Origin of the sequence: Paenibacillus vulneris (assembly GCF_039543185.1) — a bacterium.
In the GTDB taxonomy this organism is placed as follows: Bacteria; Bacillota; Bacilli; order Paenibacillales; family NBRC-103111; genus Paenibacillus_S; species Paenibacillus_S vulneris.
Genome location: NZ_BAABJG010000029.1, coordinates 288,358 through 346,028 on the forward strand (window position 1 = coordinate 288,358; position 57,671 = coordinate 346,028).

At 50.6% G+C, this 57,671-nt stretch carries 51 protein-coding genes (2 of these 51 only partly in view); 39 read left to right on the forward strand and 12 right to left on the reverse strand.

Features of this window, described 5'->3' with window-relative positions; translation table 11 throughout:
- From corA to ABEA66_RS26160, 3 genes are all read left to right on the forward strand, one after another.
- A protein-coding gene (gene corA / locus ABEA66_RS26150; RefSeq protein ID WP_377739611.1) for a magnesium/cobalt transporter CorA crosses the window boundary here: on the forward strand, nt 1-233 show its end. It extends 718 nt beyond the left edge of the window; the window shows 233 of its 951 coding nt (coding positions 719-951); its start codon lies beyond the left edge, outside the window; it ends in the stop codon at nt 231-233.
- Nucleotides 234-431: 198 nt separating this feature from the next.
- On the forward strand, nt 432-1,886 hold the full coding sequence (locus tag ABEA66_RS26155) for a SulP family inorganic anion transporter (protein ID WP_345592182.1): 1,455 nt from the start codon (nt 432-434) through the stop codon (nt 1,884-1,886).
- Nucleotides 1,887-1,965: 79 nt separating this feature from the next.
- Nucleotides 1,966-2,742 (forward strand): DUF554 domain-containing protein, encoded by a 777-nt coding sequence (locus tag ABEA66_RS26160; protein WP_345592184.1) that lies wholly within the window; start codon nt 1,966-1,968, stop codon nt 2,740-2,742.
- A gap of 262 nt (nt 2,743-3,004) precedes the next feature.
- Here ABEA66_RS26160 and ABEA66_RS26165 read toward each other — a convergent pair whose 3' ends face one another.
- A complete protein-coding gene (locus ABEA66_RS26165) occupies nt 3,005-3,664 on the reverse strand; it encodes a thiamine diphosphokinase (RefSeq protein ID WP_345592185.1) in 660 nt (219 codons plus the stop codon).
- A gap of 326 nt (nt 3,665-3,990) precedes the next feature.
- Here ABEA66_RS26165 and ABEA66_RS26170 point away from each other — a divergent pair, with 326 nt between their 5' ends.
- Both ABEA66_RS26170 and ABEA66_RS26175 read left to right on the forward strand, forming a co-directional pair.
- Nucleotides 3,991-4,989, forward strand: coding sequence for an SGNH/GDSL hydrolase family protein (locus tag ABEA66_RS26170; protein WP_345592186.1), 999 nt, complete (start codon nt 3,991-3,993; stop codon nt 4,987-4,989).
- A gap of 176 nt (nt 4,990-5,165) precedes the next feature.
- The gene (locus ABEA66_RS26175; protein ID WP_345592187.1) at nt 5,166-6,104 is read left to right on the forward strand and encodes an MBL fold metallo-hydrolase; all 939 of its coding nucleotides are present in this window, start codon (nt 5,166-5,168) and stop codon (nt 6,102-6,104) included.
- A 120-nt stretch (nt 6,105-6,224) separates the two neighbouring features.
- Here the strand turns inward: ABEA66_RS26175 and ABEA66_RS26180 are convergent, their stop codons facing one another.
- Nucleotides 6,225-7,379 (reverse strand): virulence factor, encoded by a 1,155-nt coding sequence (locus tag ABEA66_RS26180; protein WP_345592188.1) that lies wholly within the window; start codon nt 7,377-7,379, stop codon nt 6,225-6,227.
- A 439-nt stretch (nt 7,380-7,818) separates the two neighbouring features.
- On the opposite strand from ABEA66_RS26180, the gene ABEA66_RS26185 reads away from it, so the two are divergent.
- The 3 genes from ABEA66_RS26185 (at nt 7,819) to ABEA66_RS26195 (ending at nt 13,072) form a co-directional block, all read left to right on the forward strand.
- A complete protein-coding gene (locus ABEA66_RS26185) occupies nt 7,819-9,009 on the forward strand; it encodes a hypothetical protein (RefSeq protein ID WP_345592324.1) in 1,191 nt (396 codons plus the stop codon).
- A gap of 16 nt (nt 9,010-9,025) precedes the next feature.
- The gene (locus ABEA66_RS26190) at nt 9,026-11,203 is read left to right on the forward strand and encodes a glycoside hydrolase family 88/105 protein (RefSeq protein WP_345592190.1); all 2,178 of its coding nucleotides are present in this window, start codon (nt 9,026-9,028) and stop codon (nt 11,201-11,203) included.
- A 531-nt stretch (nt 11,204-11,734) separates the two neighbouring features.
- Nucleotides 11,735-13,072, forward strand: a complete 1,338-nt coding sequence (locus ABEA66_RS26195) for an ABC transporter substrate-binding protein (RefSeq protein WP_345592192.1) — start codon at nt 11,735-11,737, stop codon at nt 13,070-13,072.
- 112 nt (nt 13,073-13,184) lie between these two features.
- Here ABEA66_RS26195 and ABEA66_RS26200 read toward each other — a convergent pair whose 3' ends face one another.
- The 3 genes from ABEA66_RS26200 to ABEA66_RS26210 form a co-directional block, all read right to left on the reverse strand.
- Complete coding sequence (locus ABEA66_RS26200) at nt 13,185-13,775, reverse strand: guanylate kinase (protein ID WP_079913652.1); 591 nt, start codon at nt 13,773-13,775, stop codon at nt 13,185-13,187.
- Nucleotides 13,776-13,895: 120 nt separating this feature from the next.
- Entirely contained in the window at nt 13,896-15,698 is a 1,803-nt protein-coding gene (locus ABEA66_RS26205) for a DEAD/DEAH box helicase (RefSeq protein ID WP_345592195.1), read from the reverse strand.
- 427 nt (nt 15,699-16,125) lie between these two features.
- On the reverse strand, nt 16,126-16,824 hold the full coding sequence (locus ABEA66_RS26210) for a YhcN/YlaJ family sporulation lipoprotein (protein ID WP_144028030.1): 699 nt from the start codon (nt 16,822-16,824) through the stop codon (nt 16,126-16,128).
- A gap of 382 nt (nt 16,825-17,206) precedes the next feature.
- Here ABEA66_RS26210 and coxB point away from each other — a divergent pair, with 382 nt between their 5' ends.
- The 9 genes from coxB to ABEA66_RS26255 all read left to right on the forward strand — a co-directional run bounded on the left by coxB (nt 17,207) and on the right by ABEA66_RS26255 (nt 25,306).
- The gene (coxB, locus tag ABEA66_RS26215; protein ID WP_079913649.1) at nt 17,207-18,208 is read left to right on the forward strand and encodes a cytochrome c oxidase subunit II; all 1,002 of its coding nucleotides are present in this window, start codon (nt 17,207-17,209) and stop codon (nt 18,206-18,208) included.
- A 70-nt stretch (nt 18,209-18,278) separates the two neighbouring features.
- Nucleotides 18,279-20,090, forward strand: coding sequence for a cytochrome c oxidase subunit I (gene ctaD, locus ABEA66_RS26220; protein WP_179136243.1), 1,812 nt, complete (start codon nt 18,279-18,281; stop codon nt 20,088-20,090).
- Nucleotides 20,087-20,707, forward strand: coding sequence for a cytochrome (ubi)quinol oxidase subunit III (locus tag ABEA66_RS26225; protein ID WP_079913647.1), 621 nt, complete (start codon nt 20,087-20,089; stop codon nt 20,705-20,707). Before ctaD ends, ABEA66_RS26225 begins: the two co-directional genes overlap by 4 nt.
- On the forward strand, nt 20,708-21,019 hold the full coding sequence (locus ABEA66_RS26230; RefSeq protein ID WP_079913646.1) for a cytochrome C oxidase subunit IV family protein: 312 nt from the start codon (nt 20,708-20,710) through the stop codon (nt 21,017-21,019).
- 118 nt (nt 21,020-21,137) lie between these two features.
- The gene (locus tag ABEA66_RS26235) at nt 21,138-22,028 is read left to right on the forward strand and encodes a cytochrome c oxidase assembly protein (protein WP_345592201.1); all 891 of its coding nucleotides are present in this window, start codon (nt 21,138-21,140) and stop codon (nt 22,026-22,028) included.
- 25 nt (nt 22,029-22,053) lie between these two features.
- Nucleotides 22,054-22,509 carry a DUF420 domain-containing protein gene (locus ABEA66_RS26240; protein WP_079913645.1) on the forward strand — a complete coding sequence of 152 codons (456 nt, stop codon included), beginning with the start codon at nt 22,054-22,056 and terminating at the stop codon, nt 22,507-22,509.
- Between the two features lie 340 nt (nt 22,510-22,849).
- Nucleotides 22,850-23,524: a response regulator transcription factor gene (locus ABEA66_RS26245; RefSeq protein WP_345592203.1), complete on the forward strand. Its 675-nt coding sequence runs from the start codon at nt 22,850-22,852 to the stop codon at nt 23,522-23,524.
- Nucleotides 23,521-24,879 (forward strand): sensor histidine kinase, encoded by a 1,359-nt coding sequence (locus ABEA66_RS26250; RefSeq protein WP_345592205.1) that lies wholly within the window; start codon nt 23,521-23,523, stop codon nt 24,877-24,879. Before ABEA66_RS26245 ends, ABEA66_RS26250 begins: the two co-directional genes overlap by 4 nt.
- Before the next feature lie 217 nt (nt 24,880-25,096).
- Nucleotides 25,097-25,306 (forward strand): hypothetical protein, encoded by a 210-nt coding sequence (locus ABEA66_RS26255; protein ID WP_192703267.1) that lies wholly within the window; start codon nt 25,097-25,099, stop codon nt 25,304-25,306.
- Between the two features lie 53 nt (nt 25,307-25,359).
- Here ABEA66_RS26255 and ABEA66_RS26260 read toward each other — a convergent pair whose 3' ends face one another.
- Entirely contained in the window at nt 25,360-25,869 is a 510-nt protein-coding gene (locus ABEA66_RS26260) for a PCYCGC motif-containing (lipo)protein (RefSeq protein WP_345592208.1), read from the reverse strand.
- 419 nt (nt 25,870-26,288) lie between these two features.
- Between ABEA66_RS26260 and ABEA66_RS26265 the strand changes: the two genes are divergently transcribed.
- The 3 genes from ABEA66_RS26265 to ABEA66_RS26275 all read left to right on the forward strand — a co-directional run bounded on the left by ABEA66_RS26265 (nt 26,289) and on the right by ABEA66_RS26275 (nt 29,800).
- Nucleotides 26,289-27,311 carry a redoxin domain-containing protein gene (locus ABEA66_RS26265; protein ID WP_345592210.1) on the forward strand — a complete coding sequence of 341 codons (1,023 nt, stop codon included), beginning with the start codon at nt 26,289-26,291 and terminating at the stop codon, nt 27,309-27,311.
- Between the two features lie 148 nt (nt 27,312-27,459).
- On the forward strand, nt 27,460-28,863 hold the full coding sequence (locus ABEA66_RS26270) for an NAD-dependent malic enzyme (RefSeq protein ID WP_192703265.1): 1,404 nt from the start codon (nt 27,460-27,462) through the stop codon (nt 28,861-28,863).
- Between the two features lie 205 nt (nt 28,864-29,068).
- Nucleotides 29,069-29,800, forward strand: coding sequence for a ZIP family metal transporter (locus ABEA66_RS26275; RefSeq protein WP_192703264.1), 732 nt, complete (start codon nt 29,069-29,071; stop codon nt 29,798-29,800).
- An 86-nt stretch (nt 29,801-29,886) separates the two neighbouring features.
- Here ABEA66_RS26275 and ABEA66_RS26280 read toward each other — a convergent pair whose 3' ends face one another.
- Complete coding sequence (locus tag ABEA66_RS26280; protein ID WP_345592214.1) at nt 29,887-32,199, reverse strand: helix-turn-helix domain-containing protein; 2,313 nt, start codon at nt 32,197-32,199, stop codon at nt 29,887-29,889.
- Between the two features lie 264 nt (nt 32,200-32,463).
- Here ABEA66_RS26280 and ABEA66_RS26285 point away from each other — a divergent pair, with 264 nt between their 5' ends.
- The 4 genes from ABEA66_RS26285 to ABEA66_RS26300 all read left to right on the forward strand — a co-directional run bounded on the left by ABEA66_RS26285 (nt 32,464) and on the right by ABEA66_RS26300 (nt 38,006).
- Nucleotides 32,464-33,996: an extracellular solute-binding protein gene (locus tag ABEA66_RS26285; RefSeq protein ID WP_345592216.1), complete on the forward strand. Its 1,533-nt coding sequence runs from the start codon at nt 32,464-32,466 to the stop codon at nt 33,994-33,996.
- Nucleotides 33,997-34,509: 513 nt separating this feature from the next.
- Nucleotides 34,510-36,042, forward strand: coding sequence for an extracellular solute-binding protein (locus tag ABEA66_RS26290; protein ID WP_079913635.1), 1,533 nt, complete (start codon nt 34,510-34,512; stop codon nt 36,040-36,042).
- Between the two features lie 111 nt (nt 36,043-36,153).
- Entirely contained in the window at nt 36,154-37,107 is a 954-nt protein-coding gene (locus ABEA66_RS26295) for an ABC transporter permease (RefSeq protein ID WP_079913634.1), read from the forward strand.
- Nucleotides 37,108-37,133: 26 nt separating this feature from the next.
- Nucleotides 37,134-38,006 (forward strand): carbohydrate ABC transporter permease, encoded by an 873-nt coding sequence (locus tag ABEA66_RS26300; RefSeq protein ID WP_079913633.1) that lies wholly within the window; start codon nt 37,134-37,136, stop codon nt 38,004-38,006.
- Between the two features lie 132 nt (nt 38,007-38,138).
- Here ABEA66_RS26300 and ABEA66_RS26305 read toward each other — a convergent pair whose 3' ends face one another.
- The 3 genes from ABEA66_RS26305 to ABEA66_RS26315 form a co-directional block, all read right to left on the reverse strand.
- Nucleotides 38,139-38,957 (reverse strand): SPL family radical SAM protein, encoded by an 819-nt coding sequence (locus ABEA66_RS26305; RefSeq protein WP_345592221.1) that lies wholly within the window; start codon nt 38,955-38,957, stop codon nt 38,139-38,141.
- A 193-nt stretch (nt 38,958-39,150) separates the two neighbouring features.
- Entirely contained in the window at nt 39,151-39,552 is a 402-nt protein-coding gene (locus tag ABEA66_RS26310; protein ID WP_345592223.1) for a PepSY domain-containing protein, read from the reverse strand.
- 161 nt (nt 39,553-39,713) lie between these two features.
- Nucleotides 39,714-40,682 carry an aldolase catalytic domain-containing protein gene (locus ABEA66_RS26315; protein ID WP_079913630.1) on the reverse strand — a complete coding sequence of 323 codons (969 nt, stop codon included), beginning with the start codon at nt 40,680-40,682 and terminating at the stop codon, nt 39,714-39,716.
- Nucleotides 40,683-41,135: 453 nt separating this feature from the next.
- Between ABEA66_RS26315 and ABEA66_RS26320 the strand changes: the two genes are divergently transcribed.
- Together ABEA66_RS26320 and ABEA66_RS26325 are read left to right on the forward strand one after the other, a co-directional pair.
- A complete protein-coding gene (locus ABEA66_RS26320) occupies nt 41,136-41,894 on the forward strand; it encodes an IclR family transcriptional regulator (RefSeq protein ID WP_345592225.1) in 759 nt (252 codons plus the stop codon).
- A gap of 64 nt (nt 41,895-41,958) precedes the next feature.
- Nucleotides 41,959-42,462 carry an NUDIX hydrolase gene (locus ABEA66_RS26325; RefSeq protein ID WP_345592227.1) on the forward strand — a complete coding sequence of 168 codons (504 nt, stop codon included), beginning with the start codon at nt 41,959-41,961 and terminating at the stop codon, nt 42,460-42,462.
- 73 nt (nt 42,463-42,535) lie between these two features.
- On the opposite strand, the gene ABEA66_RS26330 is transcribed toward ABEA66_RS26325, so the two are convergent.
- Nucleotides 42,536-42,895, reverse strand: coding sequence for a DUF4870 domain-containing protein (locus ABEA66_RS26330; protein ID WP_079913775.1), 360 nt, complete (start codon nt 42,893-42,895; stop codon nt 42,536-42,538).
- A gap of 175 nt (nt 42,896-43,070) precedes the next feature.
- Here ABEA66_RS26330 and ABEA66_RS26335 point away from each other — a divergent pair, with 175 nt between their 5' ends.
- From ABEA66_RS26335 to ABEA66_RS26370, 8 genes are all read left to right on the forward strand, one after another.
- Nucleotides 43,071-43,499, forward strand: a complete 429-nt coding sequence (locus ABEA66_RS26335) for a hypothetical protein (protein WP_079913627.1) — start codon at nt 43,071-43,073, stop codon at nt 43,497-43,499.
- 306 nt (nt 43,500-43,805) lie between these two features.
- Nucleotides 43,806-44,681 carry a cation diffusion facilitator family transporter gene (locus ABEA66_RS26340; RefSeq protein ID WP_079913626.1) on the forward strand — a complete coding sequence of 292 codons (876 nt, stop codon included), beginning with the start codon at nt 43,806-43,808 and terminating at the stop codon, nt 44,679-44,681.
- Between the two features lie 488 nt (nt 44,682-45,169).
- Nucleotides 45,170-46,696 (forward strand): AbgT family transporter, encoded by a 1,527-nt coding sequence (locus ABEA66_RS26345; RefSeq protein WP_079913625.1) that lies wholly within the window; start codon nt 45,170-45,172, stop codon nt 46,694-46,696.
- A 45-nt stretch (nt 46,697-46,741) separates the two neighbouring features.
- Nucleotides 46,742-47,998 (forward strand): amidohydrolase, encoded by a 1,257-nt coding sequence (locus ABEA66_RS26350; RefSeq protein ID WP_345592232.1) that lies wholly within the window; start codon nt 46,742-46,744, stop codon nt 47,996-47,998.
- Between the two features lie 219 nt (nt 47,999-48,217).
- Entirely contained in the window at nt 48,218-49,531 is a 1,314-nt protein-coding gene (locus tag ABEA66_RS26355; protein ID WP_345592329.1) for a hypothetical protein, read from the forward strand.
- Between the two features lie 78 nt (nt 49,532-49,609).
- On the forward strand, nt 49,610-51,013 hold the full coding sequence (locus ABEA66_RS26360) for a M20 family metallopeptidase (protein ID WP_345592234.1): 1,404 nt from the start codon (nt 49,610-49,612) through the stop codon (nt 51,011-51,013).
- 221 nt (nt 51,014-51,234) lie between these two features.
- A complete protein-coding gene (locus ABEA66_RS26365) occupies nt 51,235-51,906 on the forward strand; it encodes a hypothetical protein (protein WP_345592236.1) in 672 nt (223 codons plus the stop codon).
- A 15-nt stretch (nt 51,907-51,921) separates the two neighbouring features.
- Nucleotides 51,922-53,487, forward strand: coding sequence for a glycoside hydrolase family 28 protein (locus ABEA66_RS26370; protein ID WP_345592238.1), 1,566 nt, complete (start codon nt 51,922-51,924; stop codon nt 53,485-53,487).
- Between the two features lie 48 nt (nt 53,488-53,535).
- Here the strand turns inward: ABEA66_RS26370 and ABEA66_RS26375 are convergent, their stop codons facing one another.
- The gene (locus ABEA66_RS26375; protein ID WP_345592240.1) at nt 53,536-54,807 is read right to left on the reverse strand and encodes a BaiN/RdsA family NAD(P)/FAD-dependent oxidoreductase; all 1,272 of its coding nucleotides are present in this window, start codon (nt 54,805-54,807) and stop codon (nt 53,536-53,538) included.
- Nucleotides 54,808-55,118: 311 nt separating this feature from the next.
- Here ABEA66_RS26375 and ABEA66_RS26380 point away from each other — a divergent pair, with 311 nt between their 5' ends.
- The 5 genes from ABEA66_RS26380 to nadE form a co-directional block, all read left to right on the forward strand.
- Nucleotides 55,119-56,075 (forward strand): polysaccharide deacetylase family protein, encoded by a 957-nt coding sequence (locus tag ABEA66_RS26380; protein WP_345592242.1) that lies wholly within the window; start codon nt 55,119-55,121, stop codon nt 56,073-56,075.
- 49 nt (nt 56,076-56,124) lie between these two features.
- Entirely contained in the window at nt 56,125-56,253 is a 129-nt protein-coding gene (locus ABEA66_RS26385) for a hypothetical protein (protein WP_256865532.1), read from the forward strand.
- 41 nt (nt 56,254-56,294) lie between these two features.
- A complete protein-coding gene (locus tag ABEA66_RS26390; RefSeq protein ID WP_079913617.1) occupies nt 56,295-56,720 on the forward strand; it encodes a DUF3905 domain-containing protein in 426 nt (141 codons plus the stop codon).
- 114 nt (nt 56,721-56,834) lie between these two features.
- The gene (locus ABEA66_RS26395; protein WP_079913616.1) at nt 56,835-57,269 is read left to right on the forward strand and encodes a BrxA/BrxB family bacilliredoxin; all 435 of its coding nucleotides are present in this window, start codon (nt 56,835-56,837) and stop codon (nt 57,267-57,269) included.
- A 198-nt stretch (nt 57,270-57,467) separates the two neighbouring features.
- Nucleotides 57,468-57,671: the start of an ammonia-dependent NAD(+) synthetase gene (nadE, locus tag ABEA66_RS26400; protein WP_345592245.1), read on the forward strand. It continues 606 nt past the right edge of the window; the window shows 204 of its 810 coding nt (coding positions 1-204); it begins with the start codon at nt 57,468-57,470; its stop codon lies off the right edge, out of view.

A 57,671-nucleotide genomic window follows, 5' to 3' on the forward strand; every position in this document is an offset into this window, starting at 1 on the left:
GGGACAGCTACATTTCGCTGAATTCCAACCGGATGAACAATATTATGAAAACCCTCACGGTCATTACCACGATCTTTATGCCGTTAACCTTTATTGCGGGCATCTACGGAATGAATTTTCACAATATGCCGGAGCTGGGATGGTCTTGGGGTTATTATGCCGTGCTGGCCTTGATGTTCGGAATCGGAATCGGCATGTTCTTATGGTTCCGCCATAAGGGCTGGTTCAAATGATAGCTGCGTAATATCGAGAAAAATGGAGGGAATCCGGCTTTAAATGCAGCTAATGGCGGTATACCGTCTCTTATGCTTGATCAAGCAGGTGAAAGATTCCTCGCAACCGTTTATAATCTAGGGCAGTGACTATCGGCCCCGGCAATCCTGAGAGTGGAGCGCCAACAAGAGAAGAAACGGAATAGGAGAGGATTTTTCTTGTTTTTTGAACGGGTAAAACAAGGCTTTTTTAGTAATGTCCGAAACGATATTTTGTCCGGACTAACGGTTGCTTTTGCCTTAATTCCGGAAGCGATTGCGTTTTCCATTATGGCGGGCGTGGACCCTATGGTCGGCTTGTACGCCTCCTTCACCATTGCCGTGACTATATCGATTGTAGGCGGCCGTCCAGGGATGATCTCTGCGGCAACCGGAGCAATGGCCTCCTTGATGGGGCCGATTATAGCCAAGTACGGGCTGGATTATTTGTTTGCAGCGACCCTGTTAACCGGGGTTCTGCAATGGATACTGGGTGCATGTAAGGTGGGGCGGTTTATCACCTTCGTTCCTCAATCGGTTATTGTAGGATTTGTTAATGCGCTGGCTATCATTATCTTCATGGCACAGCTTCCTAACTTTGTCGGAGCGACGTGGATCATGTATTTGATGGTTGCGGGAACGCTAGCCATTATTTATTTGCTGCCTCGTATCACGAAAGCCGTCCCTTCCGCGCTGGTTGCCATCATTGTCATGACGATCATTACGATCGCTACGGGAGCCGATCTGCGCACGGTCGGAGATATGGGAGAGATCCGTCAGGCGCTGCCTCTGTTCCACATCCCGCAGGTGCCGTTGACGCTGGGAACTCTGCTGACTCTGCTGCCTTATTCGCTGGCGCTGGCTGTTGTAGGAATGACCGAAACACTGTTAACAGCGACAATTGTGGATGAGATGACGGAAACGAAGAGCAACAAAAACCGCGAAATCCGCGGGCAAGGAATCGCCAACATTGTAACGGGCTTTTTTGGAGGCATGGCAGGCTGTGCAATGATCGGACAAACCGTCATTAATGTCAGATCGGGAGGAAGGACGAGGCTGTCCACTTTCGTGGCAGGGATGTTCTTGCTGTTCCTGATCATGGTGCTGGGAGACGTCGTGAAGCAGATTCCGATGGCAGCCCTTGTTGGAGTTATGTTTATGGTGTCCATCGGAACGTTCGATTGGAATTCGATTCGAACCATCGGGAAAATTCCTCGCGGTGACGCCATTGTCATGGTATTGACGGTTGCGATTGTCGTGACGACCTCCGATTTGGCGATCGGGGTGGTTGCGGGTGTCATTCTGAGTGCCGTCCATTTCGGCTGGAAAATGGCCCGCCTGCGCTGCAGCACCACTACGAATGAGAACGGTCATAAGGTGTATGCCATTTCCGGGCAGCTGTTCTTCGGAACGATGATGCATTTTGTTGATCTATTCGACTATTCGGCAGATCCCGAGCACATTGTGGTGGACTTGAGCGCATCTCATGTGTGGGATCATTCGGCGGTAACCGCCTTATCCAAGGTCACGCACAAATACGCTGCGATAGGCAAGAAGGTCACCCTTGTAGGACTAAACTCCGAGAGCCGCAAAATCATTGATCGGGTCGGGCTTTCCGGCGGCTCCATTCATTAATGCCATCAAATATTCATGCATATAGAATTTGCATTATGACATCTAAGAGAAAACACAGAATGAGAGGTTCGGATCAGGCATGGCCTTATGGGGGACGATAGTCAACGCGGCGGCAATATTGATCGGCGGTATGCTCGGTCTTGTGCTGAACCGGATGAGTCAGGGAATTCGCAGCACCGTGATGCAGGGGATCGGCATGGCCTTGATAGCCCTTGGCTTGTCCATGACACTGAAATCCAGCAATTTTTTGCTGATTGCTGTAAGTCTTGTTTTGGGCGGAATTATCGGCGAATTGCTGCAGCTGGAAAAAGGCTTGGAGAAGCTTGGGCATCAGCTTGAAAAGGGAGTCCATGCTTTATCGCGTATCGGTAGAAGCGTTCAAGGACGGTTGGGCGGCAGGAACAGCCTGGAGGATAAGGGCGGGGAAGTGAAGCAGGGGCGGATTGCGACCGGCTTCGTCAACACGACGCTGATCTACTGCGTTGGAGCGATGGCGATCCTGGGGGCGCTGGAAAGCGGCCTGCGCGGTGAGCATGATATTTTGTTCACGAAGGCTATGCTGGATGGATTTATGGCAATTATATTTGCCTCCACCATGGGGGTTGGCGTCTTGTTCTCGGCGATTCCCGTGTTTGTCTACCAGGGGGCCATAGCGCTGGCGGCGGCCGGGATCGCTTCTATGCTTCAACAGGACATGCTGAATGAGATCATCGCCCAAATAACGGCGGTCGGAGGCATCCTCATCATGGGGATCGGGGTGAATTTGCTGGAGCTTCGCAAAATCAATGTGGCGAATCTGCTTCCTTCCCTGGTGGTGGCTGCTTTGGCGGTGCCGTTTATGGATTGGATCGGGTGACAAGAGCCCTTTATGAAGGGTAGGGTTGTTGAGAAACCTGAAAATCTGGAAAATTTGCTGCGGTACACCGGTGGGATATCTCCCTCCGGTCGCTGTTGTTCTCGGGAAACTTTGATTATATTCGCATTATTTAGCGGGAATTTCCCGAGAACAAAGGCGAACGCTAACGCTCCTACAGGAGATACACCACCTATCACCTTTCGCATTTTCCGTATGACAACAACCCGGAGCCCCTCAAAAAGGGGCTCTTTTGTATAGGTAGTTATTCAGGGACATCGCTGCTTTCGATGACCAGGAGAAGTCCGGAGGTGATAGTAATCACGCCGACGGGCTCGATCAGCACATTGCTGATACCGAGCGATTGTCCTATCGTCAAGGTCGCATTGTGAAGAGGATATTGGAAGCCTTCCAAGGTTATGCCGGCAACCTCCATGCTGAGGGGGAGCAAAGAGACGTTGCTGTGCCGTCCCTTGTGAAGCTTCAAGGGCTCACGGCTGTCCATCAGCCGGATCCGGTTATGGGCGTCGGCAATATAACAGGAGACGCCGGCCAACAATGCTTTGCGAAGCAAATGGAGATTCGCCAGCGAATGATCCCAGCGCGTACCGAGTACGCCGCACAGAACGACTTCTTGCGGATGCTGCTCCAGCGCCCAGTTCAGGGCCATCTCGGTATCGGTCAAATCCTTCATCACCGGATCACAGCTGATGAACTGCTTGCTTTCCCGTTGGATCCGCAAAAGGTCCTCCGGAGTGACCGAATCAAAATCACCCAGAGCCAGATCGGGGATGATATCATGCTGCAGCAGGAAGAGGGCTCCTTTATCGGCTCCGATTATGAGGTCTCCCGCTTGGATGAGCCGCAGCGCCCATGGGCCGAGATGTCCACCGGAATATATAAGAATGCGGGAAGGGTTCGTCATCTTTCGTTTGTTCCTTTCTGTATAGAACAGCTTATCGTTCTATCCATTTTAACATATACGATCTTGGCGATATAGAAATGAGGATTCAAAACGCACATATCCTTTTCTAATGAAGGTGTACAGCTTTCATCGTTCTATGATAATGTTAACGTGTGCAGCTAATGATGCTGCAATGAGAATGTATGCTTTTTCTCAACAGGATGCCATTTATCGATTTCAGGGCTCACCGCACAGTACGAGTAAGCATCAGGCCAAGACACCGCTTTGCGGGCCAGTCAGCAGCCCGACCTTTCAGTCAGCCATTTCAAGTACAGGAGGAAGCACGGATGAGAATTGAAGAGATAGCCGCTAAAGGGCTTTTCGCCAATGCGATTCGTTGGATACATACGGAGGAAGGCTTGATGCCGGTCCGATTTACGGAGCGACAGATGGAGCTGTACAGCAAGGAGGAAAGATTCCGTATCCGCAGTCATTGTCCGGCGGGCATTTGCCTGGATTTTGTATCGGATACGACCTCCATCGAATTCAAGTATTCACTTGGCAGCGCGGTTCGCAAATGGGCTAATTTTGATATTTATATAGATGGAGTGATGGCAGCGAGCTTGGGTGCCGATACGCTGGAGCAGGATCCAGGCAGGATTGCCTATGAGCTGCATGCTGGAATGCAGAACGGACAGCCGAGAAGATGGACAATCTATTTGCCGCAAAATACGATGGTGGCAATTCAGTCGCTGAAGCTCTCAGAAGGGGCAGCCGTTGAAGCCGTTGAGCCCTATAAGCGCAATCTGCTGTGCCTGGGAGATTCGATCACTCAGGGGATGGATGCAAGGAAGCCGTCCTCCACCTATGCCGTGCTGCTGTCCCGGGCACTTGAAATGAACCTATTGAATCATGGGGTGGGCGGATATGTATTCGATGCGGATAGCCTGGATGAGAGCTTGCCATACAAGCCGGATCTTGTGACAGTCGCTTATGGAACGAATGACTGGGGCCGATTCGAGACATTGGACGTATTCCGGCGGCAATGCTTCGGATTTATAGATAAGGCCGCCAAGCTCTATGCCGGGGTTCCGATCTATGTGCTGACTCCGTATTGGAGAGCCGATCAGGACAAGGAGGTTCCGATGGGGACGATGCAAGAGCTGAGCGACACGATACGTGAGGTTTGTCGGCCTTATTCGAACATAACGGTAGTGGATGGACAGAAGCTGATCCCGCATTTGCCGACCTTGTTCGGGGATGCATATTTGCATCCGAATGATGAAGGGTTTTTGCACATAGCCATGAACCTGTTCAAGCAAATAGCGGCGAACGGACATTGCTGATTCACCCGATGCTTCACCTTGGCAGGACCCTCCTTAACTTGCCCGCAGAGCTGCGACTCTGTGGTTTTGCACGGAGCCGGCGTAAGCGGTATAGTAGAATGAGAATGGTTTTTTCATGCTATCTAGTCAGCTCGTGAAGATTCGGCGAAAAGATAAAGGGCAGGGCGGAGGAGTCTATGGCGGGAAAACGATACGAGAATATGAATGGGGTCAAAAACCTGAAGGGCTTCAAAGAGATTCGGCAGTGGCAAAGGGAGCGGAAGGCAAAGGTGAAGGATTTGTCTTACACGGTCCCGGCCGCAGAGCATAAACAAATCGAATATTTGCGCAGCAACCGGCAGGATACGACGATTACTTGGATCGGGCATTCCTCTTTTCTTATTCAGCTTGGGGGGATGAATCTTCTGACGGATCCGGTATGGGCCGAACGGATGGGCTTTGCCAAAAGGCTGGCTCCCCCAGGCTTGCGTATGGAGGAGCTGCCTCCGATCGATGCGGTGCTGCTCTCGCACAGCCATTACGATCATATGGATATGCGTTCGCTGCGTTCTTTTAAAACCGCCCAGCTGTTCGTGCCGGAGGGACTCGGCAGCAAGCTGCGGGCCCGAGGCTTTGCTCGTGTCACGGAGCTCAGCTGGTGGGGGCATGTGCAGCTCGGGAGCCTCGAGCTGCATTTTGTTCCGGCGCAGCATTGGACGCGCCGTACGCTGTGGGACACCAACCGCTCCCATTGGGGCGGCTGGGTCCTTCAGCCCGCGCAGCGAAGCGGAGAGCGCGAGGCGATTTATTTTGCCGGGGACAGCGGCTACTTCCCCGGCTTTCGGCAGATCGGCGAGCGCTTCGCGATCCGCTATGCTTTGATGCCCATCGGCGCCTATGAGCCCGAGTGGTTTATGTCTATGCAGCACGTCACGCCGGAGGAGGCCGTGCAAGCCTTCCTCGACGTGCAGGGGGAGATATTCATCCCGATGCACTACGGTGCCTTCCGGCTGGCGGACGATACCCCGCGCGAGGCGCTGGACCGGCTTACAGCGGAATGGCAGCGGCGGGAGCTTCCTGAGCAGGCGCTGCGCATTCTCCTGCATGGCGAGACGCTAAAGCAAGAAACCCCCTAGGATGCCTAGGGGGCTTCTTGCTTTTAACCACATACAATATTAATGCATTGAACCGTTACGCGGTTCATGCCATCTAGCCAATGCTGTGGCTCGAGCATCCGGGTTTCTCCTGCTGCAAGCCTACTCTTTGCCTTCCTTGCGGCTTTCCGTCATTTGCTGCCATACCGAGCCCGCCGCTTCCTCGCCGCGCTCGATTCTTTCCAAGGCGATCTTGGCTTGAAGCTGCACTTCAAACTCGGGATCGTTGGAAGCCTTGCGCAGCGCCTCTATGGCGGATTCGTCCCCAACCTCGTAGAGGAAGCGGGCCGCGCGCCAGCGAACGAGCTTGTTTTTGTCGCTCAAGGCTTCCATCATGGGACCGATAGCCGCCGGATCGCCCAGATCGGATAAGGTATCGCCGGCTGTACGGCGAACCGCTGCGGTAGAATCCTTGAGTGCCTGGAACAAATAAGGCAGCGCCTCCGATTGGCGCAGGTCGCCCAGATAGACGACGGCCAGACGCCGGATCGACGCGTTAACGTCGGACAGGGCCTTGGCCAGCAGCGGCAGAGCTTCCATAGTCGGCTCGAAGCGCTCTAATGCGGCATAACGCTGCTTCCAATCCACGGACTGGAATTGCTCTTCCAACTCGGACAAGGATAAGGGAGCAGGCCGTGCGGGCGGCGCGGGAGCATCCTGAGCGCTGCTGCCCTGCTCTATTGCCTGCTTCACCAGCTCATCGAGCCGTTCCTCAGTGTAGGAGGCTTCCAATTCGCTGACGATTTCCGCCGCAATCTCCTCCAGCTCGCCGTAACGAACCCCGAATTCCTCCAGCTTCCGTTCTCTGATCATCGATGAGCCTGCAGCCCGCTGGACCGCATCGCTGAAGATGGCGGGGAGAGCGGACCGCACCTCTCTATCCCCGGATTTGACACGTACCTGAATCGGAATACCCCGATACATTTGGACCAGCACTTGGGCTTCTCCGAAGCTTGTCGAAGGGCCTGCAGCTTGTTCGGCCGCCGGACCTTCGCCGCTGTCCGTTTGCAGCAGCTGTCTCGCCGAAGCAAGAATAGCGGCCCAATCGGCGCTCGGCTTGCGATCAAGTGCGATGAAATCCGCGGTCCGGAACAGGCTGCGCACTCCTTCGATAGCCAATAAGCTTTTGAGCGGCTCGGGCGCTTCCCCGGCCTGGCTGGATGTATAGGTCAGCCGCACGCCCCGCGGCAGCACCTCATCCACATTAAGCTTCATGGAATTGGGACTTGGCGTCGGTTCTATAGAAATAAGCTTCATAAGGAAACCTCCGAAGATGATAGTTAGGTTCTTCCCTTTCAGTTTAACTTATTTTGGGCTTCGATGCGAACGGAGGAGGGCGGAACCTTCTCTAATTTTTACATCATTTTTGAAAACCCCTAATGAAACAAAAAAGTCCAAGCATCCTGCGGCAGAATACGGCAGGAGAAGGACGGATCAGCAAAAATTTATGGTTGTAGATAAATGCTTGTTCTGGATATGATTAGGAAGAATGCAAATCCTGCGGGAACCGGCAGGTATCTGTGCAGGACTCATCGCAAGGAAGTTGGCTAATGAACTTGGAAAACTATGAAGGCATACGTGGCTTTTTGGTCCATGGAACGAAAAATGAAAGGCGGGGGAACGATTGAGAGCGGTTGAGAATGAAGTCCGCAGTTTGGGAGAGCTGGATATCAGCGCAGCAGGACCTCGCTGCAAAATGCTGCTAGGCGATATTGACGGAGACGGCCGTATGGAGATAGTCATGGTACAGCCTGATAACCGGCAGGATGTGCGGTACATTCCCCATCAGGTGCAGTGCGTAACTGCATTCGATCTTCAAGGCAGGCTGCTGTGGCAGACAGGCACTCCCGATCCGGAAGCGGGAGGCCCGGGTTCGGATTATCCGGCGCAAATTTATGATTGGGATGGCGACGGTTGTCTTGAGGTGCTTTGCGTCATGGACGATCGGTTTCATATCCTCGACGGCAGGACAGGCCAGTCGAAGCGAAGCTTTGAGCTCCCCGGCCCGGAAGCTCATGACTGCATTATTATTGCTAACCTGACAGGCGGAGACCACGCTAGGGATGTGATCTTGAAGGACCGGTATCACCGCATGTGGGCGTTGAACTCGGAATTCGAGCTGCTGTGGACCCATGAAGGCAATCCGGGACATTTTCCGTGGCCCTTCGACCTGAACGGCGACGGACGTGACGAAGTGATGGCAGGCTATGATCTGCTTGATCCCGCCGGCAAGCTCCTATGGAGCTGTCGCGATCTGGAGGATCATGCCGACTGCATCTGGATCGGGGACGTCAATGGAGACGGACAGCCGGAGCTCGTCATCGGCGGAAGCGTGACGGTCATGTACGATGCGTCCGGACAGGAGCTGTGGCGCTATGATGGATCGGTGGAATCCCAGCATGTGGCTTTGGGCAAATTTCGCAGTGATCTTCCCGGCTTGCAGGTTGCTGGTCTTGACCGCATCATTAGAGGAGACGGCCGGGGATCGCGCAAAGGCAAGGATGCCATCTTTTTGCTGGATGCCAAGGGCCAAGAGGTTTGGAAGGAGGACCGGAAGACGGACGGCTGGCTGACCATCATTGAGACCGTAAGCGGCTGGGACGACAGCTCGCTGGATTACATATTGGCTTACCGGAGAGGCGGCGGTGTTCTTCCAGCCCTGTATGACGGTTATATGAATAGAGTCGTCGAGTTTCCGATGGAAGGCTACGTAACCCACGCCGACTTGCTTGGCTCCGGCAAGGAGCAAATCGTTATTTACGATAATCAGAAGGCGGAGATTTTTTCCCATAGCTATTACGATGTGGCAGCTTCTATCTCTGGACAAGCTTTGCCGCAGAGCAAGCGGTTGTATCTCTCAACACTTTATCCCGGCGGGGAAATCTGATGGAGGCTATGAAATCATGAACTATTTCCATGAACGCGATTCGATAATGAAAGGCTCCGATGCATCTATTGAAGAGGTGCTGGCGACAGTAAGCAACCGGTTCATCGGGTCCCATCCGAAGAAAGGACCGGTCTTCCGCACGTTTCATAAGGGAGGCTTTCTCAGAAACAAGGATTTCCGTTATGAGATGAAGCTTCATGAGGCATTTCCGGATATGCCGGATGGAAGCTTCGTTTATGTATGGGGCAAGCTGTGGATGGATCAGGAGAATGATCTTCCTTTTCGGGTAAGCTGCTACGGACCTGTACGAGTATATATTAATGGAGAGAAAAAATTTCAGTCCAACATTAATCAGGACGTGTTTCCGGAGCTTAAAACGGATTTTCGGGCCCGGTTGTCTCAGGGCTGGAACCATTTTGTGCTGGAATTTGTGAAAACGGGCACGGGCTGCGGAGGCAGATTCGGTACCGGTTCGGCCAAAGGCTTCCCGCTGCACTTTTTGGCTCCGTCCGCCGAGAGGGAAGGGCAGGAGGGCTGGATCTATACCGAGCCGCAAATCGAGAGATGGCCGGCATCGAGTCTGTCGGGAGCCGGTACGGCGGAAGCGGATACCGGATTGCAATGGCTTCCCCGCGACCAGTGGTCCGAGGAAAGCAGCAGCCAGGGGCGCTTAGCCCGCATGTTCGGGAATGAAAGCGGAACACAGGCTTTTGCATGGTCCAGGTTCCATAATCAGGCTTACAGACCTCAGCGGGTCACGTTAAAAGGGACGTTTAAGGGTCCATGGGCCATCTACATGAATGGCGGGCTCCTGGAGCGAAGAGACGAGAACAGCGGCGACTTCGAGGTTTCCTTATCCGTACCTCCCGGTTCTCATGACGTTGTGGTACAGTCGACTTGCCAGTCCGGCGGTTGGGACATCCAATTTGATGCGTTAACCGGGAATGACGTTCAATGGGTTCCTCCTCATCCTATTGAGGGCTTGAACGATACCTGGCTTTATCTTGGGCCGTTTTCCTCGGCATCAGCTCCCTCAGCCAACGAAATTACCCGTCTGGATAAAGTATTCGGGCCGCTTGGACAAGAAACCTACTGGCGCGTGGACAGACCCGATACCTGGGTGAGGCCTTATCTGGAGAACGCTATGTTCGGCAAGTGGAACTATCCGCTCGGCGTAACACTGTACGGCATCCTTCAAACGGGCAAGGAGCTGGGGAGAACCACCTACATCGATTATGTGGCCGATCATATTGAGCAGTGTACTTCGTTCAATGAGTATGCCTATTGGGATAGCACGCAGTATGGCGCTCCGGGCTTGAACAGCCAATTGACTCTAATCGACAGTCTGGATGACTGCGGCTCTTTCGGCGCCACTATGCTTCAGACGAATAAGGAGCGGGAGCTTCAAGGGGCGCGGGGGGCTGCCGATATCATTGCCCGCTATATTTCAAGCGTTCAGGACAGGTTAGAGGACGGCTGCTTGTACCGTGTACATGGAACCGTCGACTTTATGAAGGATACGATCTGGTGCGACGATTTATATATGAGCACGCCGTTCCTTTGCAGGTATTACGAGCTGACGGGTGACATCGCTTATTTGAACGATGCGGCCAAACAGTTCTTACTATATAAAAGCAGACTCTTCATGCCGGACAAGCAAATTATGCATCATGTCTACGATTTGAAGTTCAATAAACCGAACGGCGTGCCTTGGGGAAGAGGGAACGGATGGGTGCTGTTCTCACTGACAGAGCTGCTGTCGGTCATGCCAGAAGATCATGAGCTTCGCGAGGAGCTGATCGGCTTTTTGCGGGAATTGTGCGAAGGCTATTTGCGTCTGCAGGGCGTCCGGGGGCTGTGGCATCAGGTGCTGACCGATCCGGAATCCTATGATGAAGCTTCCTGCACCTCCATGTTCATGTACGCATTTGCCCGCGCGGTACGCTTTGGCTGGCTTCCAAATCCGGAGCCTTACATTCAAGCCGTATTCAAGGGATGGGACGGTTTGGCCGCCCACTGCATCGATAAGAACGGCAACATTTACGGCGTATGCCGGGGATCCGGCTATTCTTTTTCTTCATTATATTATAAGGATCAATTGTCCTGGCTGCTGAATGATACGCATGGTATAGGGATCGTGCTGCTCGCAGGGATCGAAACGATCCGGCTGCGCAAATTTCTTGCGGAGCAGTAAATGATATATCGTTAATTATTAAGAGAGTTGAGCGTATTCGCTCAGCTCTTTTTTTATCATAATTTATAAGACTCCGAGGTCATTGGATGTGAACAATCCATTTGGCGAAATAATCTACCTCTAAACGCGGTCGCACGTCTTTGAAAGGCCCAATAGAGGTTTTCTCATAGGAGTTTCCCCAAAAATCCTCCGAGACATAGTCCGCCTCCAGATGCAGCATAGTTCACGCGTACAGGTTTTTTCAACAGTGTGGCCCCCATTGAGGGGTTATTTTTTTAGCAGGGCGAAGCACTCGAGCCAGAATCATTCCTTCTGAAGTATGACAACCAATCCTATGAAAAGTTATCAACATATGGTTCATGAGGTTTAGAATATCCTAACGACATTTCACACTAACGCAGCAACACAATTTTAAAAAACGGGCTGATATAATAGTTTGCAAGCGATTACAAAATGTCGCTGTACTCCGGTGTGAAAGCATCGCTGGTTGGAAATTGAAAATATCACATATCTTCAGGAGGGGTTACAGGAATGAAAATGAGCAAGGTAGTGCCTTTTTTAGCTTTAAGTATGCTGCTATCGGCATGCTCTTCCGGCCAAGGGGGCAATGACGGCAAGACTGCCGACTCGGGCAAAGCAAAAGAACCGCAGAATAGAGAACCGGTTGAGCTTGTTTTTTCTTCGGAACTGGGTAAAACGCCGGAAGATTTTGAGAAAGAGATTGGAGATCCGATCCGAAAAAAATTCCCATGGATTACAGTGAAATATATTGAACGCGGAAAAGGCAGCAACCTGGAGGATCTCGTCACGGCCGGGACAACGCCGGATATATTCTGGTATGTCTATAACCGGTTTCCCAACCTGATTCAGGGCTTGGGTCTAGAATACGATATGTCCGATTTAATCAAGAAGTATAACTATGATACCAACCGTCTGGACCCTGCCTCCTTGAAGGCGCTGGATCAGTACACCGGCGGCAAAGGCGTCTATGGCCTTCCTTTCGTTGCGAGCACCTCCGTTATGTATTACAACAAGGATGTATTCGATAAGTTCGGTATGCCTTACCCGAAGGACGGAATGACCTGGGATGAGGTCTATGAGCTGGCCAAAAAAATGACGCGGGAAATCGACGGAACGAAATACCGCGGGCTGTCCACGTTCCACGGATATTTATTGAGGGAAAATCCTTACGGATTAAGACCGCTGGATCCGGTGACCGGCAAAGCGAGCCTGAATACCGAGGAGTGGAAGAAGCTGTACCAAAACCTGGCCCGCATTTATCAAATTCCGGGTAACAACAGACCTAATTCAAGAGCCACGAATCCGGAGCTTCAGGCGTTTGCCAAGGAGCAGACGATTGCAATGGCCGTTATCAATAATGACTTGAACCACGTGAAATTAATACCGGAGGGCATGAATTGGGACGTCGTGTCTATGCCTACGTTTGCCGATAAGCCCAAAGTCGCCGACCAGCCGTCTCCGTGGATGTACAGCATTATGAAGACAAGCCAGCACAAGGAAGCCGCATTTGAAGTGCTTGCTTATTTGACCTCCGATGAGTTCTTTATGTCCGAGTCCAAGCGGGGAGTTCGAACACCGACAACGAACGATCAGATCAAGAAGGCATTCGGTTCGGATTCACCTTTAATGGGCGGAAAAAATGTAGGCGCTTACTATTACAATCAATCCGCGCCGACTCCGGCTTCCGGCGGATCGCCTGAGCTTATGTCGCTGATTCCTACGGGTGCCGATGCCGTCGTGAATAATAAGCTGCTCGACGTCATTCTGGAGGGCAAGGATATCAATACGGCGCTTCGGGAAGGCGATGAAGAAATCAATAAGCTGATTGAAGGGTTGAAGAAAAAGTAACATCAGAGAATGGGGATACATACAAAAGAGTCCGGCTTATACAGCCGGACTCTTTTGTATCCTACATCTTATTGTAAGAGTTAGGTTTAATTCTAAAGGTTTATTCCGCAACTCAATCTTTATCAATCAGGTTGCGGTGCAAATAGTTGTCATCCAAAGTTTTTGTGAGATCGAATACCGTATGAGCCAAGTCAATATTCTCGAAAACATGCTCGCATTGATCCTTATACGCCATTTCCTCTTCATAATGGGATGTATAACGCTGAATCAATTCCGGCGAATCTCCGCGGTCCTCTTCACGCTTTACAATGGTTTTCAGATCGGCATGAATGAAAATACGGACAGCCTTGTTGCCATACAGCTTCTTGAGCGATTCGGCTCCAAAACGGTTCAGAACGAGGTAGATCGCTCCATATTGCTGAAGCATCTCGGCAACGTCCTTTTCTTTAACTCCATAATGGTTGCCGTCCATCTCAATGACTTCGACAAACTCGTTATTGCGTTCCGCTTCAAGAAACGCATCCCTTGTTACAAAATGGTAGTCCTGCCCGTCGAATTCCGCGGAACGAGGGGGCCGTGTGGTATACGAAATCACTTTCTTCATTCCGAGCGTCTCGCCCGACATTTGTGCGACCGTTTTACGACCGGCACCGTTGGGCCCGGTGAAAATAAAGATAAAATCCTTATCCCTTAGTTCGTACATAGAAACCCCTCCTTGGTTTTGGAAGTTCCTTGCCGACTTGCCGTATACCTTATTTTACATGTTTTCCATGCCAAGGTAAAGGTATTGACAATCAAGAGATACGGATCACCTACGTGATGGTCAGCGTCCGCGTTGTCCGCGCCCGCCTGCATTGCCGCGTCCCGCCCGTGCTCCGCCGTTCGTTTGTGTGCCGCGCTTGCCTGCGGCTCTGTCGCCGCGTCCGCGTGCCTGCTGAGCTCCGCGCTCCGCGCCGGCACTCCGGTCACGCTGCCCGCGCCCCGCGATCTCGGCTCTGTCGCCGCGTCCGCGTGCCTGCTGCGCTCCGCGCTCCGCGCCGGCACTCCGGTCACGCTGCCCGCGCCCCGCGATCTCGGCTCTGTCGCCGCGTCCGCGTGCCTGCTGCGCCCCGCGCTCCACGCCAGCACTCCGGTCGCGCTGTCCGCGCCCCGCGGTCTCGGCTCTGTCGCCGCGTCCGCGCGCCTGCTGAGCTCCGCGCTCCGCGCCGGCACTGCGGTCGCGCTGCCCGCGCCCTGCGGTCTCGGCTCTGTCGCCGCGTCCGCGTGCCTGCTGCGCCCCGCGCTCCACGCCAGCACTCCGGTCGCGCTGTCCGCGCCCCGCGGTCTCGGCTCTGTCGCCGCGTCCGCGTGCCCGCTGCGTTCCGCGCTCCGCGCCAGCACTCCGGCTGCGCTGCCCGCGCCCTGCTGTCCGGGCCTGGTCGCCGCGTCCATTGCCGCCCCGCGGCTCCGCATCTGCCCGCTCGCTCTCTCGGCGCGTCCCGCTGGTTCTGGCCTCGCTCAATTCCCCGTCCGCTCTCATGGTCCGTTTGGCCAGCTCGGAGCGAATGCCCTTCTCGATCATCTCGAGCTTTCCTTGATCCCGCTGCGCTACCATCGTAACGGCTACGCCGCGCTGTCCAGCACGGCCGGTCCGGCCAATCCGGTGAATATAGCTCTCGACGTCATGAGGCATGTCGTAATTGAACACATGGGTGATGCCTTCCACATCCAGCCCGCGGGCTGCGATATCTGTGGCTACGAGAAGCTGAATCTTGGCTTCACGAAATCGTTTCATCACCTGTTCCCGTTTGGCCTGCGTCAAATCTCCATGGAGCTCATCCGAAGCATAGCCCCGGTCCTGCAGCGCTTCATTCAGCTTGGAGGCGCGAAGCTTCGTCCGGCAGAAAATCATCGCCAAATAAGGACGATATTCGTCGATAAGACGGCAGAGGGCGTCCTGTTTGCCGCGGTCTGTCGTTTTTACGGCAATCTGCTCGATTTCCGTTAACGTAACCTGCTTGCTTTTGACCTTGATTTCCTGAGGATCCCTCATGTAGCTTTTGGCCAGATTGCGGATTGGGCCGGGCATGGTTGCGGAAAAAAGCAGGGTTTGTCTTTTGGGGGACGTCTGTACGATAATTTCCTCCACTTCGTTCAGAAAACCCATATGCAGCATTTGGTCTGCTTCATCGAGAACCAGGGTGGACAGGCGCTGCAGCTGTACGGTTTCTCTGCGCAAATGGTCAAGCAAACGGCCAGGCGTCGCAATGATCATATGTACAGTGCCCTCTAGCTTCTTTAACTGCCGTTCGACATCTTGCCCGCCGTATGCAGCCAGAATCCGAATGCCTTTGATCGGCGCCCATTTTTTTACTTCGCCGGCAATCTGGATAGCGAGCTCGCGGGTAGGCGTTACGATTAGCGCCTGGGTATAGTTTTTCTTAGGGTCAATCCGTTCCAAGATCGGAAGGACGAAGGCGAGTGTTTTCCCTGTGCCTGTTTGGGCTTGAGCAATGACGTCCTCTCCGGCCAGAACGACGGGAATGGCTTCCTGCTGAATCGGCGTAGGCTCCGTATACCCCTGATTGCTCAAGGCTTCCGTAATTTCTTCACTTATGCCTAATGAGGCAAATAAATTGGTTTTCATTATAGATTGTCTCCTTATCTTCCAGTTCATTCATCCTAAGTCTGTTCCGAAACAGTCTTAAACCTTCAGTTTTATCCAAGTAAGCAGCCTGCAGCAAAAAAATCTCTTCTATTATAGAAAGCGCCGTTCTCCGGAAGAAGCCGTTATGGTTGAGATCGGCTGCATGTAACATTGAACAGACTTGTGACGTCTACATGCATTCTACAGGAAGCCGTAGGAAAAAGAAACCGAAGTTCTTCCTTTTTATATATAAATCAGAATGATCAGATAAAACACACAGCAATTGTATAGCGAAAAAGGGCTTATCCTCATTATGACTATAGTGTCGCGATCTATGCTTCACAGCCCAAAAACCCCGAGTTTCTTCATATATAATATGAAGCGATACTCGAGGAGGCAGACCATGCCGTGCCTTCGAACGGCAGCATCATCTTTCCGTGCTTGTCGGATGGGTCGGCAAAGTGCCGAATATTTCTTCAGACATCGCGTCGAAATGGGGAAGGAACGGCTTGAGATCCTGACCCTTCCATGCTTCCTGCGCAATTCGATTCAGCTCGTTGATATAGTTGCGGTTCGCAGAGATATAAACATCGGTTACTGTCGGCTGAAGGGAGCGTATCTTCTCGGCGATTTTTTGCTTGAACAAATGACTTAAATGCGTATGGTTTTGGACTGTATCATACGAGTTGCTGCCCGTCGCCAGCTTATTCGGGTCTGCGTAGTCGCTGAAGGGAGTACTCGGATTGTACAAGCCTCTTACCGTTCCGGCATTATTCGTTTCTTGGCCGGAAAGACCGCTGCGGGTACCCGTTGCCGTCTTGTCGATAGTAATGGCAACATAAGCCGTGTTATCGGCGAGCATCACGATAGCGCTGTTGACTCCATCCATTGCAGCCACCTGATCGGATAAAAACTGGTTCATTTCCAAAGTGGAATGCTTATGGGACACGCTGGCATATTGCTGCTGCGTTTGATAAGCGCGAGTAGTGTCCTGTCTCGGGGCATCCCGCTTGCTGCCGAAGTTGTTGGCGCTGTTGTAATCATATTTGGCGAAGCATCCGCTAAGGAGAATAAGGGAGCTTGTACAAACAGCCGCCCATGAAAGTCGAAGACGGAACATCATCATAACCTCCTCATAAGTTTTGCAGTGCAAGCATAATTTGGGGGGCCAATTGAGAAAACTGATTCACATAGCGGGACATCCTCCGGCAACTGCAAATGTGTTTCTTCTACATTAGAATCCGTTAATTCGAGAGAAATATGCGTTATTCGACAAAAGACGTCGAGATGCATAAAACCCCTGGATTATGGAAATAAAACAAGAGAGGCAAAGGAGAAAAACCAATGAAAATGCTATGAAAATAGCCGTTTGAGAACAATTTGTGAACTTCTTCAGATTCATTGACAAAAAAGTGGTACGAATTTATAGTTAATATGGTGATTAGGTTCATTGACAATATATGACCTTTTGTTCGAAAAATATTAGCTTTAGAGGTGGGATTGATAAGATGAATCGATGGCAAAATCTGTGGCGTTTCATCCCTCTTTTCGGGTTGATGATGTTGCTTCTGACGGGGTGTGGAGACGATAGGATTTCCGCCTTGAAGCCAAGAGGTCCGGTAGCCAGAGACCAGCTGTTCTTGATGAAGCTGAGCTTGGGCATTATGATCTTGGTCGTCGTGGTTGTATTCGTAATCTACATTTACGTATTGGTTCGCTTCCGGAAGAAGAAAGGCGATAAAGATATCATTCCGAAGCAAGTTGAAGGAAGCCATACGCTGGAAATCATTTGGACAGTGGTTCCGATTGTTTTGCTGCTCATTTTGGCTGTGCCAACAGTGAGTTATACGGTGAAATTGGCGGAAAATCACATCGGTGAGAAAGACGCAGTTCATGTTAAAGTAACGGCACACCAATTCTGGTGGCAATTTGAGTATCCGGAACTTGGAATCGCTACAGCGCAAGATCTGGTTATTCCTGCAGGCAAAAAGATTGCCTTCGAGATTACATCTGCTGACGTGCTTCACGCTTTCTGGATACCATCCTTGGGCGGTAAACAAGATACAAACGTAGGGATGACAAACACATTCTATTTGGAAGCGGACGAAGCTGATACCTTTATGGGTAAATGTGCCGAGCTCTGTGGTGCATCCCATGCTTTGATGGATTTTAAGGTCATCTCCAAATCAGAAGCTGATTTCAACAAATGGGTAGAAAAAATGAAAACTCCGGCTACAATTCCAGCTGAAGCGAAGAACGGGGAACAAATTTTTAAAGATAATTGCTTGTCCTGTCATGCGGTTAACGCACAAGGACTTGGCTTTGGACCTAACTTGAACGGATTCGGAAGTCGTGAAATGGTTGCAGGCATTCTGCCTCACGACGATGAAAGCATCAAACAATGGATTAAAGATCCTCAATCGGTGAAACCGGGCAACAAGATGCCTCAAGTTCCATTGCAGGATAACCAAATCAACGACTTGGTTAAATATTTGAATTCATTGAAATAACGAACATCTTGGAACAAAGGAGGTTAATACGTTGGCTCACTCTCACAAAGCAAAACATTACACCGGTTTAATGGATTGGCTTACTACAGTTGACCATAAGAAAATCGGGATACTGTATCTGATTGCAGGAGGCTTGTTCTTCCTGATGGGCGGTGTGGAAGCGGTTCTGATCCGGATTCAGCTTTTGTATCCTGACCAAAAGATTTTTATCGGCGATACGTTCAATGCGCTGACTACGATGCACGGTACGACAATGATCTTCTTTGCAGCGATGCCGATTATATTCGCGTTTATGAATGCGGTTGTACCGCTTCAAATCGGTGCGCGCGACGTAGCATTCCCTTTTGTGAATGCGCTTGGATTCTGGTTGTTTTTCTTCGGTGGTGTCATGCTCAATACCAGCTGGTTCTTGGGCGGAGCGCCAGCAGCAGGCTGGACGGCATATTCACCGCTTGCTAGTATCGTTGACACAACATCAGCTTACCATGGTGTAGACTTCTACGTCCTTGGTTTGCAGATTGCCGGTTTGGGAACGCTGATCGGGGGGATTAACTTCCTTGTAACGATCATCAACATGCGTGCTCCTGGTATGACCTATATGAGAATGCCGTTGTTTACATGGACTGCATTCATCACATCCGCTTTGATTTTGTTCGCTTTCCCTGCCATTACGGTAGGCTTGGTTGAACTGATGTTTGACCGTTTGTTCGGCGGTGCGTTCTTCGATGTTGCCAAAGGTGGCAACAGCGTTCTGTGGGAACACTTATTCTGGATCTTCGGTCACCCTGAAGTTTACATTTTGATTTTGCCAGCATTTGGTATTATCTCTGAGATTGTAAGTACCTTCTCGAAAAAGCGTTTGTTCGGATACAGCTCCATGGTATTCGCAACAGCATTAATCGGGTTCCTGGGCTTCATGGTTTGGGTTCACCATATGTTTACAACAGGTATCGGTCCTGTCGGTAACGCAATCTTTGCGATTGCTACGATGGCTATCGCCGTACCAACAGGGGTTAAAATCTTTAACTGGCTGTTCACGCTTTGGGGCGGTCAAATCACATTTACGACAGCAAGTATTTTTGCAACAGCGTTTATCCCGACATTCGTTATGGGTGGTACGACAGGGGTTATGCTTGCCGTTCCGGCTGCTGACTACCAATACCATGATACATATTTCGTCGTTGCTCACTTCCACTATGTTATCGTTGGTGGTTTGGTGCTTGGCTTGTTCGCCGGTGCATATTACTGGTGGCCAAAAATGTTCGGCCGTATGCTGAACGAAACCTTAGGCCGTGTACACTTCTGGACGTTCTTTATTGGCTTCCATATGACATTTTTCCCGCAGCACTTCTTGGGATTGATGGGGATGCCTCGTCGCGTATTTACATACCAGCCGGGCGTTGGTTTGGAAGAAGGTAACTTTATCAGTACGATCGGTGCCTTCCTGATGGGTATCGGTACGATCGTATTCTTGATCAATATTGTGGCAACTGCTATGAAGCCTATGAATGCTCCTGCGGATCCATGGGATGGCCGTACGTTGGAGTGGGCGATTCCTTCCCCGCCTCCAGAGTACAACTTCAAGCAAACTCCGCTTGTACGCGGTTTGGATCCATTGTGGAAAGAGAAAATGGCTGGCAACAAAGAGATGACGCCTGCAGAACCGATTGGTTCGATTCATATGCCGTCGCCTTCGATCTTGCCGCTTATCTTCTCGATCGGCTTCTTCATCGCCGGTTTCGGCTTCATGTATCACACGTATTGGGTAGCTGGAATTGGCTTGGGAATTATGCTGCTTACCATGTTCTTAAGATCCGTATATGATGATCACGGTTATCATATTGAACCAGAAGAACTCAATGATAAGGGGGTAAAGGCATGAGTGCACATCATGAAGTAGGCGGTGCCCTGCCACCTCACGCGGAAACTGCAACATTAGAAGGTAAAAATAAAGTATTGGGCTTCTGGCTCTTCCTTGGCGGAGAGTGCGTATTGTTCGGTACGTTGTTCGCTACGTTTATCGCTTTGCGTAACCAGGTTCCTGATGGTCCTACTGGACAAGAGATTTTCCAATTGGGTACGGTAGCTCTGTCAACATTTATCCTGTTGACGAGCTCCCTGACCAGTGTATTCGCTACCATGGCATTGCACCGTGGTCAGCTCGGCAAGCTTTTGACCTGGATGGGTGTTACGGTTCTGCTGGGTCTTTGCTTCTTGGGTCTTGAAATTTATGAATTTATGGAGTATGTACATGAAGGTCATGTATTCTCCAAGAGCGCTTTTGCTACATCGTTCTATACATTAGTCGGCTTCCATGGAGCCCACGTTGCATTCGGGGTACTATGGATTACCCTGCTGATCCTGTCCGCTTTGAAAAAGGGATTAACGGTAGTAACGGCACCGAAGTTTTATGTAGCTGGTCTGTACTGGCACTTTATCGACGTAGTTTGGGTATTTATCTTCACCGTAGTGTACTTGATGGGGAAGGTGGGACCGTAAATGAGCAGCCAACATACATCGTCAGCCGGTAACCGGCATAAGTTGGAAGGCCCTAAGAACCATTACTTGTCCTATATTGTATCCATTGTACTAACGATGATTGCTTTTGCAGCGGTACTTTACGGCGGTTTGGATCGCGCATTCCTGCTTTGGTTCTTGAGCGGCCTCGGCGTCGTGCAAGTATTGTTCCAGTTAGCTTATTGGATGCACATGAAGGAAAGAGGACATCTCTTCCCGATCGTGGGTCTGCTTTTCGGAGCGATTGTTGCTCTGACAGCGGTAGCTGCAGCGGTTTACTGGACTTGGTGGTAATTAGGAGGGGGGCTTTTAGAAATGAAAGCTCTCCTTTTTTTCTTAAGCTTGCAACATTTTTCACAAATTAGTAACAATCCAAATTATAACATCCATAGTTAGGAAAGGAGAGGTTAACATGAATACGGATCCAATGGGAACGATGGGACATGGAGGTCATGGCGGGGCTGCTGATTTTGCGAATTTATGGAGCCCAGGTTTGCTGCTCATTCTTGTTGTTATCGGGTGGTTATATGGATTGGCTATAAGCCGTTGGCGCCATAAGTTTGCAGAGTCGGAGCCTGTTTCTTTCAAGCAGCTTTTTTACTTTTATTCCGGCTTGCTGTTGTACTATATAGCGGAGGGGAGCCCGCTGAGCTATTATGGGCATCATTACAGCTTCAGCGCCCATATGTTCCAGCAATCCCTGCTATACTTGGTTATGCCTCCGGTACTGATGCTGGGGCTTCCGGGCTGGCTGCTGCGCCCGCTCTTTAAGCATCCGATAGCCCACAAGATTATGTATGCATTGACGTCCCCGTTGGTTTCGCTGTTCGTGTTTAACATGGTATTCTCCTTTTACCATATTCCGATGATCATGGACACGCTGATGGTAAATCCTCTGCTTCATGATGTGTACAACACGGTGTTTATCCTTGCAGCGTTCCAAATGTGGTTCCCTGTGTTCTGCCCGCTGCCTGAATACAGCCGGATGACGGAGCTTAAGAAAATGGCCTACATTTTCGTTAACGGGATCCTGCTGACACCGGCGTGTGCGCTCATTATTTTTGCCGGCGAGCCTATGTATGCCAATTACAAAGATGTATCTGAGCAATTCTTGTATATGTCCGTGTTAAATGATCAGCAGCTGGGCGGAGTTATTATGAAGATCGTTCAGGAAATTGTTTATGGTTGGGCATTGGCCTACACGTTCTTCCGCTGGTACCGCAGGGAACGGCAGGAGGAAGAGGATGAGGACATGCAGAACGAGCCGTTCGCTCATTCCTCGGTCAATGCAAACCGGGCCTGACTATGGAAGATGAGGTGAAACGAGAATGCACATTTTACCTACGATTAGCACGTCATTTATCGTTATCAGTGCTATTTTTGTAGCCTTCGGTTGGAGACAAATATTGAAGGGAAACCGTAAAGGGCATGAGAAGCTGATGCTGTGGGGAGCCGGCTTTGCCCTTGCCTTTTTCCTAATCTACGTATCTCGGACAATCTTTGTAGGAAACACAACGTTCGGGGGTCCGGAATCGCTTAAGCTGGCGTATCATTTATTCCTTTTTTTCCATATTACTTTGGCAACGTTAGCCGGTGTCTTCGGTATTATCACCTTGCTGCACGCGTTCAACAAGAGATTTGCCAAGCACAAAAAGATCGGACGCTGGACGGCCGTCATGTGGCTGATTACCGCTCCTACCGGCGTGGTGGTTTACGTTCTCCTGTACGTGTTGTACCCGGGCGGAGATACGAAGCCTATGATCGATGCGATATTGGGACTCTAGTCTCTCTAATATAAAGACTTCGTTCTCGAACAGACTTTCGAGAAACCCGATTTGCGAGAAATTTGCTATAACGGTAGGTGGAGTATCTCCTGTAGGAGCGATAGCGCCCGCCTTTGTTATCGGGAAATTTTCGCTACAAGAATATAATTATAATTCCCGAGAACAACAGCGGCCGGAGGGGGATATTCCACCGGAGTGTACTAGCAGTATTTCAAGCTCTTCTGGTTTCACGATACTCAGACTTCGTTCAATGAACGAAGTCTTTTTTTGCCTTCATTCATCCGTTCTGGAAACCTGGTTATACTATGGTCATTACATACCATTCTGGGGGGAATCGGTGATGGCTAATATACTGGTTGTGGATGATGATCGGCATATCGTCAAGCTGATGACCTTATTCTTGGAGAGAGAGGGCTGGGTCACGCGCGAGGCTTATAACGGGAAGGAAGCGCTGGCTCTGCTGGAGGCGGAGCGAATGGATCTGGTCGTTCTCGATATTATGATGCCTGAGATGGATGGCTGGGAGCTGTGCAGGGAAATCAAGCAGCATTACGACATCCCCGTTCTTATGGTAACGGCAAAAGGGGAAACCGGGCAGAAGGTGAAGGGATTCGAGCTGGGGACGGATGACTATCTCGTGAAGCCTTTTGATCCTATAGAGCTTGTAATTCGCGTTAGAGCGCTGCTGAAGCGCTATAAAATCGCAGCCTCCCATGTCGTGCAGATTGGCAATGTGGTACTGGATCACTCCGCGCATGAAATGAAGATAGGACAGGAATCGTTCATCCTTCCCCTAAAGGAGTTCGAGCTGCTGTTCAAACTGGCCAGCTATCCCGGGCAAATCTTCACCCGAGAACAGTTAATCCAGCAGATTTGGGGCATTGACTATGAAGGCGATGAGAGGACGGTAGACGTCCATATCAAAAGATTGCGGGAACGGTTCCACGATAAGGAGACTTCCTTCAAAATCAGCACTATCCGCGGGCTTGGCTACCGATTGGAGATGGAGGAATGATCAAATCCCTGTACACCCGGGTCGTTGTAGCCTTTATCGTGGCGGTGATGATTGGGCTGGTAGGCTCTCTTCTCGTGACCAACCGGATGTTCGAGAAGCAGATGCACGATTGGATAAGGGACGATACGAGCCGTTCGGCAGAAGGAATTATGGAGATTTTGCGGGAATCCGATCCAGGGCGTTGGGACTTGATTTTGCAGCGGTTCGCGGACATGAAGTCCTCCTATATCGCAATCTATGATGCATCAGGCAATAGGCAAGCGAGTTCGAGCCTGGCTTTTATAGTATCAGACGACCAAGTAGGGCAGGTGTTATCCGGGGGCTCATACCTGGAGTTTATGGATAACCGGAATCATGAGCTTCCTGCTTGGCTTATGGGCTTTCAGGTAAAGCGAGGAACCGACACGTTTGCCTTGTTTATTCAGCCGAACTATCTGACGATAAGTCAGAGCATCAAAAGAACCATACAGCTTAATCTTCTGATTGTGCTGATATTGGGTGGACTTGTCATGGTAGTGGCCGCCCGGTATTTGGTCAAGCCGTTGAATATGCTGACAAAGGCGACAAGGGAGCTGGCCAAAGGAAATTTTAACGTTCAGATGAGCTTGAAGCGCAACGATGAGATCGGTATCTTGACCCAGAGCTTTGATGAAATGACGAATGAGCTCAAGCAGCTGGAGCAAATGAGGCAGGATTTCGTTTCGAATGTCTCGCATGAGATCCAGTCTCCGCTGACCTCCATCATCGGTTTTACCAAAGCATTGAAGAGCAGTGCCATGCCCGCCGCGGAGCGAATGTACTATCTGGATATCATTCAATCCGAAAGCGAGAGGCTATCCCGTCTAAGCGATAATCTGCTGAAGCTGGCGTCGCTGGAATCAAAGCATCATCCGTTTCAGAAAGCGACTTACCGGCTTGATGAGCAAATACGCCACGTAGTGGTCGTTTGCGAACCCCAGTGGAGTGCCAAGAGGCTTAACCTGGAGCTCAATTTACCTAAAACGATCCTAGCGGCGGATGAGGATTTAATGAAGCAGGTATGGATTAATTTGCTCGGCAACAGTATCAAATTTACGCCGGAGGGGGGAACGATTCGGGTCCGGGCGGCCGCCGAGGTGCATCAGGTCAAGGTGATTATCGCCGATACGGGTATCGGTGTCCCGGAAGCGGAGCTTTCGATGATTTTTCACCAGTTCTATAAGGCGGACCGGTCACGAACAGGAGCTACAGAAGGAAGCGGCTTGGGACTATCCTTGGTGCGCAAAATTGTATCGATGCACAAGGGGACAATCCAGGTGAGCAGCAAGGAGGGAGAGGGGACTACGGTGACCGTAAGGCTGCCAAGCTCAGTGTAGCAAAGCAAAGAAATACAAGGGAGCATCCCGCTCTATTCCTGCCTTTTGCAGACAAGCCGACTTTGGTAAGGGCCAAGCATGGTTTTCTATGGACAGGCCGCATCATCTATCAGAACGGATTCTATAAAATGGATTGTTATCCGTGTATATGAATCTAGTCATAGTTTCATAGATATCATATACTATACCATCTCCCGCAGAAAAAGGAGGTGGTTATATGAGCAGTCGGTCTTCTTCTAGTAATTCTGCTGCAATTGCCGCTATCGTTGCTAGATTATCTCTCGGGCAAACGATCAGAGTGTTTTACGACAGTACTTCGGTAACAGGAAAATTTCAAGGGGTAACGGGCGGCAATATCCAGGTCGTATCCACTGCCGGCAACAGCTTTTACATCCCGCTTTCCAATATTCTCTCTATCCGATTGTGACGCTGCCGCAAAAAAAGAGCGAACGAGGGCTTGGCCCTCGTTCGTTTTTTCATTTATGCCGGCATCGGCGTATCGGTAGGCTTGGCGTAGCCCTTCTGATATTTTTGATCGATGTAGGTGCGGATTTCTTTGGCCGATTTGCCATCCTGTTTCATTCTTGCCGACGTTACGGCAATTTCCAGACATACTCCGCAGCGAGTTCCGTGATCGTCCCATACGACGCTGCCGTCCTGCTTTATTTCCTTAATAAAGCAATTTTTGTTGCTGGTATGCCCCGCGCTTTCCCCGCATCCGCAATAGCACGGAATCCACTGCAGGAGATCGGATACAGAAGCTGCCACTTGGTAGGCTTGTTTGATTTCGGGCCGCTGCTTATCCAGGAAGGTAGGGAGCTGAGTGATGCCGGAGGTCGTTTCCTGAAGGTCGCCGTTGGGGGCGTGCTGCTGGTGAGCAGAATGAGGAGCCATGGCTGTCGTTGTTTTGCCGGAAGACGAGCCGCATGCGGATAGGAGAACTGACAGTGCAACGACTCCGGAAAGCGGAATCCAATAAGGGAATTTCATTCGGACTTACCTCCGTTTAGAGCAAAATGATTTAATTCCTATTATACCATACGAGGGTATAGAATATTCAGTCTGTCATGACAGCTTCTTGAACGTAGAACATCGACAAGAGTGAGGCGCAGCAAGCCGGGCTAATGATTATAAGAGTGGATTGTCGGTAGGATTCAAGTGGAAGGTGGTCCAAATGTTGGGGAAGCGCTTGAGAGTGCAAACGGGCGAAAGCGGCGTCGAATATAATCCATAGAGCCTTGATTTTAACGCCCTTCACCCTTTCCATGGGGCTGAGAGGCTCCTAAAACCGCTTCTCCAAATGAACCCTTATAAGAGAGTTCTATATGGTGTGAAAAAAGTAGTGATTTGACATGCCCACTCATCCGATACACAATAAAAAATAGGCTAGGGTGAGGAGGCAGCGCATTGTGAATACATGGACGTTAGGACCGCTGGTCATGTCAGGACAAGTTCTTGCCGTTATCGCTGCGGTCATTGCAGCTTATGCTGTAATGAAGCTTAGGCTGAGAGGCGCTTTGCCCGCAGGAACAGGTTATGACAGACCTTTTGAAGCGATACTGCTCTGGTTTTTGATTTGGAAGCTGAGCGTCATTCTATTTCAGACGCAGAGCGTGTGGAGCGACCCGATGAGGCTGATCTATTTTAGCGGCGGTGTGAGAGGCGCTTGGCTGGCGACCGTGCTTACTGTCTGTTATGTGGGGTATAAAGACCGCTCGTCGCCTAATCTTGCCGTTTATATAGATTCATGGCTTATCTCCATCCTATCAGGGTATACAGTATACCGCATATTGGACATCGCATTCTTAGAGGGGAATGTGACGACGAACGCCATTATTGCCTTGCTCGGCATAGGCGCCGTGGTTATCGGCTGGATGAGAGAGCCTCAAGCGGGGCGCAGAAGGATGCAGACTTTATTCTTCTCCTTCGTTCTGGTACATGCCTTGTTCAGCGCCGTAGCCGCGAACACCTGGGATAAATCCGGCTTGCAGAGCCAGGCATCGGATGAGATCGGCATTGGGATCGGTCAGACGGCTCCCGATTTTGAATTGATGACGCTCGAGGGCGAGAAGGTGAAGCTGTCGGACTTTAGAGGAAAAAAGGTGCTCATCAACTTTTGGGCCACCTGGTGTCCTCCTTGCAGAGTAGAGATGCCGGTAATGCAAACATTTTATAGCGAGAACCGTGATAACAATGTCGTCATCCTATCCGTCGATGCGATGCATACCGAGGTCAGCCGGGTAGTGGTGGAATCGTTTCGGAAGCATTGGGGACTTACGTTTCCTTTAGTGCTGGATTCGGACGGGCAAGTGGGAAAAACGTATCAGGTCTCGGCCTATCCGGCAACGTACGTGTTGGATGAACAGGGGATTATCCGCAAAAAACATCAGGGAGCTATGGACGAGGAGATGCTGAGAAAAGCGGTTCGCTAGGTGCTGGAGCCCCATCATTCCGGGAATTCAAATGAAAGCGGATAAAATTCATATTGCACAAATAAAAGCTTACATGATATGATTTGAAATATTGAAATTCAGTATATGGAAATAAGTTCATAATATAGAACTAAAGGAGGCATTCTTTATGGCAAATACAAGTATTATTTTGCGTGTGGAGCTAACTCATGGCGAAGTCACCTTCGGTGACGTGGCGGCAGCCATAAGCCGTGCAGGGGGAGACGTGACATCTATCGACGTTATCCGCGTCGGAAAGGAGTCCTCGATCCGGGATATCACGGTCGATGTTCAAGACTCGGCGGAAGCGCAAGTCGTTCAGGGGATCAAAGAGCTGCCCGGTATCAAGCTGATCAACGTATCCGACAGGACGTTCCTGGCGCACCTGGGCGGCAAAATTTCGATGACTCCCAACATGCCGATCAAGAATCGCGACGACTTGTCCCGTGTCTATACTCCAGGCGTAGCCCGTGTATGTACGGCGATTCATGAGGATCCGAATAAAGCGTACTCCCTTACGATCAAGCGGAATACGGTAGCCGTAATTTCGGACGGTACGGCTGTACTGGGTCTGGGAGATATCGGACCGGAAGCGGCGGCGCCGGTGATGGAAGGGAAAGCGATGCTGTTCAAGCAGCTTGCGGGGGTTGATGCCTTCCCGATTTGCTTGGATACCAAGGATACGGAGGAAATTATCCGGACCGTGAAAGCGATCAGCCCGATCTTCGGTGGAATTAATCTGGAGGACATCAGCTCTCCTCGCTGCTTCGAGATTGAATCCCGCTTGGCAGAAGAGCTGGATATCCCGGTATTCCACGATGACCAGCATGGTACGGCGGTCGTTGTAATGGCGGGCCTGCTTAACGCCCTAAGAGTGGTGGGCAAACCGATTGAGTCCGTCCGCGTGGTCGTTAACGGCATCGGTGCTGCGGGAGTATCCATCTGCAAGATGCTGCTGGCCGCCGGCGTAAACCGACTGGTACCGGTTGATCGTGACGGAGCGATTGTCCAAGGCGGAACGTACGAGCAGCCTATGTGGCAGTGGCTTGCCCAGCAGCCGCAGGTTGAATCGCAGCCGGGATCCCTGGCGGAGGTAATTCAGGGAGCGGACGTATTTATCGGCGTATCCCGCGCAGGATTGCTGAAGGTCGAATACGTACAATCGATGGCCCAAGATCCTATCGTGTTTGCTATGGCAAACCCGCAGCCTGAGATCGATCCGGAAATAGCGCAGCCGTATGTGCGTGTTATGGGAACGGGAAGAAGCGATTACCCGAACCAAATCAACAACGTGCTTTGCTTCCCGGGCATTTTCCGCGGAGCGCTTGACTGCCGCGCCCGCCGAATCAACGAAGAGATGAAGCTGGCCGCTGCCCGCGCTATCGCTTCGGTAGTAAGTGATGCGGAGCTGAATGAACTGTATGTCATTCCGAGTATTTTCAATGAGCATGTGGTGACCAACGTGCGTCATGCCGTGATTGAAGCGGCCATTCAAACCGGCGTAGCCCGTCGTATTCCGAAGGATTTCCGCTGATTTGCGGATACTATGAGAAGATGATTATATAGTTATTTCAGGGATCTCCATAAGGGGATCCCTTCTTTAATTGTGGAGACAGCTGAAGGAGGATCGAGGCGTTTCCGGAGTGCAGATGAGAGGACTACAACGGATACCTGTTCTTTTTTTCGAGCTTGTACATATGATGATAAGGGCTTGATAGTCTCATATGGAGTTGGTTCGGATGGAACACATGGCGCTAAGCGGGATTATAGCCTCTTTATGTACGGTGATTGGAGCGATTCCCGCGCTTCTGTTCAAGCACGTATCGCATCGCAGAAGAGATAGTCTTCTGGCTTATACCGCGGGTATTATGGTGGCTGCTTCGACATACAGCCTTATCCCTTCCGCGCTGAAGCTTTCCAATCTCGCAGTGCTTGCCGCCGGCATTCTGGCCGGGACTGCGGTGCTTACTCTTATGGAGAAGGCGATTCCGTCCTCGGAATCGATGCGTTTTTCGAATAAGCAGGCCATGCAGGATAAATCGCTCTTCTTTTTGCTTGCCATGGGGCTGCACAACTTGCCGGAAGGCCTCTCCGTAGGTGTCAGCTATGCCAGCGAGCATACGGATTTGGGCCCTCTCGTTTCGTTTGCCATTGGACTGCAAAATGTGCCCGAGGGCTTCTTAATCTCCTTCTTCCTCATCTCCCACCAGGTCAGTAAATGGAAGGCGGTTTGGCTAGCGGCCGGGACGGCCGTCATTGAGCTGGCCGCTTGCTTCGCAGGGTTTCATTTTACTTCGCGGATTAGTGGAGTTGTCCCCTATGGGCTTGCTTTTGCAGCCGGTGCGATGCTTTATGTCGTGTACAAGGAGCTGATCCCCGAAAGCCATGGCGACGGGCATGAGCGGCCGGCAACCTTTGCCTTCATAGCAGGGCTGCTGACCATGATCGGACTGACGCACGGCCTCCGGTAATCATGGATAAGGAAACAAGCTGACTTCGTGGTGAAGTCAGCTTGTTTCGTTTGCTGCTGCTCGCCAACAGGCATTCAGCAGCTAAATCAGGACTGATTTTTGCGGAAGCTTTCCCGGTACTGTCCCGGTGTCATCCCTTCTTGCTTACGGAAAAAGCGGTTGAAGTTCTGCGGCTGATACTGCAGTCTTTGAGCGATATCTTTAATAGGCATATCGGTTTCGATTAACCACTTCTTGGCCATGGTGATGCGGAAGGCCGTAAGGTATTCGCTAAAGGTTTGACCGGTTTCCTTGCGAAACACGCTGCTCAGATAGTTCGCGTTATAATGCAGGTCCGCCGCACACTGCTCAATGGTAAGATCGGTATCGAACTGCTTGTGAATGCGGTCGAGGACCGTCTCGGATATGCTCTGGTACTGCGAGTCCAGCCGCTCGCGGAAGATTTGAATGAGAGGAAGAATAAGCCTCGACAGGAACCATTCCTCAATCTCCTTGCCAATGTGCAGCTTATTCAGCTCTTCGTAGAACGATTCTCCTCCAGGATTGAGCTGGTTAAGACGAATACCGGCCTCCTGAATCATGATCAGCAGATTATTCAGCAATCTCATGATGGGAACCTGATACTCCTGCGGCGACATCTCATGCTTGAAAATTACCTGGAACAAATGCTCGAAATGCTCCATGACCTTCTCTTCGTCCGCCAAGCGGATAGCATCGAACATTTCGCTCTCCGTCAGCCATGGATAATCCAGGTTCATCTGGTGCTTGCCCGCGTTCATATTGGCATAATGAATGATAACGCCGACTCCCAAGTGAATGCGGTGCTTTAACGCCTCCAAGCCCTCCCGGTAAGCGATGCTTGTATGCTTCAGATCGTCGAACGGAAGGCTGATGCCGATGCTCATTTTCAGCTTCAGGACATTTTGAATCATCTGCTGTAAAGACTCCGTCAGGGAATAGATCCAGCTGTTATACTGCTCCGAATGACGTTCCTGCTGACCGACCAGGATAACGAGAGTTTGATCGATCGTGGCCGGCGGAAGGCTGAATTCCTTCGGAATCGTTTCCTCCGCAATGTTGCTGACGGCGAACAGGAGCAGGTCCAGATCGTCCTTCTCGTAGGAGGTATTATCAAGCGTATCGATCTGGATAGTGATGACGGACATGACCTTCCAGTCGCTCAGCTTTTCAATGAAGCCGAGCTGCTCGATCTTCTCCATAATATCTTTACGGCGCATCGTTCCTTGAAACAGCTTCATCAGAAAAAGGTCCCTGGCTTGCTGATAATGCCGGTGCGTTTCCTGCTCCAATCGGCTTTTGGACAAGGACAGGTCCTGCATCGTCCGGCCGATAATGTCGAATTCGTTCAATCGCGGTCCGTTTATGTTCGAATCCTTCACAGGGATCTGCTTGATCATACGCCGGATGGGGCTATACATTCTCCGGGAGAAGATCCAGGCCACGGTCATAAAGACCAGAACGACAATCACGCTGATCAGAATAGTATAATTCCGTATTTTTACGGATTCCTTGGTGAGACTATCTATGGAAATAGCCGACATATAGATCCAGTTGTTGTAGGAGGACCGCAGATAGGTTGCCGTATATTTCTGCCCGTTAACCTCCGTTTGGAATTGATCGGAGGTCTTGTCGAAGATCGCCGGATTTTTGATGAAGCCCGTATTGATAGCATACCTTCCGATCATGGAAGGATCATTATGGTAAATAACCCGGTCCTGATCGTCCAAGATCATCACCGTTTCCGACTCCCGGGGCTTATAATTCAGGATACCCGGCATATTACACGATGAAATATTGGCAATAGCCAGTCCGTATTTATCCAGGTCCTGGGTAGGCAGCTTCTGGACAAGACTGATCGTATAAGGGCATGTGCTCGCATTGGCCTTCTCTTCACTGTAAAACCAAAGGCTCGGGTTCAGCACCCAGGATGTCGAGTTAGGAAGCATCATCTGATTGGCGATCTGGGAGCGGTGGATGTACTGGTCCATCCGGTAAAAGCCGGAGTTTTTGAGCATCCAGTTTTGCTTCAGATTCACGATAACGACATCCTCCAGATTCGTATAGAACGACTGGGTATTGCTGATTTCCTTGCGCAAATCCTTATAGAGCATGAAATCCTGTTCGGTTAAGGGACGCCGCAGCGCCTCGGACATTACGGTAGAGTTGTTCAGCTGGTCCAGGGCGTGATTGACGGTTTGCAGTGTCTGCTCTACAGTGGAGTTCATTTGGGTCAATATTTGGAGCTGCTCTGAATTGACCTGCTTTTGAATTTCCTTGGAAGATTTCATATAGGAAAAGAAACCTATAAAGATAACGGGAAGCGTACACAAAATACAGCCGAACAGCGTCATTTTCGTTAAAAAGCTGTATTTTCTCATAGGTCGGACCTCCCCTCGTAATAGTAAAATAAGCACAGCGCTTGATCCGCCGTTCAGCTTGATCTATCCGTTCCTCTTCCACGCCGCCTCACGTTTGCGAGAGCAGGCCGGAAAGCGCTATTCTAATTGTAGCAAGGTTAAAGTTGTTATATCAATGCGTATTCATGACAAATATAACAAAATTTCGTCACGATAGGCCAGTTTTTCGACTTTTTTCGTGTATAATGAAATGTTAGAATGAGGTGGAAGGAGGATGGAATCATAATGAACCGCTGGTATTCCCCGCGTTGGATCCGACTGCTTGCGCTCGCCCTTCTGTCCGCCGTGCTTCTTAGCTCCTGTTCCTCAGGACAAAGCAGCTCCAAGACGGAGAAGGACAAGCCGGTACCCACTCCTATCAGTATGATGGTGCCGTTGTTCCAGCCCAAGCCGCCTACGGATGAACTGATGAATGAGCTGAATCAAAAAACGGGCGTGGAACTGAACGTTCAATGGGTCCCGGATGATATTTATACGAGCAAAATGCTGAATGCACTGGAAACGAATACATTAAAGCAGGTAACCTATGTCAGACAGATCGACTATAATTTGGTCAAGAATTCCATACGATCCGATATGTTCTGGGACATCGGCCCTTATTTGGACTACTACCCGAATTTGAAAAACCTTAGCAAGAAGACGCTGGACGAGACGAAGCTCGACGGCAAATATTACGGCCTGTACAATGAACGGTCCTCTTCCCGTCAGGGCATTATGATCCGCAAGGATTGGCTGGACCGGCTGCATCTCAAAGAGCCGTCCACGACCGAGGAGCTGTACCAGGTCATCAAGGCGTTCACGCTGGACGATCCGGACGGCAACGGGAAGCAGGATACGATCGGATTGACCGACCGCAATGATTTGGTGTACGGCGCTTTCAAGACCTTAAGCTCCTATTTCGGGACGCCGAATAACTGGTTGTTATCCGGGGGTACCTTTATTCCGGACTTCGCAACGCCGGAGTATATGGATACGATGAATTTTGTGAAACGACTATACAGCGAAAATATTATGAACAAGGATTTCCCTGTGGCCAGCAAGCAGGTACAGCGGTATATGATGATCAGCGGGAAGGCGGGCGTCTATATCGGAAGCCTATCCGATGCGCCGCGAATGCTTGAAGAGATGAAGCAGGTGAACTCTAACGCCGAGATGGCGCTCGTCAATCGTATCCAAGGACCCAAAGGGTATGGGATCTGGTCGATTCCGGATTACAGCGGATTGTTCCTTTTCTCCAAGAAAGCGATCAAAACGCAGGAGGATTTGAAGGCGATTCTTGCTTTTTTTGACAAGACCATGAATAAGGATATTGCCAATCTGATGCTGTACGGTCAGGAAGGAAGGCATTATGTATTGAAGGACGGACAAGTGGCCGTTCCCCCGGATATGTTTCAGCGCATGAATGCAGAGGTTCGTCCACTACTGTCGCTTATGATTGCGAATATCAGCAACCCCAATTTGCTGAAGCAGAGCGAAACGGACCAGGAGCCTATCCTTCAGCAGGTGAATAAGCTTGTCGCCGATAATGATAACATCTTGATTCATGATCCGACCGTAGGCTTGTCTTCTCTATATTACGATGCCCATGGGACGGAATTAGCCTCTATCATGACCAATGCAACCTACAACTACATTCTCGGCAAAATTGATGCCGCCGGCTTCCGGAATGAAATTGAAGTCTGGAAGAGCAGGGGCGGATCCCAGATCATTAAAGAGTTCGAAGAATCCTATAGCAAAAGCAAGTCGAATAACCCATAAAATGCGTCACGCTGCGTAACCTGCCAAGTTCTTCTTGGCGGGTTTTTTGAACTTTTATCATCTGGATTCTCCCGCAAAATATGAATTTAGCTTGGATGTCGAGGTCCCGCTTTGTGGGGATTTTTGTCTATTAACTAACAAATATTGGAAGGTCGAGTATCCTCTCAATCATACCCTGCTGATCGTCCTGGTTCTACGTACCTGTTCTAGTAGGTGGAATGTAAGGGGGGCAGAATGGGCACAAAAGACTCGAAAGCGGCTCTCAACAAGACTATCTTTAGCCCCGGCAGCGTGTAGATTTCGCAATTACATAGGGGCTATATAAGGTTAATTTCTGCATATAAGATAGGCGAAAACCCGCGCCGTTACTGGGTTTATAAGATGTGAGTCAGGGATAATGTACGAAATCTGAATTAAGGGTTACATTATAACTCGAAAAGAGAACAAGCAATTACGTACAAACCTTTTGAACAACTTTGAACCATATAGTGATGAAATTGGGAGGAAGAGAAAATGAGTAAATCTTCAAAAGATTTGAAATGGATCAGTGCAGTATGTACCCTTGCTCTTGCCGGCTCCGTCATTGCCGGCTGCAGCAGCAGTAAAGGTACGGATTCTAACGGCGCAGCATCAAACTCGAACGGTAACAGTGCCGGACCGGTTAAAATTACAGTGATGGCCGATCTGCAATCACCGGAAGTACCATCCGATAAAATCGAAAAATTGCTGGAACAAAAAACAAACTCCGAGCTTGATATTCAATGGGTTCCGGATGGTTCTTATGATGAGAAATTCCAAGCGGCATTTGCAACAGGCTCCCTGCCGCAAGTGGTTTACCTTAAAAACCAGGCGTCCTTCATCTTGATGAGAGATGCAATCAAGAACGGCCAATTCTGGGAAGTAGGTCCTTATTTGAAGGATTATCCGAATCTGAAGAATCTGGATCCAAAGGTTTTGAAAAACACGGAAGTCGGGGGCAAAATCTACTCCCTGTACCAGGAAAGACAACCGGCTCGCTCCGGCTTGATCTATCGTAAAGACTGGGCGGATAAATTAGGTATTCCGGCTCCGCAAACCGTTGATGATTTGTATAACATGCTTAAGAAATTTAAAGAAGCCGATTTGGCGGGCGGCGGCAAAACGATTCCTTTGGCTGACCGTAACGATTTAGTCTACGGTTCGTTCAAAACCGTCTCCATGTACTTCGGCACTCCGAATGGCTGGGGCGTTCAAGACGGCAAGCTGACACCGGAATTTATGACCCCAGGCTACATGGATACGCTGAAGTTTTACAAAAAGCTGCGTGACGAAGGCTTGATCAACCAAGACTTCCCTGTAACAAGTAAAACCGACCAGCAGAACCTGATGTACACAGGCAGAGCCGGAGCCTACATCGGAACTATGGGCGATGTAAAAACAATGCAAGAGAAAACAGAGAAAAACATCCCTGAAGCGAAATTTGATGTAGTTAACGAAATTAAGGATAAATCCGGTAAAAACATTACTTGGGGACTTCCAGGCTACGGAACCGTTGTTCTGTTCCCTAAATCCTCCGTTAAAACCGAGAATGATCTGAAAAACATCCTGAACGTCATGGATAAGTTCTATTCGCCGGAAGTTGCCAACCTGTTGAAATACGGTGTGGAAAACGAGCATTACACGATGAAGGACGGCAAGGTATTGCCTTCTACGGACAGCAAGCTCATTGAGAAAGAAGTAAGACCTTACTTGAACATGGCTTTGTATGAAACAACGAATATTACGCCTTCTTTCTACACATTGCCGGTTGCTGAGAAAGCAAACACTCTCTCCAACGCAGCTGCGAAATTCATGGTAACTGATCCTACTGTGTCGTTGGATTCCAAAACGTATAACGAAAAAGGCGCAAGACTGCAGGATCTGATCAAAGACGCAACGTACCAATATGTTATGGGCAAAATTGATGACGCCGGTTACCAAGCAGCTATCAAGAAATGGCAAAACGATGGCGGTCAAAAAATCATCGATGAATTTAATGAACAATATAAAAGCGTTGGTGGCAAATAAGAAGGTCCCATAAGAGGTGGTTTAGGGCGAAAGGCTGCTGGAACAGATCGGCAGCCTTAGCCTATCTCGATTGCATTTTCCGATTGCTAACGATAGAAAGGAATGAACGTAATGAATAATACGGCTGCTGAGTCTAATCCCGTAGTTGTTCCAAAGCCTCAAAGCGGTCTCTGGAAACGTGTCGTTCGCAACCGTTATATTTATCTAATGATATTGCCGGGCTTTCTCTATTTTCTGATTTTTAAATACATTCCTATGTTCGGCCTGGTGATTTCATTTCAGGATTACCAGCCCTATAAGGGAATCATGGGCAGTGAATGGGTCGGACTGAAGCACTTCGAACGATTGTTCACCGATTCGGAGTTTTGGAATATATTCAAAAACACATTAGTTGTCTTTGTCGTCAATATCGTATTTTATTTCCCCGTACCGATCTTGCTGGCACTTATGCTTAATGAAGTCGCCAGTTCGTATTTCAAGCGGGTTGTGCAAACGATTGTGTATATCCCGCATTTCTTGTCATGGGTTATCGTCGTATCCATTTCCTTCGTTATGCTGACGATGGATGGCGGTCTTATTAACGAGCTGATTGCTTATTTCGGCGGACAGCCGATCAATTTCCTCATGAGTGAGGAATGGTTTAATCCGATTTATGTCATTCAGGTGATTTGGCGCGAAGCGGGCTGGGGAACGATTGTTTACTTGGCGGCCATGGCGGCTATCGACCCGGGCTTGTATGAAGCGGCGCGGATGGATGGAGCCGGACGTTTTCGTCAAATCTGGCATATTACACTTCCGAGTATCCGTAGTGTAGTTATCGTTCTATTGATTCTGAAAATTGGTAACGTCCTGGATACCAGCTTCGAGCATATTTATCTGCTGCTCAACTCCATGAATAAGAACGTAGCAGAAATCCTTGATACTTATGTCTATACAACCGGTTTGAAGCAAGGGCAATACAGCTTCAGTACCGCTGTCGGCTTGTTCAAATCCGTTATCGGCCTGCTTCTGGTGATGTTCTCCAACTGGCTGGCTAAGAAATTCGGCGAGGACGGAATCTACTAAGCCGTTACTTCAAAGGAGGCATCAAAATGGTTCAAGATAAAACGTTTGCCAGCCGTTTATTCGACTTTGTCAATATTACGCTCCTTGTCATCGTCTCGCTGCTCATGCTTCTGCCGTTCCTTCACGTGGTTATGGGCTCGTTCACTACAGCGGAAGAGATGGCGCGCAAGCCGTTCGTATTGATTCCAAGTGAATTTACGCTGAGCGCTTATCAATATATTTTATCGACGGGAACACTCTTTAAAGCATTGGCTGTATCTATTGGCGTTACCGTTGGCGGTACCATCATCAGTATGTTCTTGACTTCGCTCATGGCATACGGTCTGACAAGAAGAGACTTGGATGGTCGTACTACCGTTAACCTGATGATCGTATTCACCATGTTGTTCAGCGGCGGCTTGATTCCATCCTTCCTTGTCGTGAAAGCAATGGGTTTGATTGACAGCTACATGGCAATGATTTTGCCTAGTGCAATCAGCGCGTTCAATCTGATCATTCTGCGCAGCTTTTTCCAAGGACTTCCGGACGGGATTGAGGAATCTGCCAAAATCGACGGCTGCGGCGATTTCGGAATTTTGTTCAAAATCGTTCTGCCTCTGTCTCTGCCATCCTTGGCCACTATCTCTTTGTTCTATGCGGTAAACTACTGGAACTCCTATTTTCACGCCATTATGTTCATTAATGATGCGTCGAAATGGCCGATTCAGGTTCTGCTGCGTCAGATCGTTATCGCGGCGAGCGGATTGGCTGCGGATACGGGTAACGATTTCATCAAACCGCCAGAGCAAACGATCAAGATGGCCGTTATCGTGGTATCAACTCTTCCAATATTGATCGTATATCCTTTCTTGCAAAAATATTTCGCCAAAGGTGCTTTGGTCGGCTCTGTCAAAGGGTAATTCCATCCTGGCGAGACAGAGGACGTGCCTCTACAGCCTGGGTATGAAATGACGAACGCCCCTATTAGACTGCTGCATGGCAGAAGTCTTAAGGGGCGTTACTGTTCTATGATGCAATGAAAGGTCCGGGCTTCATGGCAAAAAGCCTGCTTGGCTGACCAGGATCTGATGTTCGGGGAAATGAGCCTTCAGCCTATTCCATACGCGCTCATAAGCGCTTCGGTCGTACCATTCGGTCATTCCGAGCTCCTCGTAGATACGGCGAATGCCAAGCCGCTCGGTCCGTTTGCCGAGACTTCCGTCACCCATGAAGAAGTCATCAATGCACACCCGATCGACGACCTCGGCAAGCCGTTCGGCGAACCGATCCGAGGAAGGCAGTACCGGAGAGATAGCCGCCTGTACATCCAGACCCTCCGCTGTAAGCTGCTTCAACGCTTTCATTCTTGCCGCCAAGGGCGGCGCTGCCGGGGTGAACGCACGTCTCATCGGCTCCAGATCGGTCTCCACCGTGACGCTGACCCGGACGTGCTCCTTCATTTGAAGCAGCAGATCGATATCCCGTGTGACGAGAGGGCTGCGTGTCTGCAGGAGAAGAAAATCGGGCGGTGTCTGCACCATTGCTTTCAGCAGGGAGCGGGTGAGCCGCTCGCGGTACTCTACAGGCTGATAAGGGTCCGTACTGGACGACATGAAGATCGTTACGGGACCTTTGCGCCGCGCCTTGGTAAGCTCCTTTGACAGGATTGCGGCAGCCCCTTCCTTAATATCGACCCAGGTTCCCCAGGGCTCGGAACGGAACTTGGCTACCGGCATTTCCCGCACATAGCAGTAGGAGCAGGAGAATGCGCAGCCTGTATAGGGATTCAGTGTATGGCTGTATCCGGTCAAGTAACCGCCGGCTGGATTAAGTAGCGTCTTGGGAGCTTTATGTGTAAGGGTCGGCTGCATCAATGATCACCTCCAGGGTTGATAGATGAGGAAGCGCGCTGCTGCGAAAGGCGAGTGTAAGTTTCGGCTGCCAGCCGTACCTTACATTATAGCAAAAAAAGCACTCGCAGAGGGATTGTTCCCGGACACCCGGATTGGCCGCGGCAAAAAAGAAAGCCCTCGGCACCCGGCGGGCAGAAGGCTTAAACATCGACTATTCCATATCTTCAACGGTTTCCATGTCGTTATCGGTTTGTTCCACGGCAATGACTTTTCCGGTGTTGGCGTCGACCTTAACCTCCATCACCTGCGAATGCTTATCTTCAATGAAGACGTTGTAGACGACAGTGCCATCTTCGATCCCGAGCATAACTTCCTGTACTTTGCCGTCTACCTTTTTCTTGGCGATGGTGACGCTTTGGTCTTTTGTAATTTTGGCTTGCTTCTGGAGTTCCGCCTGCTCCGCCGCGACTTGTTCATCATAATTCATCATTTGTTCTGACTCCGCTGGAGCCGGGACCGAAGCAGGATCCGCAGAAGCCGGATGAGACAAGATCATGCTTGCACCGATAATAAGAGCCGTGACAGCGGCCCATCCCCATACTTTGTTGTTCATCTGACTGCCTCCTTGAAAAGATGATCAATAGTGGTACTAGCTATATCATATCCACAAAAAATGGGAGCTATCGCTTCAAATGCCGCTGTAGGGGATGGTAATAATATGCAAAGACGGCCGCCTAGGGCAGCCGTCTCTCATGAATTGCTTATGGGAACGAATTAGTCGGAATGATGATTGGTAGGCATCGCTTCCGGAGATGTCAGTTTATCGTAGAAGTCTACGTATTTATCTTTATCATCGCTTGCGCGAAGAGCCATGGCGGCACGAGGATGCTCGTTCAATACGCCGGCAATCATGTAAGGAACGATGTAGCCCCACTCGACTTTCTCGCGCATAGGCACCAAATGTCTCTCAATCAGATCCAGAACCGGACGTACTTCGTATTTCGGATTTTTCAGGTAGCTTACCAGCAGCTCGGTAGGGCAGTTACCTGCCGCACGGCCCATGCCGAATACGGAAGCATCCAGGAATTGCACACCCTTGCTCGCGCCCATAATCGTGTTCGAGAAGGCAAGCTGCATGTTATTGTGCATATGAAGGCCGAGCTGCTTCTCAGGAAGCAAACGTTGGAATTTGGCAACGAGGTAATCAATATCGCTGTAATCCATGCTGCCGTAAGAGTCTACAATGTAGACGACGTCAACCGGGCTTTTGTTGATTTCTTCGAAAGCTTCGGTCAGCTCATTCTCCATCACGTGGGACAGCGCCATAATGTTAATGCTGGTCTCATAGCCGTAGCTGTTGAATTTGCGTACCAGCTCGAGCGCTTTATCTACATCCTTGATGTAAGTAGCTACGCGGATCAAATCAAGCTGACTTTGCTCGCGAGGGAGGATGTCGTTCTCGTCTACACGGCCGATATCGACCAGAGCGGACAGCTTGGTATCGGTTTTGTTAGGGATAACTTCCTTCAAGAAATCTTCGTTCAGGAAGCGCCACGGGCCAGCATCGGCACCTTTAAGCAGCTTGGCGGAGTTTTTATAGCCGATTTCCATATATTCGACGCCGGCTTCGCTCAAGCCCGCATACATATCTTGTACCATTTTTACGCTAAAATCCCAATTGTTGACGAGACCTCCGTCACGAATCGTGCAGTCCAAAATTTTGTGATTCATACCTCTTGTCATAATATGTGCTCCTTTTCTCGTTGTGGCGGAGTCAGCCCGGCAAAGAAACCGTATGGCGGGCGATGCTGGCCACCTTATAATACTTCGCTACTTCGAAGCTTTTTGGCTTTCAAGCGATAAAGTGGTATTTTCTAACCCTATCATTACACATCATTAACTACTTGTCAATGATAACAAAACAATGGTCAATTGACAAACATTATATGTAAATTTGGGAACTTCAAGACAGCCCGTTTTTTCAGGAAAAGACGGGGCGGCTCCGCATTTCTTTTGGGGAGAGGCGCTCATTGACCCTTGGTCGGGACAGGTGATAAAATGTGGGGAATAGAATTTTGAAACAAGGTTCATTATTGTGAACTTATTTTTTATATAGTAAGGCTCAACCGCGGCAGAGCACAATCGCAGTGAAGCATATTTATGCCATGAATAATAATAATGGGGGCTATGCAAGCCATGGATAAAAAATATTGGGTGCCCGCTCTGGACCGGGCTCACCGTGTACTTCGCGAAATCGCGGAAGAGAGGGGAAGGCTCAAGCTCACTGATTTGTGCCAGCGGACCCATGTCAGCAAGAGCACGATGTTTTCTCTGCTTCAGACCATGGAGGAATTAGGCTGGATTGAGAAGGATGCAGCGGATTCCTATGGACTCGGCGGTTATTTCGGCTGGCTTGGCAGCGCGTATTTCCAGCAATTTAATTTGATTGACCTATTCAAGCGGGAAGCGCCTGCGATCATGAGGGAAATCGGAGAATCCGTTCAGCTTGCGAGGCTGGAGGGCACGGAGGTCGTCTATTTGGCGAAGGAAGCGGCCCCGACGCCGGTGCAGGTCATTTCCGGACCGGGCTCAAGGTTCCCCGCTCATGCCACGGGTCTCGGCAAAGTCATGCTGGCCGGAGTGGATGAGGTGATGTGGGAACGCCTGTATCCGCCCGAGACTCCGTTAGCTCAGCTGACCCCTTACACTATCGTTTCGATTGAGGTATTGAAGAAGCAGGTACAGCAGGCGAGACTGGAGGGGGTGGCTTGCGATGAACAGGAGGCTGTTATGGGCTTCTGCTGCGCTGCCGCCCCTATTAAGCAGCCTGGGGGAGAGGTTTGCGGAGCAGTCAGCATCTCCATGCCTCTCCATGAGTGGGAGCGGAAGAGGGTCCTGGCCGGGACATTAGCCGTGACATTGGCGGAGAAGCTCGCCTACGGCGGCCGAGATTAACGGAGCCTGAGGATTAGGATTTATTAAACACATACATATTTAATGGTCGAAAGGAAGGTACCTCATGAGGCTTAAGTATAATCTGTGCTTTATCCGTGAAGGTGACCGGCTGCTGATGCTGAACCGGCATAAGTCTCCCTTGCTTGGGCTCTGGAACGGTGTAGGCGGTAAGCTGGAGCCGGAGGAATCCCCCTGTGAGAGCGTCCTTCGGGAGGTGCGTGAGGAGACCGGGATCCTATTGGCTGAGGCGCATTTTGGCGGGATTGTTACTTGGGAAGTCGACGGCAAGCCCATCGGCGGAATGTATGTGTACCTGGCCGATATGCCTCCCGGGAGAGGGAAGGACTTTGACCATCCGGTCGGGACGGCCGAGGGGATATTGGCATTCAAGCCTATCGAATGGGTCATTCATCCGGATAACCAGGGAGTCGCCAATCATCTCCGGCATTTCCTGCCGCCCATGCTGAATCTGGAGGAGCCTCGGGAATACCGGTGTATCTTCCGCCAAGGGCAGCTGGTCGAATGCTTTCCTCTTCCTCTGGAGGCAGCTTACGCCATAGGCGTATAATCATCTTCGCATAAAAAAGGAAGCCGACATCGTTGAACAACGGGGTCGGCTTTTTGGCGTGTTCTTATTCGACCTACGGAACTTTCAGAAGGGAAATGCTTCCTATCACAGGCAGAGGCTTCAGCTGCCCGTTGGCCGATTGCAGAATCCCTATAATGACAAGAACCAATGTGGCCAAATTGGCAATCGGAAGCAGGATCCAGCCGATAAACGGAATAAAGCCGAGCACAATATTGCAGGCGATGCTGAACAACAGCAGAACAAGCCCCTGATTGGCATGGTACATGGCGAATCGGGATTGTCTCGCGGCAAGCAGCGGAATGAAAAATATAATATAAGCGGCCACAGCAAGCCATTTGTTCTGATGGACATCAGCGGGATCGACCCCGGACGGAGCGTTTGCCGCAGGGTAGCCTCTTTCATCGTCGTTCAATGGGCTCAATGCACACACCTCTTTCTAATAAGAAGAATGGTCATGCCTGAATCGTTTTGTAACCAATTTATGCAAGGGATTTCAAGCGTATGTCTGTTTGCGGAAAAAGGAATAGTTTGGCGCGTCCGCGGGGAATCTAAGCCAAACCATCTTTTTCATGAAAGGAACGAACCGAATGACGGGTGTGCCTATCTTTTTTGAGTTTGAAAATGAAAAGTCGGCTTTGCTGGCCAAAGAAACGCTGGAGGAGCTCGGGTACCATACGGGACTGCACCGGGAATGGAAGCTGCCTGCGCTGCATATCGATGTCGAGAACAACGATCTGACCTCGGCATTGGAGATTGCCCAGGCGCACGGGGGCAGGCTGAAGGAAATGGAAGGTGCCGCAACGGAAAGCGATACCTACGCGATGGCTTATAATGAAGCCGATTATATCTCCATCCCGGCCCATCTGATCAATGAAGATCTAATGGAGAACGACAGCACGACAGCGGATACGTTCCCGGGCGTTGCTGCAGGAGAGTCGGATTCGGGCAATGGCCATCCGGTATTTGATCCTTCTACTGACGATTACAACTATTTTGATGCCGGAGTCCGATTATAAGGTCGGCTGTTTGAACAAAGGATCGGCAATAAAGCCAGGCAGCGGCCTCACGCCCACAATGCGGAGGCTGCTCTTTCTTTTGTCAGGATTTCTATTGGAGTGCTACCCCGTATCTTCTATAAATATAGACTAGAAATTAGCTTGGGTGAAAAAGATTTGCCTTAGAAAACAAAGTTGCGCTGTCCCTATTTTTCGTTGCTAGGAAAACACTGTTTCTCTAGACCCACACAAGTTTCGTTTGTTATGATGGGGTTCGGTCAAAAAGCAGCGTATTTTTCGATAAAGGAAGCTTGGGGGAGAATCAACGTGGACACATACGATAATCTGAAGCAGGGCGAGAGAGGCGCATGGGTCAGTATCATTGCCTACATTATTTTATCCGCATTCAAAATCACTATGGGATACCTGACAGGCTCAGAAGCGTTATCAGCGGATGGGATTAACAATACAACCGACATTATCGTATCTCTTGCCGTACTTATCGGCCTGCGGATCTCGCGCAAGCCGCCCGACCACGACCACCCGTACGGTCACATGCGTGCGGAAACGATCGCCTCTATGGTGGCGTCCTTCATTATGTTCGCTGCCGGCATCCAGGTGCTGATTCAGTCCGGCCAGAGCTTCTTCGAAGACAAGGGACAGGCTCCGGACATGATAGCCGCATGGATCGCCCTGATATGTGCTGCGTGCATGTGGTTCGTTTACTTATACAACAGCCGTCTGGCCCGCAAAATCAACAATCAGTCGCTGATGGCCGCCGCTTACGATAACCGGTCGGATGCGCTCGTCAGTATTGGGGCCGCCGTCGGCATATTCGGAGCGCGCCTCGGAATGCCTATTCTTGATGCCATTGCCGCATTTGCGGTAGGGATCGTTATTTGCAAAACGGCCTGGGATATTTTCTACGAAGCCACTCATGCCCTGACAGACGGCTTCGATGAAGAGAAGCTGACCATGTTCCGCGAGACGGTCGGCGATACCCCCGGGGTCAAAGGAATCAAGGACATTAAAGCTCGTGTACACGGCAGCAGCGTGCTTCTGGATGTTGTCGTAGAGGTCGCAGCGGAGCTGAGTGTGGAGCAAAGCCACGATATTAGCGATGAAATCGAACGACGCATGAACAAGAAGCATCAAATCGAGAACGTACACGTTCATATTGAGCCGTATTCAGGCAGTTGTTAAATTGCCCTTATGAGTTTGTTTAAGCCGCAGCATGGTTCCTGCGGTTTTTTGCTGTTCTGCTCAGGGGATACCCGTTCACCGGCAGCTCCAGTAAGAAATTGGAAATGATAATAAACGTGACATGGGTATTGAAATCTGAATAAAACGAATATATAATAAATTTAACGAAAATTTCGCTATATTATCTATTAATGGTTTCCGCTCGTTCCTGACGCTTTCATTTTCAATGAAAACGGTCAAAGGAACGGTTATCTCAGGTAAATAAGAAAGCGATTTCAAATGCTCAACCAGCTTCTTCCTATTAGGACAAGCAAGTGAAGAAGGGCATATTGAAATGGAAGGAATCCCTGCGAGATGACCGTGACATGGGGCAAGCAAGCTTTTGAGCCGTTACTAGATAGCTGAGAGGACAACCGGGGATAGTTTGATTCGGTCACCCTGCAACCGCATCATACGACCTACACACTATTGATCAGGGGGAACTAAATATGGAAAAGGCTGCAAATCCAGTGGTTGGCGCAAACGAATCAGGCTTGTTTAAATGGGTGGAACGTGTAGGCAATAAGCTCCCGAGCCCATTCATCTTGTTTATCTATTTGATCCTCATCTTGATGGCGGCTACTGCACTATTATCGTATTTTCACGTCGCTGCGTTCGATCCGATCAAGAAGGAACCTGTCTATGTGAAAAATCTTCTGAGCAAGGAAGGCATTCAATGGATCGTCATGAACGTGACGAAAAATTTTGCGGCCTTCACACCGCTTGCCTCAATCCTATCATTGGTGATTGGCGTCGGGCTGGCGGAAAAGGTCGGCTTGCTCGAAGCGGTTATGCGTAAAATGACGACCCGGGTCAGCGCCAAGTATGCGAGCTACCTTGTCGTATTCATTGCCTTCTTCAGTCACGTGTCCTCGGATGCGGCGCTGGTGATTATGCCCCCTCTGGGAGCCCTCATCTTCCTGGCTGTGGGACGCCACCCGGTTGCAGGACTTCTTGCGGCCATTGCCGGCGTAGGCTCCGGGTTTACGGCCAATATTCTTATCGTGACGACGGATGTGCTGCTGTCCGGCATCAGCTCGGATATCGCCAAATCGGTCAATCCCGCAATGACGGTTAACGTCACGGACAACTGGTTCTTCATGATGACCTCGGTTATTGTACTGACGATTGTTGCAGCGCTCATTACGGATAAGTTCATTGAACCGCGACTCGGCAAGTACGAAGGAAGCAAGGACAAGCAACTGGAGAAGCTGACTGACGAGCAGAACCGGGCGCTTCGCACGACCGGTATCGTGGCCCTGATTTTCATTGCCATCATGGCGATTCTCGTTGTTCCTCAAGGAGCCCTGCTGCGTGATCCGAAATTGGGTACGGTCATACCGTCGCCGTTCATGTCAGGCATTGTGCCCATCATTATTTTGTTTTTCCTTACGATAGCGGTTACCTACGGGATCAAGATGAAGCTGATCCAAAGCCAGAACGACATTCCGAAGCTGCTTGTCAGCCCGATGAAGGGGATGGCCGGTTTTATCGTGATGGTGTTCCCTCTATCGCAATTCGTCGCCTTCTTTAACTGGAGTAACATGGGGAAATTCATGGCTCTGGGGATTACCGACTTCCTTGAAAATATGAACATGACCGGCATTCCGGTCGTTATCGGCTTGATGTTTTTGTCCGCATTGCTTACGATGTTTATTGCCAGCGGCTCGGCGATCTGGTCGATTCTGGCGCCGGTCTTCATTCCTTTGTTTATGGCGCTCGGCTATCACCCTGCGTTTGCTCAAATCGTGTTCAGGGTTGCGGATTCCTCGGTCATTCCGTTTGCTCCGATGTCGCCGTTCCTTGCGCTGTTCCTCGGCTTTTTGCAGGAATATAAGAAGGATGCGAAGCTCGGTACGTATTTCTCATTAATTTTGCCTTATCCTATCGCATTTTTTATCATTTGGACGCTGCTGCTCGTTATCTGGTTTTTCCTTGGACTGCCGATCGGGCCGGGCGTATATCCGAAGATGTAACAACAACGGAAAATATAGAAAAAGATTTAAAAGGAGCTGGAGACGTTGGACATTATTGCCGTACGACGTGATTTGCATGAACATCCCGAGGTCGGATTTACCGAATTCCGCACCGCCTCCAAGGTTGTGGAGATGCTGACCGCATGGGGTTATGAAGTGATCTATGGACAAGATGCGCTGGATGGTCCGTCCCGCCGGGGACTTCCGTCAGACAACCTGCTGGAAGAAGCTTATGAGAGAGCGCTGCGTGACGGAGCAAATCCGGATATCGCAGCGCGAATGAGAGGCGGCTATACGGCTGTCATCGGGATTAAGAAAGGGCGTGCACCGGGACCGACAGTAGCCTTCCGGTTTGATATGGACGCTTTGCCGATTCGGGAAAGCGATGAGGAAAGCCACTTTCCTCAAGCGAACGGCTTCCGCTCCAAGTATGAAGGCAATATGCATGCCTGTGCCCACGACGGCCATACGACCATCGGTCTGGGACTGGCAGAGAAGCTGGCCGACGGCGATTTCTCCGGTACGGTGAAGCTCATATTCCAACCGGCTGAAGAAGGGGTTCGCGGTGCTTATTCCATCGTGCAAAAAGGGCATCTGGATGACGTCAATTATTTATTTTGTCACCATCTGGGCACGGATGTGCCTACAGGGGAGATGCACGGCGGCTCCTACGGCTTCCTGGCAAGCACCAAGCTGGCCGCGCATTTCTATGGCACAGCTTCCCATGCGGGAGCTACTCCGGAGCAGGGCCGCAACGCGCTGCTTGGCGCAGCAACAGCAACCCTGAACATCCATGCGCTGCCTCGGTTCAGCACGGGCTCGACACGCATTAACGTCGGAGTGCTGCAGAGCGGGACGGCGGCCAATATCGTTCCCGAGTATGCCAAAATGATCATCGAAACCCGCTCCATCTCCGAGGAAACGAACAGCGAGCTGGAGCGCCGGGTTCGCAATATTATTGCGAGCAGTGCGGCCATGCATGAGCTGACCTATAAGATAGAGGTCATCGGCGCGGCGATTCCGATCGTCTGCGATGAAGAGCTGGTTACACTGGCGATGGAGGAAGCGCGGCAAGTGGAGGGCTTTACTTCCATTAAAACAGGGGAGCCAAGCTCGGCCGGAAGCGAGGATGCCAGCTTCATGATCCGCAGGGTGCAGGAGCTGGGCGGCAAGGGAACGTACATGATCATCGGTTCGAATTTGCCGGCTCCGCATCATCATCCGAAGTTCGATATCGAGGAGGAAGTGCTTCCCTGGGGCATTGAGCTGCTGAACCGGATCGCCAGAAGAGTTTTGAAATAAATTCATGTTGTAAAGGATTCAATCAACTTCGCAGAAAGGGGCTCTCCTCGGATAAGGAGGAGCCTCTTTTTTCTTCACGCCCCATCCTTTAAATGAAAGGGACTCTGTAAAGCCAGCAACTCCAGTCGCCCCCCCTAGCTTCTCCTTTTCCCGAATACGGGGGAACTTGCTATAATAGAATCATCTTCTAGCTGAACTAAAGAAGGAGCAAGAGCAGTGATGTATAAATTCGGCGTTGTAGGACCCGTTCCATCCGTTGAGAAAATATTGGACGTTTCCAAGGAAAGTCCATACGAAATTGAATTTATTCCGCTTCCTTACGAAAACCCGCAGGAAGTGAAGGCTATCATAGAGCAGCATCGGCATGAGGTGCACGGCTGGTTCTTCTCCGGTCCCATACCGTATCTCCGGTCCAAGGAATTGCTCCATACCGATGCGAACGTCGTTTATTGCAAGCCTACCGGGGCGAGCCTGTTCAAGAGCTTGCTGGAGCTGTCCCTCTATCGCCGTGAGGTATCCACACGGATCTCCATTGATATGATCTATACGGAGGATCTCGATTTACAGGAATCGTTATTGGAAGCGGGCTTTCCGATGGAGCAGACCTATATTAAAATGTTCGATCAGCATACGGATCCGGATGAGCTGGTTGAGTACCATCTCAAGCTGTGGAGAGAAGGGAAAATCGACGGTGCCCTAACATGCATGACCTATGTGTATCAGGCATTGCAGGGACAAGACTTCCCGGTATACCGTATCGGGATGACGCAGCAGGACATTCGCCTGGCTGTCAAAATGATCCATGAGCAGGCTAAAAGCTCCTTTTTTAAAGATACCCAGATCGGTGTAGAAATCATTGAAATCGATCAGTTCGACCAGATCTCCGAGAAATCCGGCACTCGTTATCATCTGCAGCATCTGGAGCTGAAGATCAAGCATGCGCTGCTGCTGCTCTGCGAGAGAATCGACGGCTCCCTGCTTGAGAACGGCAACGGGAGATATCAAATATTCAGCTCCCGCGGGGCTATCGAGCGGGAACTGGAGATGCTGAGGGAGACGGTGAAGCATCTGTCTCTGGAGGCTAACGTTCCGGTAGCCGTAGGCATCGGCTTCGGCACTACGGCCTTTTCGGCCGAGAACCATGCGCGCAGGGCGGTGCAGCATGCCAAGGAGAAGGAAGACAGAGGCATTGTCATCGTGCAGGAGAACGGGGTTATAGTCGAAGCCGCAGGAGAAGAGGAAGAGCTCACGTATGCTTACCGCACCAATAACAAGGAGCTGCTGGAAAAGCTGGCCCAGGCAAACATCAGCGCCAAGACATACAACAAGATCGAAGCGCTTGTGCAGCGTATGGGCTGGGACGGGTTCACAACCGCAAGCCTGGCCTCTCATTTGTCCATGACAATACGCAACGCGCAGCGGATTATGGGAAGCCTGGTCGAATACGGGCTTGCCGAGGTCGGCGGCGAGGAGCTTCATTCGGTACGCGGGAGACCAAGCAAAATATACCGCCTAACCTCCGGATTGAAATAAACGGTAAGAAGTCCTATAATATTAATAAGCGCAACTTTCGTTAATTATTCGTTTATTAAATGTGAGGGACTGATGAAGATGAAGCCAACAGAACGGCTTTCAGCCATTATCGAGCAGAAGAGAGAAACCTTCATTCATCTCAGTGACTGTATTTGGGATTACGCGGAAACCCGCTTCGAGGAATTCCGCTCTGCGGAGCTGCTCTGTCAAGCATTAGAGCAAGAAGGCTTCACCGTGGAGAGAGGGGCTGGAGGCATTCCTACCGCTTTTGTCGGAAGTTATGGAAGCGGTTATCCTGTCGTTGGGCTACTGGGCGAATTCGATGCGCTGTCCGGCCTAAGCCAGAAGAAAGCGACGCCTGAGGCGGAGCCGATCGTCCCGGGAGGCAACGGGCACGGATGCGGGCATAACCTGCTTGGTACCGGCTCTCTGGCCGCAGCCGTTGCTCTGAAGCAGTATATGGAGGAGAACGGCATTCCGGGCACCATTCGCTATTACGGCTGCCCGGGTGAAGAGGGCGGCTCCGGCAAAGCCTTTATGGCGAGAGAAGGGTTGTTTGACGACGTCGATTTTGCCATCAGCTGGCATCCTATGGACTATAACAGCATCATGTCGGTCAGCTCCTTGGCGAACTATCAGGTCTATTATAAGTTTAAAGGCAGAAGCGCGCACGCGGCCGCTAGTCCACATCTGGGACGAAGCGCTCTCGACGCGGTCGAGCTGATGAATATCGGTGTGAACTATTTGCGCGAGCATATTATCCAAGAGGCTAGAGTTCACTACGCTATTACCAACAGTGGGGGTCATTCCCCGAATGTGGTGCAGGCGAATGCGGAGGTGCTGTATTTGATCCGCGCACCGCAAATTGGGCAGGCCAAAGAGATTTTTGACCGGGTCAGCGATATAGCCCGCGGCGCGGCCCTGATGACCGGCACGGAAGTGAGCATTGTATTCGACAAAGCCTGCTCGAACCTCGTGCCGAATACGGTCACGGAGCAGGTCATGTACGAGCAGTTCACAGAGCTCGGAGTTCCGGCGCATGACGAGGCGGAGCTGGAGCTGGCGCGGCAGGTAAAGGCGACCTTATCGGAGGCGGAGATTAGCAGTGCGCCAAACATTCCTGCGGGAATGAGAGATCGTGCGATGGCGGACCGCTTGAATCCTTATACGGGAACGCTGCCGCTGTACGGTTCAACGGACGTAGGGGATGTGAGCTGGATTACGCCGACGGCTCAATGCACGACCGCGTGCTTCGTTGTCGGCTCGCCGCCGCATACGTGGCAGTGGGTAACGCTGGGGGCTACCTCCATCGCTCATAAAGGCATGCTGCATGCCGGCAAGGTCATGGCGGCTACAGCCATGAAGATGATTCAAAATCCGGAGCTCATCGAGCAAGCGAAGCAGGAGCTGAAGGATCGTCTGCAAGGAAACACTTATCAATGTCCTATTCCTAAGGATGTCGTCGCATCCGCCAGGAAATAATTCATTCACGACGTTAAGAGTCGCTGGAGCCTGTGTTACAGGCAGCCGGCGGCTCTTTATTTTGCAAAATAAGAGCAACCGAGCAATAAAAGTCAAACGCAATCGGCCCCGCTGCATAAATGTCCTGTTGATGGAAAATGAAAAACGTAGTATGAATGAAGAAGAATAAGCTTGATCGATGCAGGAACAATTCTCTGCAAGACAGGAAACGATTGGAGCAGATGAATGTGAAAAGAATGATATTTCGTGCACAGCTCAGAGAGGGGCAGGAAGAGGCGGGGCTTAAGCAGCTGCTGGAGTCCCAAGCCGCGAGAAGGCTCGTTGATGAAGGCGCTTTGATGACCATTGCCGCATTTCGCTGGATGAGGAACGTGTTTTTGTATTATGAATGCATTCCGGAAGAAATTCACCCCGACACCCTGTTCCAAGGTGCGGCTCCCTTTTTGGAGGATTGGCCGGGACAAGAGAGCAAGAGACAATGGATTCCGATGGTCGACGTGTTTCATTTTAACGAGCCGGTAAGCTATGAGCACTGGATTCGTAAAGCTCCGGTAGAGCGCAGGGCGGGCCGAATCGCACATCTGAAGCCGGAGATGATGGCGAGCTACATTTATTATCATTACCAGCTGCAGGAGGAGCGGGCTTTCCTGGGTGAAAAGTACGAAATTATCGCCATGCACGAAAACCTGCTCTTCGGCTATCAGGAGTTTCCAAAGGTCGTGGAAGAGCCGTTGGCTCCTAAGAAATTGAACACGAAAGGCACTCCCGAGAACTGGAACGATTCGCGAATGGACCTTCATTTTCAGGCCTGGGAGGATGGCCATCTGTACTTCAAGCATATCGAGCCGATCTTTGCCTATTACTGTGGCGATGAGCATAATGAACGCATATAGAGAGGATGAAGCAGCGTGATAGTGAATATTAAAGATTTTGGCGCCGTTGGCGACGGAGTCACTAAAGATACGGCCAGCATACAAGCGGCGATTGATCATTGCTTTGAACAGGGCGGAGGCACGGTAATCGTGCCTAAGGGAGACTATTTGTCCGGCACGCTGATGATCAAATCGTATGTCAATCTGCATTTGGAGCCGGCCGGGCGAATTGTAAGCAGCATGGAGGAGCAGGATTTCGTCGCTCCGATGACGGCAGGGTCGGAGGAGCTTTTTTACAGCGAAGGCCAAGGGAAAAATGCGCTGATTTGCGCACGGCACGCCGAGAAGGTATCGATAACCGGTCTTGGGACCATTGATGGGCGCGGGGAGCATTTTCTGGAGCCTGAGGATGGGGTGAGCGACTATGTGCTGCTTCCATTGGGAGGGTTCCGCCCCAAGCTGATCGACTTTGAGGGCTGCACCGACGTGCTGTTCCGGGATGTAACGCTGTATCGCGCATCTTCTTGGGGACTGCATATGACCGGCTGCAACCGCGTCAATATTAACGGGATTAAGATTCTGGGACAGCAGCGCGGGCCGAACAATGACGGGATCGATCCGGATTGCTGTAAGGACGTGCATATTTCCGACTGCCACATTGAGACGGGCGATGATTGCATCGTGGTGAAAACGACGAAGAACGGTGCGGAGCGCTACGGCGCTTGCGAGAATATTACCGTTACCAACTGTACGCTGGTCACACACGATTCCGCTGTGAAAATCGGGACGGAAACCCACGCCGATATCCGCAATATCGTCGTCCAGAACTGTGTCATCCGCAATTCCAACCGTGGACTCGGTTTATGGGTTCGCGACGGCGCTACTGTCGAAAATATTTTGTTCTCAAACATCGTCATCGAGACGAGATTGTTCAGTGATGCGGAGGAGACCGAGAGAGAGCTTCGCTGGTGGGGCAAGGGCGAGCCGATTTTTATTACGGCGGAACGCCGCAATGGTGCACAGCATGCACCGGGTAAAATCCGCAATATCCGCTTTGATCACATCACGGTGGAATCCGAAGGCGGCGTCTATCTGGAAGGCTCGGAGGAAAGCGTCATAGAGAACATCTCGATTCGCGGACTCAAACATACGATGAGAGTGAAAAGCGGCTATCCCGGCGGCCTATTCGACACGCAGCCTTCGGCACGAGGAGTATTTCCGCATCATATTCCGGCCGTGTTCTGCCGTTACGCGAAGAATGTATCGCTCGACGATGTGGAGGTCACATGGAATGGCGAGCCGAACGAGCACTGGTCCAATGCGATGTATGGTGAGCATATCGAGCAATTGGCTCTCAAGGGCTTCCGCGGCAAGGCGGCTAAGGAGGATGTCAGCGCCATTGAACTGAAGGATGTTCAAGAGCTGTCTGTCGAAGGCTGCAAGGCTGAGAGCGGTACAGCTGCTTTCCTGACATTGGAGCAGGTAAACGCGGACGAGCTGTTCGTCGTCGGCAACGACTTCTCGAAAGTGAGAGAAGCGGTTCGCTTCGCGGACGGGACAAGCCCTGAGTATTTCTCAGCGGCGAACCGGATGCCGAAATAGCATGAAACAACTTGAGCACACCTCATATAAAGGTGTGCTTATTGCATTTTATCGGGATTCATTCAGCGATTCCGCCGCACTCTTACCCGCCGTATACCCCGTCGTAAAAGCCGCAGTAATGTTGTAGCCGCCTGTATAGCCGTGAATGTCGAGTATTTCCCCGCAAAAGAACAAGCCTGTGACCAGCTTGGACTGCATCGTCTTCGGGTCGACTTCCTTCAAGCTCACTCCCCCGCCGGTAACGAAAGCTTCTTCTATGGAAAGGGTCCCATTCACCTCGATAGGGAATGCCTTTAACAGCTGGGCCAGCTCCATCCAGGGCTGCTTAGGAATGTTATCGAAGGTGACGTCCTCGGCTATACCCGCTTTATTCAGTAGGATAGGGAGAAGCCGCTCGGAGATTGCGTTTTTCAGCACATTCTTGATCTGCTTCTTGGGGTCTGCTTTAGCCAGAGACAGAGTATAGCTGTACACTTCATCAGCGCCCAGCTCGGGAAATAAGTCCAATGTCATCTTCACCGTCGGGACATTGAACTGCTTCAGCGCTTTGACGACAAACTGGCTGCAGCGCAGGACAGCAGGGCCGGAGAGGCCGAAATGGGTAAAGATCATGTCGCCTTCGTGCTCGATCAGCTTCTTCCCCTTCGGGTTCCATACCGACAGCGTGATATTGCGCAGGGACAGCCCTTGCAGCTCCTTGCTGCGAATGAAGGGCTCTTTGGACGTCACCGGCACCTCGGTCGGATACAGCTCGGTGATCGTATGACCTCCTGCCTCTGCCCAAGCATAACCGTCACCGGTGGAGCCTGTGTGAGGTACCGATTTGCCACCAGTAGCAATAATCACCGCACTGGATTCGACACGTCGTCCGTCCTGCAATTCTACGCCGGCGACCCGATCCCCTCTGTACAGCACTTGTCGAACCGGACTATGAACGCGGATATCCACGCCCAGGCTGCGCACCTTGCCCACCAATGCAACGACAACCGTCTTGGCCTTGTCGGACACCGGGAACATACGGCCGCGATCCTCCTCCTTAAGCCGAATCCCGAGCCCTTCGAAAAAGGCGATGATATCCTTGTTGCTGAACTGAGCGAATGCGCTGTACAGGAAGCGCCCGTTGCCGGGAATATGTCGAATCAGCTCGTCCAGCTCCTTGGCATTCGTTACGTTGCACCTTCCGCCTCCGGAAATGCCGAGCTTGCGCCCGAGCTTATCTCCTTTATCGATGAGCAGCACCTTGGCTCCATGGGAAGCGGCGGCAATACAGGACATGAGGCCGGAAGGACCGCCTCCGATTACGATAACATCATAGGACATAATGATTTGAAGCTCCTTGCATTTAGAATATATTTCGACCCTTAACCCTACGGGGTGGGGTGCATGTCACTTGAGTGTGTGACCAAAAGGATAGCTTTGCTTCCAACAAACTACTTGCTTAACGCCTAAACGTTCAGCATCACCTGGAATACCTCCAATCAACGTCATTCCCATTGTACGCTTTTTCCAGCCCAATGCAAAGGATGGCCCTGATTGCATTAATATCCCAATCTACCCAACAATTCCACGGTCTTTGCCGGCAAAAGAAAAGCCATAATAACCTTACCATGTAGGGAATTGGAGGACCTGCCATGAAGCAGCGGAACGGAATCCTATGGTCGATTTTAGCCGGGTGTATCGCCATTTCGTTAATTTGGACCTTGTGGCTGCCTAACCTCTCTCATCAGGGAAAGCTTGGCTCGAACAACGCGGCAAAGGAAGAGCATCCGGCTCATTCCAATGAACTGGCTGCCGGGCTTGTCAGCCCAAAATCGGCTATGGCACCTATCCCGGACTACGATAAAGAAGAGGAACGCGTGACGACACAGCTGAGCCTCCAAGGAAACGAGACAAGGGCGCATTCTGAAGCGGCTGTCCCCTCGTCCCAAGCGAAGGATGCCCAAGGAAAGCCCGGGAAGGTGGCCTATTTGACGTTCGATGATGGCCCGTCCCGCAATACGGAGCGGATTTTACAAATATTAAGCGAACACGATGTCAAAGCGACTTTTTTTATTACCGGCCGCGCAGCCGAGCATTACCTTCCTACCCTGAAACACACCGTCCAAATGGGACACACATTAGGGAACCATACGTTTTCTCACGACTACCAGCGCATTTATACCTCCGTAGAGGCCTTCAAAGCCGATGCAGATCGATTGAATCGCTTTTTAAAAGATCGGGTAGGGGTTGAAACCGATTTGCTCCGTTTTCCCGGCGGGTCGAATAATCGGCTTAGCTGGCGGTTCGGAGGTCGAAAGGTGATGAATGCTATTACCCGGGAAATGTCGAAAAATGGATATCAATATTTCGATTGGAACGTGAGTTCCACGGATGCGGCTGCCGTCGTTCAACCCAAAGAGGAGATTATTAATGCCGTTAAAGGCAATAGTGCGGGCAAGGATCGGATCATTGTCCTGATGCATGATATGGATGTGAAAACGACAACGGTCGAAGCTCTTCCCGAGATCATCCTCTATTTGAAGCAGCAGGGATACCAATTCGATGTGCTCAGCAAGCATTCATTTACATTCCAATTTTTGAAGCTTTGAGTTAATTTCATGCGGAGAAACATAATAACAGGGAAAGGAGCTGGTCATTATGGCGAACAATCGCACAATAAATTCCGAAGAACAGCAAAAGCAATCGAAGCAAAATCATACTCCGGAAGTAGCTAATGAAGAAATAAGGGATAAAAAGCTGGATGGACCGAACCGTCCTTCGGTATAGAGGGGCATTTACGATCCAGGATGGATAGGGAGGGATAATGCGTGAGTTCAGAAGACAAGGAAAAACAGAAGTTCCCCAAAGCCGCAACCAAGGACCAAAGCGAGCTGGACCCTTTTGAAATTAACTTTTTGCCGCAGTTTCGTGAAGGCAGGGGACCGAGAGATCCGTTTGTCAACTCGCATGGCGTTGTCATTGGAGACCATGACTATGAATCGGACGAGTCTCCGCTTGAGAACTGGTCCAAAGAGACGGATCCTTCGGTGATGTCCGGTGATGAGTGGGTGCATCCGTTCAAGGATATCGGGTTTCAATCTGCGGAAAATAGGGATTACTTTGAAAAAGGGATCATTCCCGAGACCGGAAGATTCTCACATCCTGACAAAAATGTCGCTTACCCCGTCTACAGCGATACTTTGGACCACGAGCAAGAGAATGGACCTCAAGCCGCTTCAGATAAAACCGAATAACCTTCATAGGCTGCGCCAAACTTTCATCAGGTACTTTGCTTTCACCCCTTGTCGATGTATAATGAGACATACGATAGTTTGTAAATTCTTATGTAGGTAAAGGAGTGGAAGTCAATGTCCATGTCATTTGAATCATACATGAAAGATATGGTGCAGCCGATGAGAGATGAGCTGACTCGTATCGGAATTACCGAGCTGCGCACACCGGAAGAGGTTGTGGAGAAGCTGGAGAATGCCAAGGGAACGGCTCTTCTGGTTATTAACTCCGTTTGCGGCTGTGCTGCCGGTCAATGCCGTCCAGGCGTAGCCAAAGCGCTGCAAAATGATGTGAAGCCCGATCATTTGTTCACCGTATTTGCCGGTCAGGATAAAGAAGCTACGGCCAAGGCACGTGAATATTTGGCGCCGTATCCTCCGTCTTCACCATCCATCGCTCTTTTGAAAGACGGCGAGCTGGTGCATTTCATCCAGCGCCATCAAATCGAAGACCGTTCGGCCGACATGATCGCCGGAGATTTGATCAGCGCATTCGAGCAATACTGCAAATAAGATTTCTTGAAAAAGCTCCCTTCGGCTAAGCCGATGCGGAGTTTTTTTACCGCATGGGAAAGTTTATGTACACTGTGATTCACTCGATTCTTTTATGTTTGAAAATCCTTTTGGCAGCAGAGCGACGTTTGGCCCTTGCAATCTGAATACAGTGCACTATACTTATAGGAAATAGAGAGTGGAAGAGGTGGATTCACGATGAGCATGCAGCAGGAAATTATCGCAAGGCTTGGCGTAAAGCCGCAAATTAACGTGGACGAAGAAATCCGCAAGCGCGTCGATTTTTTGAAGGAATACATAGTTTCATCGGGAGTTAACGGTCTCTTGATCGCCATTAGCGGCGGGATTGACAGCGCTGTGGCGACAGGTCTCTGCATTCGGGCTACTGATGAGTTAACCCAG

What these genes read in the sequence shown, in the direction of transcription:
- ABEA66_RS26160 (WP_345592184.1), top strand. Translation starts at nt 1,966, where the DNA reads ATGGCCTTATGGGGGACGATAGTCAACGCGGCGGCAATATTGATCGGC.
- ABEA66_RS26165 (WP_345592185.1), bottom strand. Translation starts at nt 3,664, where the DNA reads ATGACGAACCCTTCCCGCATTCTTATATATTCCGGTGGACATCTCGGC.
- ABEA66_RS26170 (WP_345592186.1), top strand. Translation starts at nt 3,991, where the DNA reads ATGAGAATTGAAGAGATAGCCGCTAAAGGGCTTTTCGCCAATGCGATT.
- ABEA66_RS26175 (WP_345592187.1), top strand. Translation starts at nt 5,166, where the DNA reads ATGGCGGGAAAACGATACGAGAATATGAATGGGGTCAAAAACCTGAAG.
- ABEA66_RS26180 (WP_345592188.1), bottom strand. Translation starts at nt 7,379, where the DNA reads ATGAAGCTTATTTCTATAGAACCGACGCCAAGTCCCAATTCCATGAAG.
- ABEA66_RS26185 (WP_345592324.1), top strand. Translation starts at nt 7,819, where the DNA reads ATGCTGCTAGGCGATATTGACGGAGACGGCCGTATGGAGATAGTCATG.
- ABEA66_RS26190 (WP_345592190.1), top strand. Translation starts at nt 9,026, where the DNA reads ATGAACTATTTCCATGAACGCGATTCGATAATGAAAGGCTCCGATGCA.
- ABEA66_RS26195 (WP_345592192.1), top strand. Translation starts at nt 11,735, where the DNA reads ATGAAAATGAGCAAGGTAGTGCCTTTTTTAGCTTTAAGTATGCTGCTA.
- ABEA66_RS26200 (WP_079913652.1), bottom strand. Translation starts at nt 13,775, where the DNA reads ATGTACGAACTAAGGGATAAGGATTTTATCTTTATTTTCACCGGGCCC.
- ABEA66_RS26205 (WP_345592195.1), bottom strand. Translation starts at nt 15,698, where the DNA reads ATGAAAACCAATTTATTTGCCTCATTAGGCATAAGTGAAGAAATTACG.
- ABEA66_RS26210 (WP_144028030.1), bottom strand. Translation starts at nt 16,824, where the DNA reads ATGATGATGTTCCGTCTTCGACTTTCATGGGCGGCTGTTTGTACAAGC.
- coxB (WP_079913649.1), top strand. Translation starts at nt 17,207, where the DNA reads ATGAATCGATGGCAAAATCTGTGGCGTTTCATCCCTCTTTTCGGGTTG.
- ctaD (WP_179136243.1), top strand. Translation starts at nt 18,279, where the DNA reads ATGGATTGGCTTACTACAGTTGACCATAAGAAAATCGGGATACTGTAT.
- ABEA66_RS26225 (WP_079913647.1), top strand. Translation starts at nt 20,087, where the DNA reads ATGAGTGCACATCATGAAGTAGGCGGTGCCCTGCCACCTCACGCGGAA.
- ABEA66_RS26230 (WP_079913646.1), top strand. Translation starts at nt 20,708, where the DNA reads ATGAGCAGCCAACATACATCGTCAGCCGGTAACCGGCATAAGTTGGAA.
- ABEA66_RS26235 (WP_345592201.1), top strand. Translation starts at nt 21,138, where the DNA reads ATGAATACGGATCCAATGGGAACGATGGGACATGGAGGTCATGGCGGG.
- ABEA66_RS26240 (WP_079913645.1), top strand. Translation starts at nt 22,054, where the DNA reads ATGCACATTTTACCTACGATTAGCACGTCATTTATCGTTATCAGTGCT.
- ABEA66_RS26245 (WP_345592203.1), top strand. Translation starts at nt 22,850, where the DNA reads ATGGCTAATATACTGGTTGTGGATGATGATCGGCATATCGTCAAGCTG.
- ABEA66_RS26250 (WP_345592205.1), top strand. Translation starts at nt 23,521, where the DNA reads ATGATCAAATCCCTGTACACCCGGGTCGTTGTAGCCTTTATCGTGGCG.
- ABEA66_RS26255 (WP_192703267.1), top strand. Translation starts at nt 25,097, where the DNA reads ATGAGCAGTCGGTCTTCTTCTAGTAATTCTGCTGCAATTGCCGCTATC.
- ABEA66_RS26260 (WP_345592208.1), bottom strand. Translation starts at nt 25,869, where the DNA reads ATGAAATTCCCTTATTGGATTCCGCTTTCCGGAGTCGTTGCACTGTCA.
- ABEA66_RS26270 (WP_192703265.1), top strand. Translation starts at nt 27,460, where the DNA reads ATGGCAAATACAAGTATTATTTTGCGTGTGGAGCTAACTCATGGCGAA.
- ABEA66_RS26275 (WP_192703264.1), top strand. Translation starts at nt 29,069, where the DNA reads ATGGAACACATGGCGCTAAGCGGGATTATAGCCTCTTTATGTACGGTG.
- ABEA66_RS26280 (WP_345592214.1), bottom strand. Translation starts at nt 32,199, where the DNA reads ATGAGAAAATACAGCTTTTTAACGAAAATGACGCTGTTCGGCTGTATT.
- ABEA66_RS26285 (WP_345592216.1), top strand. Translation starts at nt 32,464, where the DNA reads ATGAACCGCTGGTATTCCCCGCGTTGGATCCGACTGCTTGCGCTCGCC.
- ABEA66_RS26290 (WP_079913635.1), top strand. Translation starts at nt 34,510, where the DNA reads ATGAGTAAATCTTCAAAAGATTTGAAATGGATCAGTGCAGTATGTACC.
- ABEA66_RS26295 (WP_079913634.1), top strand. Translation starts at nt 36,154, where the DNA reads ATGAATAATACGGCTGCTGAGTCTAATCCCGTAGTTGTTCCAAAGCCT.
- ABEA66_RS26300 (WP_079913633.1), top strand. Translation starts at nt 37,134, where the DNA reads ATGGTTCAAGATAAAACGTTTGCCAGCCGTTTATTCGACTTTGTCAAT.
- ABEA66_RS26305 (WP_345592221.1), bottom strand. Translation starts at nt 38,957, where the DNA reads ATGCAGCCGACCCTTACACATAAAGCTCCCAAGACGCTACTTAATCCA.
- ABEA66_RS26310 (WP_345592223.1), bottom strand. Translation starts at nt 39,552, where the DNA reads ATGAACAACAAAGTATGGGGATGGGCCGCTGTCACGGCTCTTATTATC.
- ABEA66_RS26315 (WP_079913630.1), bottom strand. Translation starts at nt 40,682, where the DNA reads ATGACAAGAGGTATGAATCACAAAATTTTGGACTGCACGATTCGTGAC.
- ABEA66_RS26320 (WP_345592225.1), top strand. Translation starts at nt 41,136, where the DNA reads ATGGATAAAAAATATTGGGTGCCCGCTCTGGACCGGGCTCACCGTGTA.
- ABEA66_RS26325 (WP_345592227.1), top strand. Translation starts at nt 41,959, where the DNA reads ATGAGGCTTAAGTATAATCTGTGCTTTATCCGTGAAGGTGACCGGCTG.
- ABEA66_RS26335 (WP_079913627.1), top strand. Translation starts at nt 43,071, where the DNA reads ATGACGGGTGTGCCTATCTTTTTTGAGTTTGAAAATGAAAAGTCGGCT.
- ABEA66_RS26345 (WP_079913625.1), top strand. Translation starts at nt 45,170, where the DNA reads ATGGAAAAGGCTGCAAATCCAGTGGTTGGCGCAAACGAATCAGGCTTG.
- ABEA66_RS26355 (WP_345592329.1), top strand. Translation starts at nt 48,218, where the DNA reads ATGTATAAATTCGGCGTTGTAGGACCCGTTCCATCCGTTGAGAAAATA.
- ABEA66_RS26360 (WP_345592234.1), top strand. Translation starts at nt 49,610, where the DNA reads ATGAAGCCAACAGAACGGCTTTCAGCCATTATCGAGCAGAAGAGAGAA.
- ABEA66_RS26365 (WP_345592236.1), top strand. Translation starts at nt 51,235, where the DNA reads ATGAATGTGAAAAGAATGATATTTCGTGCACAGCTCAGAGAGGGGCAG.
- ABEA66_RS26375 (WP_345592240.1), bottom strand. Translation starts at nt 54,807, where the DNA reads ATGTCCTATGATGTTATCGTAATCGGAGGCGGTCCTTCCGGCCTCATG.
- ABEA66_RS26380 (WP_345592242.1), top strand. Translation starts at nt 55,119, where the DNA reads ATGAAGCAGCGGAACGGAATCCTATGGTCGATTTTAGCCGGGTGTATC.
- ABEA66_RS26385 (WP_256865532.1), top strand. Translation starts at nt 56,125, where the DNA reads ATGGCGAACAATCGCACAATAAATTCCGAAGAACAGCAAAAGCAATCG.
- ABEA66_RS26395 (WP_079913616.1), top strand. Translation starts at nt 56,835, where the DNA reads ATGTCCATGTCATTTGAATCATACATGAAAGATATGGTGCAGCCGATG.